This is a genomic window from Paenibacillus sanguinis 2301083 = DSM 16941 (assembly GCF_000374825.1).
In the GTDB taxonomy this organism is placed as follows: domain Bacteria; phylum Bacillota; class Bacilli; order Paenibacillales; family Paenibacillaceae; genus Fontibacillus; species Fontibacillus sanguinis.
On record NZ_KB895397.1, the window covers coordinates 1 to 46,071 of the forward strand.

At 49.9% G+C, this 46,071-nt stretch carries 46 protein-coding genes and 1 other annotated feature; of the genes, 30 read left to right on the plus strand and 16 right to left on the minus strand.

Features of this window, described 5'->3' with window-relative positions:
* Positions 1 to 172 precede the first annotated feature (172 nt).
* Positions 173 to 490, minus strand: coding sequence for a transposase (locus C557_RS0120735; RefSeq protein WP_018753775.1), 318 nt, complete (start codon positions 488 to 490; stop codon positions 173 to 175).
* Positions 491 to 1,299: 809 nt separating this feature from the next.
* On the opposite strand from C557_RS0120735, the gene msrA reads away from it, so the two are divergent.
* From msrA to C557_RS0120750, 3 genes are all read left to right on the plus strand, one after another.
* A complete protein-coding gene (gene msrA, locus C557_RS0120740; protein ID WP_026263605.1) occupies positions 1,300 to 1,815 on the plus strand; it encodes a peptide-methionine (S)-S-oxide reductase MsrA in 516 nt (171 codons plus the stop codon).
* A gap of 78 nt (positions 1,816 to 1,893) precedes the next feature.
* Positions 1,894 to 3,477, plus strand: coding sequence for a peptide chain release factor 3 (locus C557_RS0120745; protein ID WP_018753777.1), 1,584 nt, complete (start codon positions 1,894 to 1,896; stop codon positions 3,475 to 3,477).
* 74 nt (positions 3,478 to 3,551) lie between these two features.
* Positions 3,552 to 4,313, plus strand: a complete 762-nt coding sequence (locus tag C557_RS0120750) for an MBL fold metallo-hydrolase (RefSeq protein ID WP_018753778.1) — start codon at positions 3,552 to 3,554, stop codon at positions 4,311 to 4,313.
* A 185-nt stretch (positions 4,314 to 4,498) separates the two neighbouring features.
* Here the strand turns inward: C557_RS0120750 and sspI are convergent, their stop codons facing one another.
* Positions 4,499 to 4,735, minus strand: a complete 237-nt coding sequence (sspI, locus tag C557_RS0120755; protein ID WP_018753779.1) for a small acid-soluble spore protein SspI — start codon at positions 4,733 to 4,735, stop codon at positions 4,499 to 4,501.
* 127 nt (positions 4,736 to 4,862) lie between these two features.
* Here sspI and C557_RS0120760 point away from each other — a divergent pair, with 127 nt between their 5' ends.
* The 3 genes from C557_RS0120760 (at position 4,863) to C557_RS0120770 (ending at position 8,687) form a co-directional block, all read left to right on the plus strand.
* On the plus strand, positions 4,863 to 5,537 hold the full coding sequence (locus C557_RS0120760; RefSeq protein ID WP_018753780.1) for a potassium channel family protein: 675 nt from the start codon (positions 4,863 to 4,865) through the stop codon (positions 5,535 to 5,537).
* Between the two features lie 35 nt (positions 5,538 to 5,572).
* Positions 5,573 to 6,367, plus strand: coding sequence for a TrmH family RNA methyltransferase (locus C557_RS0120765; RefSeq protein WP_018753781.1), 795 nt, complete (start codon positions 5,573 to 5,575; stop codon positions 6,365 to 6,367).
* A 118-nt stretch (positions 6,368 to 6,485) separates the two neighbouring features.
* Positions 6,486 to 8,687 carry an ATP-dependent helicase gene (locus C557_RS0120770; RefSeq protein WP_018753782.1) on the plus strand — a complete coding sequence of 734 codons (2,202 nt, stop codon included), beginning with the start codon at positions 6,486 to 6,488 and terminating at the stop codon, positions 8,685 to 8,687.
* Between the two features lie 59 nt (positions 8,688 to 8,746).
* On the opposite strand, the gene C557_RS0120775 is transcribed toward C557_RS0120770, so the two are convergent.
* Both C557_RS0120775 and C557_RS0120780 read right to left on the minus strand, forming a co-directional pair.
* The gene (locus C557_RS0120775; RefSeq protein WP_018753783.1) at positions 8,747 to 9,382 is read right to left on the minus strand and encodes a nitroreductase family protein; all 636 of its coding nucleotides are present in this window, start codon (positions 9,380 to 9,382) and stop codon (positions 8,747 to 8,749) included.
* 16 nt (positions 9,383 to 9,398) lie between these two features.
* Positions 9,399 to 9,836 (minus strand): MarR family winged helix-turn-helix transcriptional regulator, encoded by a 438-nt coding sequence (locus C557_RS0120780; protein WP_018753784.1) that lies wholly within the window; start codon positions 9,834 to 9,836, stop codon positions 9,399 to 9,401.
* Positions 9,837 to 9,986: 150 nt separating this feature from the next.
* Between C557_RS0120780 and C557_RS0120785 the strand changes: the two genes are divergently transcribed.
* On the plus strand, positions 9,987 to 11,285 hold the full coding sequence (locus C557_RS0120785; RefSeq protein WP_018753785.1) for a hypothetical protein: 1,299 nt from the start codon (positions 9,987 to 9,989) through the stop codon (positions 11,283 to 11,285).
* Positions 11,286 to 11,422: 137 nt separating this feature from the next.
* Complete coding sequence (gene yunB / locus C557_RS23885) at positions 11,423 to 12,295, plus strand: sporulation protein YunB (protein ID WP_051082484.1); 873 nt, start codon at positions 11,423 to 11,425, stop codon at positions 12,293 to 12,295.
* A gap of 8 nt (positions 12,296 to 12,303) precedes the next feature.
* Here yunB and C557_RS0120795 read toward each other — a convergent pair whose 3' ends face one another.
* Entirely contained in the window at positions 12,304 to 13,359 is a 1,056-nt protein-coding gene (locus C557_RS0120795; RefSeq protein ID WP_018753787.1) for a M23 family metallopeptidase, read from the minus strand.
* A 162-nt stretch (positions 13,360 to 13,521) separates the two neighbouring features.
* Between C557_RS0120795 and lipA the strand changes: the two genes are divergently transcribed.
* The gene (gene lipA / locus C557_RS0120800; RefSeq protein WP_018753788.1) at positions 13,522 to 14,418 is read left to right on the plus strand and encodes a lipoyl synthase; all 897 of its coding nucleotides are present in this window, start codon (positions 13,522 to 13,524) and stop codon (positions 14,416 to 14,418) included.
* 64 nt (positions 14,419 to 14,482) lie between these two features.
* Positions 14,483 to 14,836 (plus strand): YutD family protein, encoded by a 354-nt coding sequence (locus C557_RS23890; RefSeq protein ID WP_018753789.1) that lies wholly within the window; start codon positions 14,483 to 14,485, stop codon positions 14,834 to 14,836.
* A 34-nt stretch (positions 14,837 to 14,870) separates the two neighbouring features.
* Here C557_RS23890 and C557_RS0120810 read toward each other — a convergent pair whose 3' ends face one another.
* The 3 genes from C557_RS0120810 to ylbJ form a co-directional block, all read right to left on the minus strand.
* Positions 14,871 to 16,319, minus strand: coding sequence for a S41 family peptidase (locus C557_RS0120810; RefSeq protein WP_018753790.1), 1,449 nt, complete (start codon positions 16,317 to 16,319; stop codon positions 14,871 to 14,873).
* A gap of 23 nt (positions 16,320 to 16,342) precedes the next feature.
* Positions 16,343 to 17,146 carry an NAD kinase gene (locus tag C557_RS0120815; RefSeq protein ID WP_026263607.1) on the minus strand — a complete coding sequence of 268 codons (804 nt, stop codon included), beginning with the start codon at positions 17,144 to 17,146 and terminating at the stop codon, positions 16,343 to 16,345.
* A gap of 88 nt (positions 17,147 to 17,234) precedes the next feature.
* Positions 17,235 to 18,464, minus strand: a complete 1,230-nt coding sequence (ylbJ, locus tag C557_RS0120820) for a sporulation integral membrane protein YlbJ (protein WP_018753792.1) — start codon at positions 18,462 to 18,464, stop codon at positions 17,235 to 17,237.
* Positions 18,465 to 18,913: 449 nt separating this feature from the next.
* Between ylbJ and C557_RS0120825 the strand changes: the two genes are divergently transcribed.
* Positions 18,914 to 19,291 (plus strand): globin domain-containing protein, encoded by a 378-nt coding sequence (locus C557_RS0120825; protein ID WP_018753793.1) that lies wholly within the window; start codon positions 18,914 to 18,916, stop codon positions 19,289 to 19,291.
* A gap of 43 nt (positions 19,292 to 19,334) precedes the next feature.
* Positions 19,335 to 20,033, plus strand: a complete 699-nt coding sequence (locus C557_RS0120830; protein WP_018753794.1) for a DUF2225 domain-containing protein — start codon at positions 19,335 to 19,337, stop codon at positions 20,031 to 20,033.
* 58 nt (positions 20,034 to 20,091) lie between these two features.
* On the opposite strand, the gene C557_RS0120835 is transcribed toward C557_RS0120830, so the two are convergent.
* Positions 20,092 to 20,322 carry a hypothetical protein gene (locus C557_RS0120835; RefSeq protein WP_018753795.1) on the minus strand — a complete coding sequence of 77 codons (231 nt, stop codon included), beginning with the start codon at positions 20,320 to 20,322 and terminating at the stop codon, positions 20,092 to 20,094.
* Positions 20,319 to 20,525: a YycC family protein gene (locus C557_RS0120840; RefSeq protein ID WP_018753796.1), complete on the minus strand. Its 207-nt coding sequence runs from the start codon at positions 20,523 to 20,525 to the stop codon at positions 20,319 to 20,321. Before C557_RS0120840 ends, C557_RS0120835 begins: the two co-directional genes overlap by 4 nt.
* Positions 20,526 to 20,617: 92 nt before the next feature.
* Here C557_RS0120840 and C557_RS0120845 point away from each other — a divergent pair, with 92 nt between their 5' ends.
* Both C557_RS0120845 and C557_RS0120850 read left to right on the plus strand, forming a co-directional pair.
* Positions 20,618 to 22,423 carry a M3 family oligoendopeptidase gene (locus tag C557_RS0120845; protein WP_018753797.1) on the plus strand — a complete coding sequence of 602 codons (1,806 nt, stop codon included), beginning with the start codon at positions 20,618 to 20,620 and terminating at the stop codon, positions 22,421 to 22,423.
* Between the two features lie 325 nt (positions 22,424 to 22,748).
* Positions 22,749 to 23,159 (plus strand): hypothetical protein, encoded by a 411-nt coding sequence (locus tag C557_RS0120850; protein WP_018753798.1) that lies wholly within the window; start codon positions 22,749 to 22,751, stop codon positions 23,157 to 23,159.
* A gap of 99 nt (positions 23,160 to 23,258) precedes the next feature.
* Here the strand turns inward: C557_RS0120850 and C557_RS0120855 are convergent, their stop codons facing one another.
* A complete protein-coding gene (locus C557_RS0120855) occupies positions 23,259 to 23,477 on the minus strand; it encodes an alpha/beta-type small acid-soluble spore protein (protein ID WP_018753799.1) in 219 nt (72 codons plus the stop codon).
* 175 nt (positions 23,478 to 23,652) lie between these two features.
* Positions 23,653 to 24,633, minus strand: coding sequence for an aldose 1-epimerase (locus tag C557_RS0120860; RefSeq protein ID WP_018753800.1), 981 nt, complete (start codon positions 24,631 to 24,633; stop codon positions 23,653 to 23,655).
* Between the two features lie 170 nt (positions 24,634 to 24,803).
* Positions 24,804 to 25,065 (plus strand) — a binding site (T-box leader).
* Positions 25,066 to 25,141: 76 nt separating this feature from the next.
* On the opposite strand from C557_RS0120860, the gene trpS reads away from it, so the two are divergent.
* The 3 genes from trpS to C557_RS0120875 all read left to right on the plus strand — a co-directional run bounded on the left by trpS (position 25,142) and on the right by C557_RS0120875 (position 27,854).
* Positions 25,142 to 26,125 carry a tryptophan--tRNA ligase gene (gene trpS / locus C557_RS0120865; protein ID WP_018753801.1) on the plus strand — a complete coding sequence of 328 codons (984 nt, stop codon included), beginning with the start codon at positions 25,142 to 25,144 and terminating at the stop codon, positions 26,123 to 26,125.
* A gap of 177 nt (positions 26,126 to 26,302) precedes the next feature.
* Positions 26,303 to 27,241 carry a heme o synthase gene (gene cyoE, locus C557_RS0120870; RefSeq protein ID WP_018753802.1) on the plus strand — a complete coding sequence of 313 codons (939 nt, stop codon included), beginning with the start codon at positions 26,303 to 26,305 and terminating at the stop codon, positions 27,239 to 27,241.
* 13 nt (positions 27,242 to 27,254) lie between these two features.
* Entirely contained in the window at positions 27,255 to 27,854 is a 600-nt protein-coding gene (locus tag C557_RS0120875) for an SCO family protein (RefSeq protein ID WP_018753803.1), read from the plus strand.
* Between the two features lie 25 nt (positions 27,855 to 27,879).
* Here C557_RS0120875 and C557_RS0120880 read toward each other — a convergent pair whose 3' ends face one another.
* Positions 27,880 to 28,224, minus strand: coding sequence for a toprim domain-containing protein (locus C557_RS0120880; protein WP_018753804.1), 345 nt, complete (start codon positions 28,222 to 28,224; stop codon positions 27,880 to 27,882).
* 470 nt (positions 28,225 to 28,694) lie between these two features.
* Here C557_RS0120880 and nrdI point away from each other — a divergent pair, with 470 nt between their 5' ends.
* Genes nrdI through nrdF form a run of 3 tightly spaced genes read left to right on the plus strand, consistent with a single transcriptional unit; the run spans position 28,695 to position 32,133 of the window.
* Positions 28,695 to 29,054, plus strand: coding sequence for a class Ib ribonucleoside-diphosphate reductase assembly flavoprotein NrdI (gene nrdI / locus C557_RS0120885; RefSeq protein ID WP_018753805.1), 360 nt, complete (start codon positions 28,695 to 28,697; stop codon positions 29,052 to 29,054).
* Positions 29,041 to 31,125, plus strand: coding sequence for a class 1b ribonucleoside-diphosphate reductase subunit alpha (nrdE, locus tag C557_RS0120890; RefSeq protein WP_018753806.1), 2,085 nt, complete (start codon positions 29,041 to 29,043; stop codon positions 31,123 to 31,125). Before nrdI ends, nrdE begins: the two co-directional genes overlap by 14 nt.
* A gap of 48 nt (positions 31,126 to 31,173) precedes the next feature.
* Positions 31,174 to 32,133 (plus strand): class 1b ribonucleoside-diphosphate reductase subunit beta, encoded by a 960-nt coding sequence (gene nrdF / locus C557_RS0120895; RefSeq protein ID WP_018753807.1) that lies wholly within the window; start codon positions 31,174 to 31,176, stop codon positions 32,131 to 32,133.
* Between the two features lie 75 nt (positions 32,134 to 32,208).
* Here nrdF and C557_RS0120900 read toward each other — a convergent pair whose 3' ends face one another.
* From C557_RS0120900 to C557_RS0120905, 3 genes are all read right to left on the minus strand, one after another.
* A complete protein-coding gene (locus C557_RS0120900; RefSeq protein WP_018753808.1) occupies positions 32,209 to 34,293 on the minus strand; it encodes a serine hydrolase domain-containing protein in 2,085 nt (694 codons plus the stop codon).
* A 149-nt stretch (positions 34,294 to 34,442) separates the two neighbouring features.
* The gene (locus tag C557_RS25585) at positions 34,443 to 34,568 is read right to left on the minus strand and encodes a hypothetical protein (RefSeq protein WP_276202663.1); all 126 of its coding nucleotides are present in this window, start codon (positions 34,566 to 34,568) and stop codon (positions 34,443 to 34,445) included.
* Positions 34,569 to 34,702: 134 nt separating this feature from the next.
* The gene (locus C557_RS0120905; RefSeq protein WP_018753809.1) at positions 34,703 to 35,881 is read right to left on the minus strand and encodes an MFS transporter; all 1,179 of its coding nucleotides are present in this window, start codon (positions 35,879 to 35,881) and stop codon (positions 34,703 to 34,705) included.
* A 184-nt stretch (positions 35,882 to 36,065) separates the two neighbouring features.
* On the opposite strand from C557_RS0120905, the gene C557_RS0120910 reads away from it, so the two are divergent.
* The 10 genes from C557_RS0120910 to C557_RS0120955 form a co-directional block, all read left to right on the plus strand.
* Complete coding sequence (locus tag C557_RS0120910) at positions 36,066 to 36,506, plus strand: hypothetical protein (RefSeq protein ID WP_018753810.1); 441 nt, start codon at positions 36,066 to 36,068, stop codon at positions 36,504 to 36,506.
* 27 nt (positions 36,507 to 36,533) lie between these two features.
* On the plus strand, positions 36,534 to 37,682 hold the full coding sequence (locus C557_RS0120915; protein ID WP_018753811.1) for a transglutaminase domain-containing protein: 1,149 nt from the start codon (positions 36,534 to 36,536) through the stop codon (positions 37,680 to 37,682).
* A gap of 167 nt (positions 37,683 to 37,849) precedes the next feature.
* Positions 37,850 to 39,871 (plus strand): peptidoglycan D,D-transpeptidase FtsI family protein, encoded by a 2,022-nt coding sequence (locus C557_RS0120920; protein ID WP_051082486.1) that lies wholly within the window; start codon positions 37,850 to 37,852, stop codon positions 39,869 to 39,871.
* A 183-nt stretch (positions 39,872 to 40,054) separates the two neighbouring features.
* On the plus strand, positions 40,055 to 41,029 hold the full coding sequence (locus C557_RS0120925; RefSeq protein ID WP_018753813.1) for a metal ABC transporter solute-binding protein, Zn/Mn family: 975 nt from the start codon (positions 40,055 to 40,057) through the stop codon (positions 41,027 to 41,029).
* A gap of 33 nt (positions 41,030 to 41,062) precedes the next feature.
* Positions 41,063 to 41,821, plus strand: a complete 759-nt coding sequence (locus tag C557_RS0120930) for a metal ABC transporter ATP-binding protein (RefSeq protein WP_018753814.1) — start codon at positions 41,063 to 41,065, stop codon at positions 41,819 to 41,821.
* Positions 41,822 to 41,825: 4 nt separating this feature from the next.
* Positions 41,826 to 42,776 carry a metal ABC transporter permease gene (locus tag C557_RS23895; RefSeq protein WP_018753815.1) on the plus strand — a complete coding sequence of 317 codons (951 nt, stop codon included), beginning with the start codon at positions 41,826 to 41,828 and terminating at the stop codon, positions 42,774 to 42,776.
* 1 nt (position 42,777) lies between these two features.
* Positions 42,778 to 43,659 carry a metal ABC transporter permease gene (locus tag C557_RS0120940; RefSeq protein ID WP_018753816.1) on the plus strand — a complete coding sequence of 294 codons (882 nt, stop codon included), beginning with the start codon at positions 42,778 to 42,780 and terminating at the stop codon, positions 43,657 to 43,659.
* A 242-nt stretch (positions 43,660 to 43,901) separates the two neighbouring features.
* On the plus strand, positions 43,902 to 44,645 hold the full coding sequence (locus C557_RS0120945; RefSeq protein ID WP_018753817.1) for a Cof-type HAD-IIB family hydrolase: 744 nt from the start codon (positions 43,902 to 43,904) through the stop codon (positions 44,643 to 44,645).
* Between the two features lie 9 nt (positions 44,646 to 44,654).
* On the plus strand, positions 44,655 to 45,140 hold the full coding sequence (locus C557_RS0120950; protein WP_026263608.1) for a DUF456 domain-containing protein: 486 nt from the start codon (positions 44,655 to 44,657) through the stop codon (positions 45,138 to 45,140).
* A gap of 767 nt (positions 45,141 to 45,907) precedes the next feature.
* The coding region (locus tag C557_RS0120955; RefSeq protein ID WP_018752585.1) for a transposase at positions 45,908 to 46,071 on the plus strand (164 nt) is incomplete at its 3' end.

Here is a 46,071-nt window from a genome sequence, read left to right on the forward strand (position 1 = left end):
TCGGAATCATGGAAGTGGTAGGCTATTCTTTTTAGCAGGTGGGCCTTTCGCTGCTTCTGTTGACTCGGCTTGTTCTTCCGCCATTTGTAGTAGCCGCTCCGTGAAACATGAAACACTTGGCACATCTTCGCCAAAGAAAACTCGGAGCGATGATCTTCTATAAAACGAAATCTTAGCTCTTTGGTTTGCTGAAGATGTGCACTGCTTTTTTTACGATGGCTAGTTCTTCTTCCACATCGGAGATACGTTCCTGGCTTTCGCGTAGCTCTCGTTCCTTTTCTTTTAAGAGTTGTTCTAATTCTCGAAGCCGTTCCACACTGGAGATGGACTCATTCTTGAACTCGCGATATTTGGCTTTCCAGGCATGCAACGTCTTTGCTGGGATGTCCATCTCTAAGGCGATTTCCTCCACCGATTTCGTCTGCTCATGGAGATACTTAGCTGTTTGTCTTTTAAATTCTTCGTTATAGCGATTCCGCTGCTCACCCACGTGAACACCTCCTCAGTTAGTTTTATTATCTTTTTCTCTTAACGAGGTGTCCACTTTTTATTCTAGCTCTAATCCTCCCTATAAATCAGTGTTTTAGGTCCATTTCTGGTGATTTGGGCAAAAAAATATGGAGGAATTCCTGCTAATTGTTTATGATGGCGAAAGAATCCGATTTTAGATGGAGGATTTCCCGCTAACCTGCAACAACTAACCTAGTTGAACCACACTTTGGCTGACGAATGATCCTCTGATGACGGCTACTCTACGCTATGAACAGCAACTACTATGCTATGAACGGCCGTATCCAGGCTATGAATAGCAACAACTACGGTAAGAATGGCCGTATCCAGGCTATGAATAGCAACAACTACGGTAGAATGGCCACATCCAGTCTATAAACAGCAACAACTACACTATGAACGGACACACCCATGCTATGAACGGCAACAATTACTGCTAATGAAGTGCTGCTCCGAGGGATACTCGGATTTTTTTGCTTTGTGCAAATCGGGAGAGCGTGTTGTTCCTCCGAAGGTAGCTGTTTTACTTAGAAGTGACTTACCTGGAACTGCTTTACCTGGAACTGTGACACCCAGAACTGTAGCACTTAGAACTGTGACACCCAGAACTGTAGCACTTAGAACGTAGCACTTAGAACTAAACCACCTAGAAACTGAATTATTCAGAACTGAACTACCAAGAGCTGAACTACCAAGAACTGAACCAGACCTAAATTGTTTACCTAAGAACTGTGAACCTAGAGCTGTTGTACTTGGATATAGAAAGGAACGTGGAGATAGATGGGACATTTGCAGAAGGCGACTTTTGCGGGCGGGTGCTTTTGGTGTATGGTAACGCCCTTTGAGGAATTGCCCGGCATCGCGGGCATTGTATCGGGATATACCGGGGGGACGAAGAAGAACCCGACCTATGAAGAGGTGAAAACGGGTACAACCGGGCACTATGAGGCGGTGCAGATTACATTTGATCCGGAGATATTTCCGTACGAAAGACTGCTTGAGTTGTATTGGCCGCAAATCGATCCAACGGATGCCGAAGGGCAGTTTCAGGATCGGGGGTCGCAGTACAGGACGGCGATCTTTTATCACAATGAGCAGCAACGGGAGCTTGCACTGGCATCCAGGCAGGAGCTAGAGCACAGTGGGCGGTTCGATAAGCCGGTGGTGACGGAGATTTTGCCAGCGGTCACCTTTTATAAGGCAGAGGAGTACCACCAGGATTACCATAAAAAGAACCCCAAGCACTACAAAGAAGACCGAGAGCAGTCGGGACGGGATGAATTTATCCGCGAAAACTGGAAATGATGAATTGACGCTGCGTAGTACAGTTCAAAATATGTTACAATAAAGGCTGTGACTTTGTGAATCGAGAGGAACGTGAGCATGAGTAAAGGATTGGACCAAGTGCTGCAGCAGGAAGTGGACAAACGCCGCACGTTTGCGATCATTTCCCACCCGGATGCGGGGAAAACAACGTTGACCGAGAAGCTGCTGCTGTTTGGCGGCGCGATTCGTCTGGCCGGTTCGGTCAAGGCGCGGAAAGCGAGCAAGCACGCGACCAGTGACTGGATGGAAATTGAGAAGCAGCGGGGGATTTCGGTTACTTCTTCCGTCATGCAGTTTGATTATAATGGACACCGGGTGAATATTTTGGATACCCCGGGTCACCAGGATTTCAGTGAGGATACCTACCGTACGCTGACGGCTGCCGATAGCGCTGTCATGCTGATCGACGTAGCTAAAGGCGTGGAAGCACAGACGATTAAGCTGTTTCAGGTATGTGCCAAGCGAGGTATTCCGATTTTCACCTTCATTAACAAGTTGGACCGCGAGGGGCGGTCTCCGTTTGACTTGATGGAGGAGATTGAGCAGGTGCTGGGCATTCGTTCTGTGCCCATGAACTGGCCGATTGGCATGGGGCGCGAGTTATCGGGCGTCTATGACCGGATGAAGAACCAGGTGGAGTTATTTCAAGGCGATGATCATGACAAGATTCAGGTCAAGAAGGTAGAGAACTATCAAGACCCGGTCATTCGTGAAATGGCGGGGGAATACCTCCACGATCAACTATGTCAGGACTTGGAGCTGCTTGATGTTGCTGGTGATCCGTTTGATCTGGAGAAGGTGAAGCGCGGGGAATTGACCCCTGTGTTCTTTGGCAGTGCGGTGAACAATTTTGGTGTACAGACGTTTCTGGACAATTTCTTGCAGCTGGCCCCCAAGCCTCAGCCGCGCCACAGCACTCAAGGTACGGTTGAACCGACCCATGAGAAGTTTACGGGCTATGTGTTCAAGATCCAGGCCAATATGAATCCGGCGCATCGGGATCGGATTGCTTTCCTGCGTATCGTATCGGGCAAGTTCGAGCGGGGGATGTCTGTGAAGCATGTACGAGTTGGTAAAGATATCAAGCTTGCTCAACCGCAGCAATTTTTGGCGCAGGACCGGGATATCGTCACCGAGGCTTATCCAGGGGATATTATCGGATTGTTTGATCCGGGAATTTTCCGTATTGGGGACTCTCTGAGTCAAGGTGGGGAAGTGGTCTTTGACGAATTGCCGACCTTTTCGCCGGAGATCTTTGCCAAGGTTACGGTCAAGAATGCATTGAAGCATAAGCAGTATCAAAAAGGGATTGACCAGCTGACCGAAGAGGGCACGATCCAGGTGTTTACAACGGTAGGCTTTGAGGATACGCTTCTGGGCGTGGTAGGTCAACTCCAATTTGAGGTATTTGAGTACCGGATGAAGGGCGAGTACGGCGTGGATGTGCAATTGCAGCGGATGCCGTTCCAGTTCGCCCGCTGGATTGTGGCGGAGAAGATTGATCCTTCCAAGTTCCGGATTAATTCATCACTGGTGAAGGATAAGAAGGGCAATTATGTTGCCTTGTTCGAGAATGAATATGCCATGCGTACTGCCATGGAGAAAAATCCGGACGCCCAGTTCCTGGAGACGGCGCCGTAACACCCAAATCATTAAATCCAAGCAGGAAAACGCTGATGTGGAGGACTGCCCCGATATACGAAGGAAGGAATAATATGAAACAGTGGTTTACAATAGATCAAATTGAATCCAACACACATATTATCAGCGAATATCGTCATTGGGAGGAAACACATTGTTATCTTCTCGAAGGAAGCGAACGCGCACTTTTAATCGATTCGGGGCTTGGTATCTGCGACATATCTGTGGAGGTGAAAAAGCTGACCGATAAGCCGGTGACGGCTATCGCTACGCATATTCACTGGGACCACATCGGCGGTCACAAATACTATCATGATTTTTATGCGCATGAAGCGGAACTCAACTGGCTTTCCGGCGAATTTCCTCTGAGCATGGATGCTATACGTGAAATGGTGCTTGACCGCTGTGACTCGCCAGAGGGTTACAATGTAGACACATATGAGTTCTTTCAGGGAACGCCAACGCGAGTGCTGCACGATGGCGATATGATTGATCTTGGCGGCAGAATTATTACAGTATTACACACGCCCGGTCATTCACCGGGACATATGTGTTTCTGGGAGGCCGCAAGCGGCTACCTCTTTACTGGCGACCTGGTTTATAAGGACACGCTGTTTGCGTACTATCCGTCAACTGATCCGCAGGCATATCTCTCATCGCTTGAAAAGATTGCGGCACTACCTGTGAAAAAAGTATTTCCGGCTCATCACGGTTTGATCATTCAGCCGGAGATTCTGATCCGTATGCGAGATGCTCTCAGGCAACTGAAAATCGATGGCAACCTACATCATGGCAGCGGCACCTTTGATTACGGTGATTGGGCTATCTGGCTGTGATTATAAGTTGCAGTTTTCCAAACAAATGACCGAGTATGGAGCATGCTCGGATGTTTGTCGTGGGTTCGGTTATTTGTATTAAATACACAGCCTACGAAGGAGGGAGACATTGTGATCAACGGCAATAAGCCTCCACTGTAGCCGATTTACGGTTACAGGGAGGCTTTGCCGCTGGCGGGCTTGTTCTATTTCAATGGTTTGAGATCGATCCGATCCACTTGTTGCTTCAGGACGGACAGGAGCTCATTTTGCTTGGAGGCATCAAGATGCTTCCAAATCATCTCAAATACGACTCCTAGCCCCGGGAGCGCGGCTTCTTGTGCATCGATGGATCCTTCGATCAGATCGCGCAAGCCTTGCTCATCCTGACCGTGTACCTTATGCATGATCGCTTGACGCAAATCGAGAGTAATGGATGGCACGTAAATTCCCTCCTTGAAATGTGACTTGCCCACATGTAATGTACCCTTACTTTCCCCGGAAAATTCAAGTTTCCCGGGGATTGTGATATACTAAACCGGATGAAATTTGCTATCGGGTGGTGAAGTCATGGCGCGTGCAGCAAAAAAACAGTTTGCTGTCATCGGCATGGGCCGGTTCGGATTAAGCGTGGCAACCGCGCTTAGCAATATGGGTTTTGATGTACTCGCGATTGATTCTAACGAGCATCGTACTCAGGAGGTCGTCAATCTGGTGACACATGCAGTCTCGGCGGACTCTACAGATGAGGATGCGCTGCGTGCCTTGGGTATCCGTAATTTCGACGTGGTGGTCGTAGCGATCGGCGAGGATATTCAAGCGAGTATTTTGACAACATTGATTTTGAAGGATATGGGCGGGCCCTTGATTGTCGTTAAGGCGCAAAGTGAATTACATGGTAAAGTGCTGCAAAAAATTGGAGCGGACAAGGTTGTATTTCCGGAACGAGATATGGGACTGCGGGTGGCGCATCATTTGACCTCGCCGAACATTCTGGATTACATTGAATTGTCGGAGGAATACAGCATCGTGGAGATGAGTGTGCCACGGGCAATGGTTGGCAAAAATCTGAAAGAGCTTGATATCCGGGCGCGTTATGGCTGTAATGTCATGGCGATCAAACGCGATGCCAAGATGAATATTTCTCCGGCGGCCACGGATCGTCTGACAGAGGAAGACGTGCTGGTCATTGTCGGAGAGAAAAATGATTTAACGAAGCTGGAGCTGGCTTATGCCAAAGGCTAGGCGAAATCCAAATGAGATCGAAGGATGGGCCGGGTATGGATATATTGTCTCCGCAGAACCCTCGCGTCAAGGAATGGGCCGGGCTGCTTGAGAAGAAGAATCGGGACAAGCAGGGAAAATATGTGATCGAGGGCATTCACCTCGTTCAAGAAGCTTTGCGGGCGCAGGCGGATATCGAATGCGTCTGCTATGATGTGGAGCGCGGCATTCCGCAGGAGCTGCGCGAGGTGGCCTCGGCGGGTCTGGACATCCCGTGGACGGGGGTCTCGGCCGCCGTGATTGCCAAGTGCAGCGATACGAAGTCGCCGCAGCCGGTGTTCGCGGTCCTGCGCAAGGACCGCAGGACGGCAGAAGCGCTCCTGGGCAAGGAGCGCAGCCTGGTGGTTGTGCTGGACGGCGTGCAGGACCCCGGCAACGTCGGCACGATTATCCGCAGCGCCGATGCGGTCGGTGCGGATGGGGTGATCGTCGGCGCAGGCTGTGCCGACGTATACGGGCCCAAGGTGCTGCGCGCCACGATGGGCTCGGGTTTCCATTTGCCGGTGGTCCACGGCAACTTGGCGGAGCTGCTCCCGCAGGCGAAGCAGCGGGGCATCCGGCTGGCGGGCACCAGCCTGCAGGCGGCGGCGAATTGCTACGCTTACGATTTCACACAGCCGGTATGGCTGCTGTTCGGCAGTGAAGGCAGCGGTCTGAGCCCGGAGGTACGCGATCTGATGGACGACGGCCTCATCATTCCGATGCGCGGCCAGGCCGAATCGCTGAACGTGGCGATGGCGGCATCCGTGCTGCTATATGAGGCGATGCGGCAGCGGCATTTTAACGGGTGATTTTTGAGGGGAGGGGTTCGTCAGGACTCCTCTTTTCTTTTGCAGCGGACAAATTCTGCTTCATCCCGTACAGCCTTCAGTCATCAGTCATTCAATTCAAACAAGGAAATGAGACGATATGCAGGTACAAGATAATTATTTGGAACATAAGCGACTAGAGACCGGACTGGCGCTAAATGAGGCGCAAAGGCAGGCGGTGGAGCATACTGAAGGCCCGTTGCTGCTGCTGGCCTCGCCAGGCTCGGGCAAGACGACCACGATCATGATGCGTATCGGCTATCTGATTGAAATGAAGGGCATTCAGCCTTCAAGGATCAAGGCAGTGACCTTTAGCCGGGCCTCGGCCTCAGACATGAAGGAGCGGTTCAAGCGGCTTTTTCCCCGGCTACAGCCCGTCGACTTTTCCACCATACATAGTCTGGCCTTTGAAATGATGAGAGAGCATTTTCGCCGGACGGGCACGGCCTATCGCATTATTGAGGGAGAGGTCCATCTGGAGGAGGTGCCAAGGCCGGAGGATGAAGCGACATGGATGCTCCATAAGAAGATTTTGTTAAGGAACTTGTTCAAATCCGCGACTGGCGAGCATATCACCGATGATCAGATGGACGAATTGACGACTTATATAAGCTATATCAAGAATAAAATGCTTCCCGTGGAAAAGTGGTCCACAGTCAAAACAAACGTTCCGCAAGCAGAGCATATTCTTCAGGAGTATGAGCGAGTGAAGAGGACAAGTCATGTGGGGCGGCTGATCGATTATGACGATATGCTGGTGATCGGGCATGAAGCTCTTGAGACTGATCCGCAGCTTCTGCGTAAATACCAGAACCGCTATGATTATGTATTAACCGACGAAAGCCAGGATACGTCCCTGATTCAGCATGCCATTCTGGAGAAGCTGGTTCAGCGTCACGGTAATCTCTGCGTGGTGGCTGACGATGATCAAAGCTTGTACAGCTGGCGAGGGGCTGAGCCGGCTTATCTCTTGAACTTTAAACAAACTTATCCTTCGGCTCTTACTTTGTTCATGGAACATAACTATCGTTCCTCGAAGGAGATCGTCGAGACAGCAAATCAGTTTATTCAACGCAATCTTAATCGATATCCCAAGCAGATGTTTACTCATAATCAGGCTGAGCGGCCGATCCAGTTCAAGAGCTTGGCGGATTACAAGGAGCAGGCCAAATATTTGGTGCGGCAAATGAAGCAGGTGAACGACCTTGGTGAAGTAGCGGTGCTGTACCGGAACAATTCCTCGGCGATTGCTTTGATGAATGAATTTGATCGCGAGGGTATTCCCTTTTATATGAAGGATGCGGACAATCGCTTTTTCTCCCATTGGGTAGTAGAGGATATTCTGAATTTTATGCGGATGACCTTTACCGATAAGCGAGCCGATATTTTGGAAAAAATTCATTTGAAATTAGGCGGATACATCAGTAAGCAGCAAATGGCGGCGTTGAAGGAAATCCACAATGGGGAATCTGTGTTCGATAATCTAATAACTCATGTCCCGTTGCAGGATTACCAAATCAAGCCGCTGCGGGATGGGAAGGAGACCTTCCAGCAAATGAGGGGTATGCCGCCGCTTCAGGCCATCCGTGTCATTCGGACTCGGCTGGGTTATGAGAAGGCCCTGGAGAAGAGCTGCGAGCGTATGGGATTCCGTAAGGAATCCCTGCTGGGGATCTTGAATACACTGGAGGACATTGCTGCCGGATTGGACACCATGGAGGACTTCGCCAGCCGTCTTCAATATTTGAAAGCCTTACTGAAAACAGCCCGCTTCAGGAAAGGACAATCTGTGGTCACCTTCTCAACGATGCATAGCTCCAAGGGGCTGGAGTTTGATCGAGTGTATATGATCGACCTGGTGAATGGCATCATTCCCTCCACGGAGGACGCGGCAAGTGTCGAGCTTATGGAGGAGGCAACCCGATTATTTTATGTAGGCATGACCCGAGCCAGGAGTCATCTGGAGCTCATCAGTTATCGAGCCAGGGATGGAGAGGAAGCAGTGGAATCGACCTTTGTCGCTGCGGTAAAAGATATTGTCTACCCGGACAAGAAGCGGAGGGAGCAAGGAGATAAGCCGGTTCAACAGACGCAGGTGTCAGCACCCCTAAATCCTAATGCAATTCGCTCCCAAGCCGGGCTTGTAGAAGGTGGAGCAGTCAAGCACAATACTTATGGAATCGGCACGATTATTCAGGTGAATGAACAGCGCGTTCATGTGCGGTTTGCTTCGGGCGAAAAAGCGTTGTCAACGTCCATATGCCTGGATAAAGGGCTGTTGGAACCAGCTTCACAAAATTAAAACCCAGCCGACGACCGTTGGCTGGGTTTTATAATGATGATGACACCAGGGAAATCGGTTTATTTCCACTGGGCAACTTGTTCGATCGGCAGGCGAACGGAGGTGTAGCCCGCATCCGCCGCTTTACCAATGGACAGCAGCATCACAGGGAAATAGCGCTCTTTATCCAGCCCGAGACTTTCAGCAATATTCTCCTTGTCATAGCCTCCAATCGGATTCGTATCGTAGCCATGAGCACGGGCTACCAGCATGAGCTGCATGGATACCAGACCACCGTCAATCAGCACGGTATATTTGTTCACTTCAGGGCTCATGTTGGCGTAATGGCTGGACAGTGCCGTAAGCTGTCTATCCTTGACTTCCTGCGGCATGTAGCCAAGCTCGACCGCCTTGCCGTAGATGGCTTCGGCATTCTCAAAGCTGTTCAAATCGCCAAAAACAGCAATAACCGCAGACGAGGTCGTTACCTGCTGCTGGTTAAAGCTGGCCAAGGGTGCCAAGGCTGCTTTAGCTTCCGGGCTTTCGATAATGACGAAACGCCAAGGCTGCATATTGGTGGAAGAAGGGGCAGTTGTGGCCTCCTTCAGTATCTCAGTCATTTCCTCTTTGCTAATCTTCACTTCCGGATCGTAAGAACGTATAGAACGGCGTCCGGTCATAATTTCATAAAAATCATTAGTTTTAATGTAGCTCATGGTTTCTCTCTCCTTTTTATTTAGGTTGCATGCTATCCAAATTATGAGTCAAACGCGCCAGCAGCTCAGACATATTCCGCAGATCGCCAGGCTCCAAGCTGTGGAACAGCTGCTCCATAAACTGCGTTTTCTCCTGGCAGTAGGCTTCGATCTGCTCTCTTCCTTGAGAAGTCAATGCGACCAAGATTATGCGGTTATCCGCAGGATTGCTTCTGCGGGTTACCATGCCTGAGGCCTCCAGTTGCTTTAAGTGTCGGGTAATAGCCGCTGCGTCTATGTCAAGCGTTTTTTGCAGTGAGGCCTGGCTCAGTTCCTCAGCTTGAAACAAGGCTACCAGCATCATCAGCCGAGAAGAACTAATGCCTGCACATTGTTCAAACTTGGGGCTTAGCTTCTTGGTGAACTGCTGTAGCTGGTCAAAGACGTTGAAAGATTGCGGTTTGTCAGACGTCAAGGTGCCCTCCTTCTCATCTAATGTGATCAATTCATTGATACTATCAATTATTGACCCGTCAAATAATATAACGAATTTCTTGGCATCTCGCAAGTGCTGCGCAATAATAGGTAATATATCCAGTCCGGCTATCTATAGGAGATGAAACATATGACAGAACGTATACCTTGCAAGAATGAGGGGTGCAAGGCGACCATTCTGCCGGCAACGGCAGCCAAGACGGGGGGCATTTGCATGCCTTGCCATCAGGAGAAGGAGCGTCAGGCATACCAGGAGTATATTGAGAAGAACCGCCGGGATGTTAACTTATTTGCAGATATGACTGACCCGGTGGAGATTTTGCAGACCATGTACGAACCAAGAGAGCATGACCCATTCATTCGTTATATTCCCTATTTCCAAACAGCGGAGCAAATCTATCTCTCTTTACAGGAGAACGAACTGGGCAGGATGGTGAGCTACGGCGTGAAAAAGCTGGATTCCGGGGATGAGGACACCGGCATAGATGTTTTGCTGTCCCTGGTGTGCTACCGGGGAGTGAGATTGGAGGACGAGGTGCTGAAGCTTGTGTCTCAATTGGAACATTTCCCGGGGGTGTTGTTCAGAGGGGCTTCCAGCCGGATGCGCAACTATTTACTGGAGCGAATTATCCATGATCAAGACCGCCGCCATGCCTTGCTGCTCGCATGGGTTTGGATAGAAGATGCAGTCGTAGTGGAGCAACTTCACCAATGGCGGCTTCATGCACCAGCCTGGATGGAAGAATTGCCTGTTCCTCCCGAGGAGCTTGCGCTGGAGGCGGGCTGGGAGCTGACGAATGAAGGAGAACGGCGCTGGTTATTTCTGGAGCCCAGCTACCAGATGGTTCCGGTCGAGCCGGAAGAGTTGATAGGGGCTAGGCCTTTAGCTTATGAAGAGAAGCTCTTAATGCCTAGCAAACATACCTGTCCCTGGTGTCAAGGCTCTTTGACCACCTTAATAAAAGTGAACACGCATCACCCCGCCGTGCAGCCTCTGTCTTATTCGGGAGAGATAATTACCATTGAAACCTGTGTGGATTGTTCCTGTTACGGTGCAGTATATATGGAATTGGACGAGCAAGGGAATACCCGGTGGAGTTCCTACAATCAACGTCCGGATTATTTGCCGGAGCGCAAGCCTGGGGAATCGCGAAGTGATGAGACATTTCCGCCATTTCGGCTCGCAGCTTCCCCGCGTCATGGCTGGCACGCAGCTAGCTGGATGCTGGAGTCGGCAGCATCTCAGCTTGGAGGACATCCAACCTGGATTCAGGATACCGAATACCCGATCTGTCCTTGTTGCGGGAAGCGGATGATTAACTTGGGACAGATTGACTGGGCGGAGGTCGAGCAATATGGAGAAGGCAATTATTATATGTTCCTTTGTCCGCAGGACCGGATCACGGCTACGAATTTTCAGCAGACCTAGAATCCTCGCGGATTCGCCCTGGAAGCATGGTGAATCAAAGGAGCTTGCGGATAACCCCTCCTTCTTTTTTTGCCCTGTCCCGCATAGGTTGTATCGTAGGTGATCCTCTGTTTTTGACGGTAGTAGGGGGGCTAGACATGCGAATACGACGCGGGTGGCGAAGCCGGAGGAGACGGCCGGGAAATCGGCGGAAAATATGGATCATAATGCTCGTCGTAGTCATATTGGCAACATTTCAGTTCATGAGTTATGTAGAGCGCCGAATGACCAAGCCCATTGTTCACCTGGCCCAAATCCGGGTGAAGCAAATTGCCACAGAGTCCATTAACGATGCTATTACTGCCCAGGTGGCCAATCAGCAGCAGGTAGAGGAATTAATTGATTGGAAGACAGATAATACAGGGAAAATCACCGGGTTTATGTTGAATTACTCCGCGCATATGAAGGTAACCTCGGAGACGATTCAAACGGTTCGCCATACGCTCGACGAAGTATCCCGGCTATCGGAATCGATTCCGCTCGGTCAGGCATTGGGCAGCCCCATTCTTGCCTCCTTTGGGCCTGGCATTCCTATCAAGATCGAGCCTAAGGGGGATGTGAAGGTCGATCTGAACACCAGGCGCCAGGATGCTGGAATCAACATGATTCTGGTCGAGGTATTTTTGCGGGTCAAGACGGAACTGGCCGTAGTTGTTCCCTTCAATATAGAATCCCAGGCGGTAGAGACGGAAATCCCGGTATCTTACCTTCTCGTGGTTGGGGATGTGCCGATGTACTATTATGATAGCAATGGCAACCCGGTGGGAGATACGCGGCCTGATGCGCCCAACATTGCCTTGCCGGCGCTTCCGGAGAATAGCCAATCACCTGGCAGTGTGGAGGATGGAACCGTCTTGCCTGGCACTGCCCCGGGCTCTGGTGAATCAGGTATTGCCGACGATCCGGCCAACATGCAAGGCGAGGAAGCGGGGCAAGGTGGAAAGGTCAATACAAATAGTGGGCATGAATAAAAGGGCGTCTATTTCTTGGACGCCCTTTTTTTGTTAGCTGCGCGATCAAGCTGCTCCCATCTTTTCAGGAGCGGGTACGGGTCAAACGCCCATTCACTGTGTCCGGTATCGCGATAAATACCGTAGTGCAGATGCGGCGGGAATTTCCCTGAGGTCCCCGGGGGACCATAGCCGCTGTTGCCAACCCAGCCAAGTGTTTGTCCAGGCTCGACAAAGTGTCCAACCTCAATCCCCTTCTCGTACCCTTGCAGGTGGGCAAAGTAATGATAACGGTTGTTGATGTCTCGGACACCAAGCCGCCAGCCGCCATAAGGGTTCCACCCCTTGGTTTCTACAATGCCATAGCAGACGCTGCGGACGGTGACGCCCATGGGAGCGAACAAATCCGTGCCTTCGTGAATGCGAAGACCGCCCCAGCCTCGTCTGTCTCCCCAGGTGTCCCGGTAGGTGTACGAACTACGAACCGGAAGGGGGAAGGAACTGGCTGACAAGTCCAGCTTGCGGAATTTTTTATACATTTTAGCAAATTGGTGGATACGCTCTACAGCGATATTGTTCTGGTAATAGCGCCATAGACCGATGCGCAGGTCGTCTTCATGATAGCCAAAGCCCAGCAAATAAGATGCCATCGTAAACAGGGAGTCACGGTCGTTCTTCGGATCGGCAGCACCATCTGCGGTCGCGTCTTTTCCCATCCCGCCAAACAAGCCAATTGTAGCGGGGTTATGGTCTTCAGGGTCCGGATTGAGCGGGCCGACCCAGGTTCCTGCCTTGAAGCGTATACCTGTCAAGCGGGACTCCTGCTGTTTGCGGGGAGTAATCGTGCGCTCGTATTGATCGATGGCAGCGATCCAATACCAAGGTACTCGGGTTAAAACCTCGATCTCTTCATATAGACCAAGGCGTTGCTCGTAAATGCTCGGCTCCGGAGGGGCCACGGGCTTCTCCTTGGCCGCGGCTGCGGCAAGGCTTGTCCCCAGACCGCCTAGACAGAAGGTTGTCAAAAGACTGAGGGCCATCATGTAACGGAGCCACGAAGTGCGGGTAATCAGATAAGACCTCAAGATGTAATTCCTCCTTCAACATAGACATTCCAACCAGCAAGACCTTCTTAGGTTGAGGCAAAGTCTGTGTTTTTATTCCATATCCAGAGTATGTTTCCCAGTTCATTCATGGTATAATAGGGCAATGTGATTTGACTTCAAAGAGAAGGAAGGTCTTGCATCTTGGCAAAGAAAGCCCAGGAACCCAAGCCGGATTGGATTCGAATCAAGCTGACGACCGGAGACAATTATCAGGATATTAAGCAAATGATGCGCTCGAAAACCTTACATACGGTGTGTGAAGAAGCGCGTTGCCCGAACATATATGAATGCTGGGCCAATCGCACGGCTACATTTATGATCCTGGGGGATATCTGCACGCGGGCCTGCCGGTTCTGTGCGGTGAACACAGGACTGCCGACAGAGCTTGATTTACAGGAGCCTGATCGGGTGGCCGAAGCTGCGGAGCAGATGAATTTGCGTCACTGTGTAGTCACCAGCGTAGCCCGTGATGATCTGAAGGATGGTGGTGCCGGTATTTTTGCCGGGACGATCAAAGCCCTTCGCCAGCGTCTTCCTCTTTGCAGTGTGGAGGTCCTGATTCCCGACTTTCAGGGCGATGAGGAGTCTCTGCGTATTGTAATGGATGCCAAGCCGGATATTTTAAATCATAATATCGAAACGGTGGAACGCTTGTCTGACCGGGTTCGGGCCAAAGCCAAATATCGTCGCTCTCTCGAGCTGTTGCAGCGGGCCAAGCAGATGAATCCGGATATCCCTACAAAATCCAGCATTATGCTGGGTGTGGGCGAAGAATGGGAAGAGATTTTACAAGCGATGGATGATTTGCGAGCTGTAGACTGCGATATTTTAACGATCGGGCAGTATTTGCAGCCTTCGCCACAGCATTTGCATGTTGAGAAGTATTATAAGCCGGAGCAATTCATGGAGCTGAAGGAAGAAGGCATGAAGCGGGGGTTCAGCCACGTAGAATCCGGCCCGCTGGTGCGCAGCTCCTATCATGCCCATGAGCAGGTGACCTCGGCCAAGAAGAAAGCGAGTGTATCTGCCTCATTGTAGCAAGGCACTAGATAGCCAAACGGATGATGTATGTAAGATGATGTATGTAAAAGGAGGAGCGCCCTTGATTCAAATCGGCGGTAAAACCTACGAACTTATTCAGAACTACAAGGAAGCTTGGGACCCTGAGGCGTTCAAGCAGCGTTATAGCGAGGTACTGGACCGTTACGATTATATTATCGGGGACTGGGGCTACGAGAAGCTTCGCTTGAAGGGATTCCTTCGGGACAACCATCCCAAAGCCAACCGCGATACGTCTTATTCCGGTATCACGGATTATATCAACGAATATTGCAATTTCGGCTGTGCTTACTTTGTGCTCCAGAAGGTTAAGGACAACCACAAGGAACGGGATTACAAAGAAAAAAATTCCGGCAGCGGCAAAGGACAGGCGCAAATAGAAACGGCCTCCGAATAATTCGGAAGGCCGTTTTTTTACGATCAGATAAGGATCAGCGATTGGATAAGTTCAGGACACCTTGGTCGTAGCTCCAACGAATATGAGGATACTTCTTAACGAATTCATGCAATTCCAGATAAGATTCGCTCTCTACCAGCTTCACTGCCTGTGTAGCTGCGGCGAATCCCGCTTGTTTGCCAACCTGATCCGTAATTGTCAGCTTCTGATTGCTGGTGGTCCACGCCGGTTGGCCCTTGACCAAGGCTGCCAACAAGCGGGATGGGGCGTACACCTTGTCGCCGTCCTTCAGAACATCGACATATCCGGGAAACGCTGCTCCGTTGATGCTAAGAGAGGCCGGGCTGCCGCTGAGGTCGATGCGCCGTACCCCTGCTTCATACAGGCCGGTTACGAGCTGGGCTACCGCATTATGTTCAATTTCTATATCGGGCTTCAGGCCCACATAATTGAAGTCCTCCCGATTTGGTGTGAAATAAGCCTGCACGGTCAGCTTTAAGGAGCTGCCATTGGACAAGGTGAATATATTTTGAATCCGCGCCTTGCCATAGGTCTGTTCCCCAACGACGGTGGCGATGTCGTTATCCCGGAGAGCCCCGGTCAAAATTTCTGAAGCGCTGGCTGTTAATTCATTCGTTAGTATTACCACGGGCATGCCGATCGGCTGGCCATCTTCAATGACGACAGGCTGCAGCTCACCGCTTTGGGTGGCCGTGTACATCAGGACTTGGTCATCCATGAAAAGCTTGGCGATGTTGGTGGCTGACTCCACATAGCCGCCAAGGTTATCCCGAAGATCGAGCACGAGGGCACCGATGCCTTCCTTGCGTTGACGCGCAAGTTCTTCGGCGAACTCTTCATCTGCCGTATCCGAGAAAGAGGAAATGGCAATATAACCAACCTTGCTGTACGGCACGATCTTCCCGGTAACAGAGGGAAGGGAGAAGTGAGCACGAGTAATCGAATAGACCAGGGGTTGACCTGCGCGGTCGACCGTAATTTTCACCTCGGTATGCTCTGCTCCCTGAATTCTCAAGATATCCTCGCTGCTGGTAACGGGAAGTCCATCCACATCTATGATGATATCTCCTGGCAGGACGCCGGCTTCGGCTGCTGGTGAATTCTTCAGCACATCGGTCACGACCAGCTTGTCCTCTGCATAACGAAGGGTGACCCCTATTCCTACAAACTCTTGGTTCACTCCATCCTCAAAGCTTTGCAGTTCCTCTTCTGTAAAATAGTCACTGTAGGGGTCGTCCAGAGTATAAACCATACCACGAATGGCATTGTCCAGCAGCTCCTGGCGCTGGACACCTTCAATATTGTAAGTGTCCAGGTAATAAAGCACCTCTTGCAGGGCCTTCAAGTCTGAGACTTCGGTGGTTGCGTCTGCTTCTGCGGCCCAAACGGCTTGAGGCAATCCCAGCAGCATGAAGGACAAGAGAGGGATCAGGGCATATTTGCGAATACAATGGGGTATCATGATCATCTTCCTCTGCAAATTATTTAGTCAAGAAATGCGTTGCGTACCCGGCTCCAAAAGGGAAACGGCCGATAGCGGACAAAGCTGATCTTCATTTCGGCAACTTGACAGCTTACCGAGATTAAATCATTCATCGGCAGGTTAACGTGGTCGATGGTCAGCAGCAGATTTTGTTCTTTGCGCGAATAAATATCACAGCGATGATGCTTGGGCAACACAAGAGGCGAGCCCAAGGTCCGGAAGACCCGGTTATTAATTGAGGCAATCTCTGTCACCTGCAAGGCTTCAATGGAAGGATGCAGCATGGCTCCGCCCAGGCTTTTGTTATAGGCGGTACTGCCTGATGGCGTGGACACACAGATGCCATCGCCACGGAACATTTCAAACATTTGATCATTGATGTCCACCTGGGCGACGACGGTGCCGTCCACGCCTTTCAGAGTGAACTCATTCAGACATATGTAAGATGAGTTCCCGGAACGCTTGCAAATTTCTAAATGAATCAAGGGATACTGAACAACACGTGGTTCTATGGCTTCACCTGTGGCCTGATTGCTCATCATGCGAATGAGCTCGGGAATTTCATCGGCTTTCCAGTCGGCGTAGAAGCCCAGGTGCCCGGTATGTATACCCACGAAGGCAATCGAGGGGATCTGGTCGATGAATGTATGAAAGGCGTGCAGCATGGTCCCGTCGCCACCGATCGAGACCACAATATCGGGAGATTTCTCATCCAGTTCCAAGCCATTCTCGGCAGCAAGCTGGTGAAACAACTCGCTTAATTCAACGGATATTTCATCTCCGCGGTCAAGTACAAAGTATTTCAAGATGACAAGCTCCTTTAAAGGTCCTTTTGTAAAGATCATAATCAATTCGCAAGCAGAACACAATGTTCATTTTCCATAGATCCGAGCTTTATAATGCACGTTTTGCCCGAATCCAGCGCATGATTTTCACCAGAAATGACAAAATAAACAAGACAACTATAATAAGGAGGAACGTCTGAAGACCTGATGTTACAGCACTCCAGACGTATGGCGATCCGCTTGCTTCAAGCCCTCCTTCCGGCAGCCAAATCCAGGTTGGGGCAACATCCATAAGGGGCTTCCACAATATCAGCAGTACCCCGGCTGCCAATACGGCATGCAGCAAACGAGCCAGCAGGAAGGGGACATAACGAAGGTCTGCTTCATTTAAGATGCTGGCGACCTGGGCATGGACAGATAGTCCGCCCCAGGACAAAATAAATGCGGCGGCTGCGGCTTTGTAAATCAGGGGGATGCCTTCCGGCGCAGCCGAAGCTCTGGCGCCTAGCGTAACCTCGAACAAGCCCCCCATCAATGGCTCGGCCAACCCGGAGGGAAGCCCGGCAAGCGGAAGCAGATGCTGCACTGCTACATAAAGGGAATTCATCATGCCCGAGGCGGTCAGTATCTCCAAAATGACGGAGAAGAAGACGACCAGGCCGCCCACAACAGCCATGAGCTGTAAGGAGGAGACGATGGCTTGTCTTAGCAACTCTCCAAGGCTGCGTCCATCGGCAAGGCGGGCTTCGTGCATAGCCTGTAGTGCCAGCTTCACGACAGACCCTTTGGCGGGTGTTCCAGTGACAATGGGTGGCTCAGCGTCCGCAGGTCCGTAGAAGCGCATAATCAGTCCAAGCAGCACTGCGCTTCCATAATGAGCCAAGGCCAGTACGCCAGCCAGCTTGGGATTGCCGAAGAAGCCAACCGATACGGCGCCGATTAGAAAGATGGGGTCGGAGGAAGTGGTGAAGGCCACCAGGCGTTCACCTTCAATTCGCGACACCAGACCTTGCTGACGCAGCTTGGTGGCCAGCTTGGCGCTGACGGGATATCCGGAGGCAAATCCCATCGCCAAAACAAAACCACCACTGCCCGGGATACGAAATGCCGGCTTCATCAGCGGATCGAGCAGCTTACCCAGGAAATGAACGATGCCAAAGCCCAGCAGCACTTCGGAGATGACGAAAAACGGAAAAAGAGATGGGAACAATACATCCCACCATATAGCCAGACCCCGCACTCCTGCTTGCCAGGATGCTGTGGGATAAAGAGCCATCAGCAAGATCAGCAGCAGGATGGGGAAGAGAAACAGTATAGTAGTCAAGCGTTTTGCAGCCATAGCGACGCCTCCCACTTTTCATCATAGTGAGAGTGTATGATTTTTATGGGACAAACAGCACAAAAAAGCCGAAAATGCATGCCATATAAGCTGATATTTTAAAAATGATATGATAAAATGATTCTATAAGACCATACCCGTAACTTTTGAACCACTACGATACAATCATGGACTTCGCAGGAGCTGAATTTTTGTGAATGGAGTGATGATCATGAGCGTTGTTGCAGGTGTTCTCGTGTGTGCTTTTGTTTATGTTATCCGCGCCTCTCTGGTCCATTCCAGTGAAGAGGATTGGCGCAGTTACTGATAGACTTGTCATTTGAGTAAAAGCTCCCGCTTCGGTAGGAGCTTTTATTTTTTTTTGTTATAATGAGACAAGACGTCCATTTTTGACGCATGCTTTTGGACATGAGAAGGAAATTAGATACAGGAAGCGGGCGGTGAGGCAGATGGATTTGAGCAAAAGCATTTACGACAATCTGGGCGGCGAGCAGACGATTCGGCGGCTGGTAGAGGCTTTTTACCCGAGAGTTCAGCGTGATCCATTGCTGGGTCCCTTGTTCCCTGAAGACATTACTCCGGTACTGGAAAAGCAAGCCATGTTCTTGACACAGTTTTTCGGAGGTCCTTCCCTTTATTCTGACGCTTATGGCCATCCGGCCATGCGAGCCAGGCATATGCCTTTTCCCGTGACCCGGGAGCGGGCGGTGGCCTGGTTGGCTTGCATGCGCGGGGCGCTCCAGGAGATTGGAGTTGAAGAGCCGCTGAAGGAATTCATATTGGAGCGGTTATCCGGCCCGGCGTTTCACTTCGTCAATACACCTTGAACGGTCATCATCCGCAAGGGACTACGGAAAGGAAGTAAAACAATTGGAATTGGAACCCCTCTATCAGATTAAAGTCACTTGCAACCACTGCCAACATGAGTTCTCTACTTCGCGTGTTCGTCCCAGCTTCAAGCGGGCTTCGCGCACCGATACGGACTTTTGCAGCTATTATCAGAAGGAGAATCCGGATTATTACGTTGTGCGTGTCTGCCCTTCCTGTGGCTTTGCTTCAACTGAGAATTCGCTGGAGCGCTTGAACGACCAGCAGAAATTGAAGTTTCAGAAGGCGATTGGCAGCCGCTTCACTCAACGGGACTACGGTGGCAAACGTGACTGGAATACGGCGCTGGAAACGTATAAACTGGCTTTGCTTTGTGCCCAGACCATCGGGGAGAAAGATCGGATCATTGCGAGCTTGCTTCACCATATTGCCTGGCTGTACCGGTATCAAAACAACCGGGAGCAAGAAAAGCGGTTTATGGAATTTGCTCTGGAAGCGTACATTCGCGTATTCGAGCATGAAGGGGTAGGTGGGAACGATGCCCGCCTGATGTATCTTATCGGTGAACTGCACCGCAGAGTGGAGAATTATAATGAAGCGGTCAAGTGGTTCGCCCGGGTTATCAATGACAAGAAGATTATGGATGCGGCGATGATTCGCGCTTCTCGCGAGCAGTGGGCGCTGTTGCGTGAAGAAATGTTGAACGGCGGACATGAGCTGCCGGAGGAAATGCAGTCATAACAAGTCAAGGACCGTTCCGGCAAGGGACGGTCCTGAATGTGGTAAGAAGCGATCCGGATCAGCGGAGTATACAATCGGTTAGTAGATAATCGTTGTCGCAATCCAGCACATGAACTTTGTTCCCGCAGCAAGGAAAGACAACCAACTTCTTCTTTCCTTCATGAATCGCTTTAAGTTCGCGGGGCTTCAGCGGCAGCAGCACGTTGCTGGTGGAGCAAAACGGACACTCATGTACATAGATATCTCCCATCATGACATCATAAGGCCAGGCTTGGTTAAACGGAATCATGAAGGTTCTGTATCATGGCTCGGGCTGTCCTTGGAGGCAGTGGCATCCGGCTCCGACGCTGGACTTGCAGCCTCTTCTTTTGCCAGCTCGGCAATTTTCTGTAACAGAATGTGCTGCGGCATATGCATCAGGTGCTCGATGGGCACTTTGAGTTTTGCAGCTAATTTCACGGCGGTATCCGCCGAAATTTGTAATGGCTTCATCATTTTTCCCCCTGTCAAACTGATAACTGTACCATAAGCATACACTTTTTTTTGCTGAACCATCAATAGGATGACGAAAGGATGAATTATTTATGACAACGCCATTTGCAGAGCCGCTTAAGCCTGTATGGGATTTAGAATCCATATTTCCCGGAGGCTCGTCTTCTTCGGAGCTTCAAGCCTACCTGGAACAATTAGAGCAGGACATTGCCAACTATCATAGTCAAGTTACCAAGCTGGCCGCTCCTACAACGCTTGAGGACACTCGAGCTTTGGACGGTTTGCTTGAGGATTTGCAGGATGCCGATGCCCGGATTTTTGAAGTGTTCAGCTACATCGGCTGCTTGACGGCACAGGATCAGCATGACAAGAAGGCGGTTCGACTCAATGCGAAGGCGACGAGTCTGCAAGCCTCCTTAGAAAATGTATTGACTTTGTTCTGGAATGTCCTGAGCTTGACCGGGGACGAGGTATGGGAGGCCTGGATGAAGCGGGAAGAGATTGCCCCTGTATCGTTTGCGCTCAGCGAGAAGCGAAGCCTGGCCCGTGAAAAGCTGGCCCCGGAGCTGGAGACACTTGTATCCGACCTGGCGGTAGATGGCTATCATGGCTGGGGTCAGCATTACGATACGATTGTGGCCAATGTAGCTGTGCCGTTTGAAAATGAAGACGGCAATGTCGAGCTTCTGTCTGTAGGTCAGGCGGCAAATAAGCTGGATAGCCCGAATCGCAGTGTACGGGAACGTGCCTTTGCAAGCTGGGAGGAGGCCTGGTCCAAATCGGCAGATTACTGTGCCGACACCCTGAACCGGCTGGCAGGGTTCCGTCTGAAGCTGTACGAAAGACGCGGCTGGGATAACGTTCTTAAGGAGCCGCTGGCTATTAACCGGATGTCGGATCAGACGCTGGCAGCGATGTGGAAGGTCATTGAAGAGAGCAAGCCTACATTCGTAGCTTATCTGGAACGCAAAGCGAAGCTGATGGGGCTGGATAAGCTGAGTTGGACGGATGTGGATTCTCCGCTCGGCCAAGTATCCGGCAAGGTGACGTATGAGCAAGCGGCACTGGATATCGTTGAGCAGTTCCGGAAGTTCAGTCCGAAGCTGGCCGATTTTGCCGTACAGGCCTTCGACAAGCGCTGGATTGAGGCAGAGGATCGTCCTGGCAAGCGTCCAGGCGGCTTCTGTACCTCGCTGCCCAAGAGCAAGCAGACCCGGATCTTCATGACATTTGGGGGAACGGTATCCAATGTGTACACGCTGGCTCATGAATTGGGCCATGCCTACCATCAGAGCTTGATGGAGGACCTGCCCTTTCTGAATCAGAACTATGCCATGAATGTGGCCGAGACCGCATCGACGTTTGCTGAAATGATTTTGGCGGATGCGTTTGTGAAAGGGGCGGCTAGCAAAGAAGAAAAAATCGTGCTCCTGGCCGACAAAATTCAGAATTCGGTCAGCTTCTATATGAATATCCATGCTCGCTTCCTGTTTGAAACCCGCTTCTATGCCAAGCGGAAAGAGGGGGTTCTGGAGGCTAAGGAATGTTCAGAGTTAATGGAAGAAGCGCAGCGTGAGGCGTATCAAAATGCGCTGGACAGCTATCATCCGCATTTCTGGGCATCCAAGCTGCATTTCTATATCACCGATGTGCCGTTCTACAATTTCCCGTATACCTTCGGCTACATGTTTAGTGCAGGGATTTACGCCATGGCAATGAGGGAAGGCGAAGGCTTTGCCGCCAAATATGATGCATTGCTGCAGGATACCGGACGCATGTCGGTAGAAGATCTCGCACTGAAGCATCTAGGTGTCGATCTGACTCAGCCGGACTTCTGGCAGGGGGCGATGGCTGTAAATATTGCTGATGTAGAGGCTTTTCTGGAATTAACCAAATAGGCAATAAAGCAACGAAACCGAGTCTTGTACAAGGCTCGGTTTTTTTAAGATTAAAGAATTTATTACTATTAGTTCTCAGCGGAGCTGAGCAATTCTATAATCCCAAGAAAAGCTACCACTTTAACGTGGTCTGGCTTCAAAGATAATACATCAATAGTTGTTTTTCTTATATTATTTAGAGTTGGAGCAAGAGTCATTTGTCCTCATTTTTATAGATATAAATGACTAATCATAAACTAAATTGTTGAATAATGGGTGTTCGTGGACTATAATGTGACATAAGACCTAAAATATAGGAGAATGGACTTGAAGGAGGGAGAAGAGTATGATCAAATCCGATGAGATTTCACTGATCAGACAAGTAGACATGGTGTTTAAAGAGTTAGAGGAGGAATTGGCCGGTTTATGCTCGGGGACCGTTTTTCTGCAAATTCGCAATAATACGGTCGGGAAATTTGGAATTCGTCATAACCCGATTGCGGGAAGGGATGGCCAGCTTACTCAAGAAGGAGAAGGACTGGATGCAGATCAGTTGAATTCTTTTCGGATGATGGCGATGGAGGCGTTGAAATACAAACGTTATTGGACCCATGGCGAAATCAGCTACGAGTTTGCTTTACGCAAAGGGATGGTGGTTGTCGATGCGATAATGGAATCCAACTACAACATGGCCAACTTGTTGGTTCAACGTTATTCGCCTAAGGATAAGGCTCATACATACAAGAACATTTCCTGAACATATAGCATAGCGGTGGCGGAATAGAAGCAAGGACACGTAAAACAGCGACCTGCTTGAGCAGGCCGCCTGTTTCATATAAACATCATAGGAGATGCATTACAGGTTAGAACGACCCGAAAGTTGCTGCTCCGCGATTTGGACCAAACGTTTTGTGATGTAGCCTCCAAGAGAACCTGTTTCACGGGAAGTGTAGTTCCCATAGTATCCGTCTTGCGGAATTTGTACGCCCAGTTCCTGTGCTGCTTCATATTTCAATTGTTGAAGAGCAGCAGTTGCTTGAGGAACCACAAGATTATTGCGGCCTTGACTTGCCATGTTTGTCACCTCCTTTGGCGATTGTGATGTTAGTATGGTTCGCAGAGAGCAAAATATGCGAAAATACGAAACCAGGGGAGGTGGCAATTATTGCATTTCTTTGAGCGAGTACAAATACAAAAACCGCCTTCTTATTACTTAGAAGAAGACGGCTGCTTGCATAGCTTCGTCGAAATTAGGAAATAGGCGCGTCTGGATACAATATCTCCAGATGGATATTGAGTTCAAGCGATTGTCCGGGTTGTAGCTCAATCAACCCGGTTTCACTGGCAGGCAAATCAAGGTTAGGGGCATCTGGCAGCCAGGTATACGGTTCAATGCAGTAGAACTGGTCAGCTTCGCCCTTGGAATAAATGACCCAGAATTTAAAATGCTCAGGGTCGGCCGTGTAACGCAGCCCATAGCCATCATCACGGGTCAACAGCGCTTCTACAGGCTTATCGCCAATACGCAGCATGGTATCGCAGTTGGTTCCCTTCAGATTCATTCCCTGGTTCAAGGCATTCCAGGTTCCCAGTGGAACCGTCTCACCGGTAGGGATATTCTCTTCGTCAGCGATGAATTGGTCTGTTACCGGCAATTTCAAGGTCCAGCGCCCGGGCTCGCCGTCAATCATGAACCACGTGTGCAGCCCTAAGCCGAAGGGAGCAGGGTTTTCCCCTAGATGGCTAACCTTATAGGTTTGGTTCAACGATGAGCCCTGCAGTCGCAAGGTCATCTCCAGCTTAAGCGGCTCAGGATATTGTCGAATCCAGTCAGGATCGTCCGAAGTGACAAATTCGGTTGTAATCGTACAACCTTCTTCATCCTCTTCTATGTCGCTAACGCACCAGCTCTGTGTACGGTGCAAGCCATGAATGTGATTGTCATTGGCTGTGTTCTGATCGAATTGGTAATTCTGACCCGCATACGTGAATTGCCCTCTACGAATCCGTCCCGGAGGAGCCAGAAGCGGAATGCCGAAATGGTATGGCTTTTGTAAGTAAAAATCGAGTTCGCTTTCTTCCGGATGACGCAGTACATCGCGTTGCTGGATATTATCCCATATACGAATGACGTTATTGCCAAGGCGGGGTAGCAGCGTGACTTCAAGTTCGCGGCTATGTAAGATATACGTGTCGTAACCGTTCCATTGCCCTTTGGTCACCTTTTTCATATCGTTGCTCCTTTTCCCACATAATAATCAGTTCTTTAAGAGGAACTTCAAGCTAGACTAATCATAACACTTTTTCCGGTGGACGAAAAATGGATTTGACATAGCGTGGCGGAGCCATTTATGATGGTATCAATTAAGACGCAAGACATGCTAGTTCATTGAAGGCTATAAACAATGCGATGATGAGGACAAGTAAGCGAAATAATCGTCCTGCAGAAAGCCGGTGGTTGATGCGAACCGGAGGAAGGTTTTTGCCGAATGGACCTCGGAGTGCCTGGTGGAACAGAAGGGTGATTCTCTTCTCAGTATATCCGGCCGCTTGATCCACGTTATGGATTTAAAGGTCGGAATGATTCCGAGCGGCTGACTTCAGCTTGCTGCGTAAGGATTTTCTGGCGAATAAGGGTGGTACCACGGTCTCACGTCCCTTTGCGGACGTGGGGCCTTTTTGTATTCGCTTGGCGAGGCTCGAAGCCTTGACAATACATTAACTTAGGAGGATGTCATTATGAAAACAGTTCTTTCCGGTATTCAACCCAGCGGAAAGCTGACGCTTGGCAATTACATCGGAGCCATCAAAAACTTTGTAGCCCTGCAGCATGAATACAAATGCAACTTCATGGTGGTGGATCTTCATGCCATTACGGTTCCCCAAGATCCGGCCGCTTTGACAGAGCAATCCGAAGCTGTCGCAGCACTCTATATTGCCGCAGGGATTGACCCAAGCAAGGCGAATGTCTACCTGCAATCTCATGTCATGCAGCACGCTCAGCTCGGATGGCTGCTAACTACGCTCACTTCGATGGGCGAGCTGGAACGAATGACGCAGTTTAAAGACAAATCAGCAGGCAAGGATTCGGTAGGAGCCGGTTTGTTTGTGTATCCAGCCTTGATGGCGGCAGACATCTTGCTGTACAATGCCGATTTGGTGCCGGTGGGCGAGGATCAGAAGCAGCATCTGGAGTTAACGCGGGATTTGGCCGGCCGCTTCAACCACCGGTTCGGGGATTATTTTACTTTGCCAGAGCCTTACATTCCAGAGGTTGGGGCTCGTATCATGTCCCTGGATGATGCCGCTAACAAGATGAGTAAAAGTAACCCGAACCCGGGCAGCTATATCGCTCTGCTTGATACTCCGGATGAAATCCGCAAAAAGATTAGCCGGGCGACCACAGATTCGGGCCGCGAGGTGAAGTTCGATCCTGCGAACAAACCGGAGGTCAGCAACCTTATTACAATTTATAGCCAATGCGCCGGCCTGTCTATTGCAGAGGTGGAGCAGCGTTATGAGGGACAGATGTATGGTCCGTTCAAAAAGGATTTGGCCGAAGTGGTAGTCAGTGTGCTTGATCCGCTTCAACAGCGGTATCGTGATATTCGCGAGTCCGGTGAACTGCGCAGCATCCTGCGCCAGGGGGCGGAAAGAGCAAGCGAGGTGGCGGATAAAACGTTAAAAGAGGTTCAACGTCTGATGGGATTTGTGGTTCTCTAACGTATAGTCACCGAATTGTCATAATCAGCGGGCGAGATTCCAAGGATTTTTAAACATTTACGTGTTTTGATGTGATAAAGTTTATATCGAGAGGGTGGAATCGCTTAATTTTATTGCGAACTATTTGATATAGGCTAATCCCAACTTAATACGAAATGTAGGAGGATTGAATCGCGCGTGGACAAACCATTAAGTGTTCAGACTTCTGCGGAATCCGCTGCGTTGTCCGTTAAGCCTGCTCCTCCGGGAGAAACGGCGACCTGGAGAGATTTCGTCGCTTTGACGAAGCCGGGCATATTGCGCTCTAATCTGATCGCGGCCTTTGCTGGCTTCTGGCTGGCTTCCCGCTGGGAACTGGATTTTCTACAACTTATTGTCATGCTGGTCGGAACAGGACTGGTGGTGGCAGCATCATGCGTATTTAATAATTACTTCGACCGGGAAATGGATACCAAGATGGCTCGAACGAAGAACCGTGCTCTTCCCACAGGAAAGCTGGCACCCAAGACAGTATTATGGTACGCATTCATTTTGGGGACCGTGGGCCTTGCCGTATTATTTGCCTTCTCCGGGCCGCTTGCGGGCTTGTTTGGCATCATTGGCATGCTGGTGTACGTGGTCGTGTATACGCTTTGGCTCAAGAGAACGTCCACCTGGAGCACCTCGATCGGGGCCATTTCAGGAGCTATGCCTCCTGTAATCGGGTATGTGACGGCATCGGGCCAGATTGACCTGGGGGCATGGATGCTGTTTGCTTTATTATTCTTATGGCAGCCGCCGCATTTCTGGGCGCTTGGTATTCGTCGTACGGAAGAATATCGGGCAGCAGGCTTCCCGTTGCTTCCTGTTGTCAAAGGAATTCCACGGACGAAGGCACAGATGATCCCATATCTGGTATTGTTATTGCCTATTCCCGTATTACTCTACGCTTACAACTACACCGGAATTTGGTTCCTGATTATCGGAGAGCTGCTCTCCGTGCTGTGGCTGCTGCTGGCACTGCAGGGCTTCTGGGCCAAGGACAATGATGCCTGGGCCAGAAAGGTGTTTTTGTTCTCTGTAAACCATTTAACGATATGTTTGATTGTGATGATTCTGGACACGGTCAGATTGTGATGGGGGTTATGGGATGGCGGTTCTGGGGAAATACAAATGGAGTTGGATTTTGCTGGCGATTTGTGCCGTGTTGGCCGGCTACCTGCTATGGGATGCGTATGGCAAACCCAAGCTGCCAGTCATTCGGCCAGTCGCCGATTTCAGCATGGAGAACGTGGATGGCAGCACAGTAACGCTGGAGGATACTAACGGCAAGGTGCGGCTGTTTTATTTCTTCTTCTCCAATTGTCCGGATGTCTGTCCGATTACTACCTTTAGGCTCAGTCAGGTTCAAGATATATTGAAGGAAAAGAATTTGTTTGGTCAGGATGCTTCTATTGTTTCGGTCACCTTTGACCCGGAGCGGGATACGCTGGACAGCTTGAAGGCTTTTGGCGATAAGTTCAAGGCGGATTACAGCGGCTGGTATTTCCTGCGGGGAGATCAGCAGCAAACGATCGATCTGGCTATGGATTCATTCAAAATACTGATTGATCAGGATCAGGAAGGCAATTTCGTGCACATGGACCTTATCGGGCTGGTTGATCGGGAAGGGCAGCTTCGTGAAATATACCGGCCAGAAGCAACGCCGCAGGAGATTGCCGACGGGGTTGCGGGATTGGTGCGAGAATAAACGAATAGCGGGACAACTGACCTGCCTAGAAGGCCGGCGGAGGGTATAGAATATACTCCTCCAGCCCGGCCTTTTCCAGTTGGGCGATAATATATTCCTCCGGCGTTCCTTCCACTCCGGCGTAACCTCGGCGGGTATAGATTTGCTCGGCCTCGGGGAAGGCATCGCGGAGCACCCCGCGAATGCGTTTGCCGGAGGGATCGTTATCAAGAAACAGATAGACCTCATCACCGGCCACCTGTTTGCGAAGCTTGTCCAGCTTCTCACTGTTCAGGGTGCCAAAGGTGCAGTGAATGCGGACATCCTCAGTTAACAAGCGACGCAGCTTGCTGCGGTCGTTTTTCCCTTCTACAATAATGCTGATATTCAAGCTTGATTCACCTCGAAATATTCAGGCTGGAGTCATACGGCTATGCCCTTAGTTTATACCGTGATCAGGCGGCGATGCAAAGTCTGAAGTGGCTGCTTTGTTGTGGGGGATATTGTTGCTCGTATTTCAACTGTAGTGTTTATTATGCATACTGTATTGACAAAAAGCGCTGCTTGTTGCAGGAGTGCTTTTTTGATAGGTACAGAAAACTATTTCAAATTTAAAGAAAAATTTTTAAAAAAATAATTATCAACAAGCTTATGCCGCAATAGAGGCTTGTCTGATGCGAGATTGGGCAATTTTCCACATTATCCACAAGAGGGACAAGCCCCATTTAGGTGTTTTACAGGATTGACAATACTATATATAGGTATTAAATTAATTAAATACAACAATATGTTGTTTCTAGCGGGTTTATATCGTCAGATATGGGTTATAGAAGAGATGATAGGAAAAGTGAGGGAGTAACGATGCTGATTGCGTACGATTCCAAGACGGGCAATGTAAAGCGGTTCATTCAGAAGCTCGATTGTCCTGCGGTGCAGATCAATGAGGGCATGACGCTGGAAGAGCCGTTTGTGCTGATTACATATACAACCGGATTTGGACAGGTACCGGCAAAGGTGTCGGCTTTTCTGGAGAATAATTACAAACGTCTGCTTGGCGTAGCTGCCAGCGGCAACCGCAATTGGGGCGAGAAGTTCGCGAAAAGCGCGGACTTGATCGCGGAGCGCTATCAGGTGCCGATCGTGGCCAAATTTGAACTCTCCGGAACCAGACGGGATGCGGAAAATTTCATGCAGGAGGTGAGCCGGGTTGCGGCATATTGAACTTAACAACTTATTGATGCAACGAGACGCAGACGGGTTCTTCCAGTTGGATAAGGACCGGGAAGCTGTCTCTGAATTTATGGAGGAAGTAGCGCGTAAGAGCATGACCTTCCTCAATGCCACCGACAAGGTGCGTTATATGATTGATAACGATTATTATGAGAATGTGTTTGACCAATATACGGCTGAAGAAGTCGAGCATGTATATAATATCACCCATAGCTACAACTTTGAGTTTCCTTCTTATATGGCAGCATCCAAGTTTTATAATGATTACGCTCTGAAAACAAATGACAAATCGATGTTTCTGGAGCATTATCCGGACCGGGTAGCCATCGTGGCACTTCATCTGGGACGAGGGAATGCAGATACAGCGAGCCTGCTGGCGCGTTCTATGATGGAGCAGCGTCTTCAACCGGCCACCCCGACGTTCCTGAACGCAGGTAAAAGCCGCCGTGGCGAAATGGTCTCCTGCTTCCTGCTGGAGATGGATGATTCATTAAATTCCATTAACTATGTGCTGAATACATGCATGCAATTGTCCAAAATTGGCGGCGGTGTAGCGGTAAATCTGTCGAAGCTGCGTGGACGCAGCGAGGCTATCAAAGGCGTTGAAGGGGCCGCCAAGGGCATAATGCCAGTATTGAAGCTGATGGAGGATGCCTTCTCCTATGCGGATCAAATGGGGCAACGCAAGGGCTCTGGTGCTGGCTATTACAATATCTTCGGCTGGGACGTTGCCGAATTCCTGGACAGCAAAAAAATTAATGCCGATGAGCGGATTCGTCTCAAAACGCTGTCGATTGGTCTAATCGTGCCCAACCGTTTTTACGAATTAGCCAAGGATAACGAGCCGCTTTATGTATTTGGCCCTTATAGTGTATATAAAGCTTATGGTACGCATCTGGACGATATGGATCTGGATGTAATGTATGACAAGCTGCTTGCCGATGACCGGGTTAAGAAAAGAAAGCTGATGAGTGCACGCGATATGCTGACCAAGATTGCGATGACACAGCTTGAGTCCGGTTATCCTTATATTATGAACAAGAGTAATGCGAACAACCAGCATGCCTTGAAACGGATAGGCCAGGTGAAGATGTCCAATCTGTGCACAGAGATCTTCCAGCTGCAAGAGACTTCGGAGATTCTCGACTACGGTCAGCAGGACGTAATTCGCCGCGATATTAGCTGCAACCTGGCATCCTTGAATATTGTGAACGTCATGGAACGGAAGAAAATTCGCGAGTCTGTGCATGAGGGCATGGTTGCTCTGACGGCAGTCAGTGATATGACGAGTGTGTCCAACGCTCCAGGCGTAGCCAAGGCGAACCGGGAAATGCATTCCGTAGGGCTTGGTGTCATGAACCTGCATGGCTTCCTGGCGAAGAACAAGATTCCTTATGAAAGTGAAACTGCCCGGGATTTTGCCCGCACCTTCTTCATGATGATGAACTATTACTCGCTGGAAAAAAGCATGGAGATTGCCACGCAGACCGGAGAAATCTTCGCAGGCTTCGAGGAATCGGATTATGCGACAGGTGAATATTTCGACCGTTATCTGAATACGGACTATCGTCCACTCACCGAGCGGGCAGCCGGACTGTTCGCCGGCATGGATATTCCGTCGCCGCAGGATTGGGCGAAGCTGAAAGAGAATGTGATGAAGCATGGATTATACCATGCCTATCGTTTGGCCATTGCGCCAACAGCCAGCATCTCCTACATTCAAAATGCTACATCCAGCGTGATGCCTGTGGTAGAGCAAATTGAAACCCGGACGTACGCTAACTCGACAACTTATTATCCGATGCCGTACCTGAGTGCAGAGAATATTTTCTTCTATAAATCGGCTTACCAAATGGATCAGTTCAAGGTTATTGACCTGATTGCGGAAATTGCTCCGCATATCGACCAAGGGATTTCGACGATTCTGCATGTCAACAGCAATGTGACGACCCGCCAATTGGCTCGTTACTATCTGTATGCGGCGCACAAGGGGCTCAAGTCGTTGTACTACACCCGGACAAAGAAGCTGTCCGTAGAGGAATGCCTGACCTGCTCGGTGTAATCATGCGCACGATATAATAAAAGACTTGAAAGGGATGAATGAACGGAGATGAGTGCGATACAAGCGGTCAACTGGAATCGTCCCGACGATGATTTCACGATGATGTTCTGGAATCAGAATATTATGCAATTCTGGACGGATGATGAAATTCCTTTGTCGGATGACAAGATGTCTTGGATGACCTTGAGCCCTGATGAGAAGGACGCTTATATGAAAGTGCTCGGCGGCTTGACTCTGCTTGACACGATTCAAGGCGGTGTAGGCATGCCGCAAATTATGGAGCATGTGGACGGGCTGCAGCGCAAGGCGGTGCTCGGGTTCATGGGTATGATGGAGCAAATCCATGCCAAATCCTACAGCAGTATCTTTACAACGCTGGCTTCAAATGAAGAGATCGACGAGATCTTCCGCTGGGTAGAGCAGAATCCATTGCTGCAAACGAAGGCAGAGACCATTCGCCAATACTACACCAACATCAAATCTCCGCGCGAGCTTTATCTGGCTATGGCGGCCTCCGTATTGCTGGAAAGCTATCTGTTCTACAGCGGCTTCTTCTACCCGCTTTATCTGGCGGGACAGGGCAAGATGACGTGTAGCGGGGAGATTATCGACCTGATCCTGCGCGATGAAAGCATCCACGGCGTTTACGTTGGCGTGCTGGCGCAGGAGGTCTTTGCGCAAATGGACGAGGACGAGCAAAAGGATGTCCAGGAAACACTGGAAGGGCTGCTGCATTACTTGCATGCCAACGAAGAGCGTTATACCGAGCAAATCTATGCCAAGATCGGACTAGTTGATGAAGTGAAGGCGTTCCTTCGTTACAATGCCAACAAGGCATTCATGAACCTTGGTCTGGAGCCTCCGTTTGAGGATGAGGAGATTAATCCGATTGTTCTCAACGGAATCCGTACCGAGACCAAGCAGCATGACTTCTTCTCGAAGAAGGGGAATGGATATGTCAAGGCGCTGAACGTAGAGCCATTGACTGACGAAGATTTCAATTTCTAAAACTAGAAGTTAACATAAAACAGGGTACGCTCGCATATCACGAGCGTACCCTGTTTCTCTTTTTGACAATGGAGGTTATGGGGTGATCAAGGAGACAGCGAATACGGCTCCTGGATCGCCGATGAGGGCAATGCTTCCTTCCTCCGGCAAGGTAACTTCCCCGTTGCCATGGACGACCGAGAAGCTAACACATAAGCCGTTGGCGTCATAGACAGCATAGGCTGCTTGGTCAGGAAGGCTGACGGTCATCGTTTTCCCTGCGGCTTCAGCGGGGATGGTGTACCAGCGTACCGTCTCGTCAGACTTTAGCGTAGCTACAGACTGCTGCCCGGCATAAATTGGCTTTATTGCATCTTCACTAATATAAGAAGAGCCTGCGGCCTCCAGGTATTCGGCTCCGTTCTTGGTAAGGAAACGGTACTCCGCCGTATCCCGGCTGCCTACTATTGGAATTTGATGTTGACTCACCGCCGTGTCCGGCCCCAGAATCGGTTTGTCTATCCAATATCCCGGCAAGGCATCGGGGAGAAGATCAACGCCCAGGATGGGCTCCATCAGGAAATACATAAAGGAGCTATATTTCTCCGATACCAGATAGTAAGTCTTTCCTTGACGTTGCTCCCAGGCTTTGGTTGTTTCAGGCGAGAGCTCTTGTTCCTCCAGCTTCTCCACCGAATACACATTCACCGCGAGTTGACCCAATTCCGGAACAGTCGCGTATTGTCTCTCCCAAAGATAGGTGCGCCCGTTATTTTCCTTGACGAAGCTGACCTTGGCTGCTCCGTCATCGCTGACAAAGGCGCCATCTCCAACATAAATCAGTTTTTGTTCAGGTGCTTCAGGTATCCCGGGTTGACTGATGAACAATGCTCCATCTGCTACTTTAAGATAATATAGCTGGTTGGAGCCTCCGTAATATCCCGTGTAGTCTTCCAGCTCCTTCGGCAAATCAGCTTGTACCGGAGTACCGAAGCTCTTGGCTGGCTTCCATTCTTTAATTGTGCCTTTTTCCTTCAAGGCCTGCAGAAGCAGTTCGTTGGCCAGAAGTTGATTTGTGTTGCTGGAGCCTCCTGACGAGAGGACCGCCGCCGCCATCTTATGCTCCGGCAGCACGATGAGAGAGGCGTGATACATCAGGGTATCTCCACCTTTGACCCAGGCCTTGATGTCGTAATCGCTAAAAGGGAAGGCATTTACGCTATCCCAGCCTAATCCGAAGCCCAGAATGCTGTCGCCTTCCGGCGGCCATAATCCCTTGCGGTATTCCGGCTCTCCCGTGGCTTTCAGCGATGACTCCGAGAGAATGCCTGCTTCCCCGGTAAATACGGAGGCAAAGGTTACGAGATCTTCGGCCGTAGAATAGATGCCCCCAGTCCCGATGGCATTGACCGTTTCGTTCGGAAGCTGTTCTGGATAGGCAGGGTAATAGAGTGCGGCCATCCCCTCTGTATCCATAGCGTCCTGCGGGGTTTGGGTATGCTCCATGTTTAGCGGCTCTGTGAAATGCTGATGAATAAAAGAGGTGAAGTCCATGCCGCTAACCCGCTCCACCAAAATTTCGGCTAAAGTAAATCCATCATTGCAATAAACGGAGAAGGCGCCAGGATCAGCCTTCAGCGATTGGCCCGAGAGTTGCTCCAGCAGCGTATCATGGGCATAAGTGTCATTATCCTCGAGCAAGAAGGCATTGGTCAGGCTGGAGCCTTGCAGTCCCGAAGAATGATTCAGCAGCATTCTTGGCGTAATCTGTTTGTAGCGGTCATCCTTCATTTTAAACTCCGCTATGTACTGCGTAAGCGGGGTATCGAGAGAAATTTTCCCTTGTTCCACCAGCTTCATTACTGCGGCAGTAGTAAACATTTTACTGGTTGAGCCAATTCCGTAGGTGGTATTCTTGGTCAACGGCTGTTGGCCTTGCTTATCATTTATACCGGCTTGCCCCGATACAACGATCTCTCCATTGTCGATTAAGGCATATTGAACACTGGTCGTGCCGTAAGTATCCGTCAAAAGTGCTGCTTTCTCGGCGGCAAGGGTGGATAGTTCTGTGGTCTGGGGTCCGTCAGGAGTTGCCTCAGCCCCTGCCGCCAATGCTCCATTAGGTAAAATCAAGGAAATCATAAGCAGAAAAGCTGGTAAAGCCCTTCTTTTATTCCTCAAACGTAAGCCCTCCTTAAAATGGGTTGTATAGAGTAGTACGAAGTTGGGCATTAAAGGTTTCGTTAGTGCGGCATATAAATAAAGGAAAAACACAAAACGGCCTGCCTCTGGCGGCAGACCGAATTGAGTTGAATCGTCATTGGGTTTACTTAGAACAGAGGAGCGCGGAGAATGATGACGAGCAAAATGTACAAAACCAGGATGGCTCCTGTCGATGTCCATGCACCATAGCCAGGAACTGCCGGGCCTGGTCCGCAATTATCAATAGCACCCATTCGTGTTCACCCCGCTTTCCGGTAGTTCGGTAATTACACGATCATCTTATGTAGGATATCATCCTGTTGCTCTGTGCGGCTGCCTAACTTGGGGCAAAAATGTCAGGTTGCTCCGCGGAAGGCAGGGTGCAGGCCTACTGTGCCTGTGATGGGCCGGTTCCAGCTCCCAGGGCGGTTGGGACCAGATTGTCGCGCTTCTTTGGCGGCATGATCAATGTAGCCAGCATAAGCAGGAAAAAGGCTAAAAAGTACGGTGAATGCTTGTCATGCAGCGCGCCAGCGGCAATCGGGCCGATAAAGGAACCGAGCGACATAGCGATGGACTGCAGCGAAAATACCGTACCCAGTCTTTTGCCCCCGCTCAAATCGATAAAAAGGGAAGCCATGGCCGGGAATACGATTCCTTTGGACATTCCCAGCACAAACAAAGCAATGGGCAAAGATATAAAATCCAGGGAAGCCATGGCAAAAAAGGACAAGGCAATGCCCAAAATACCGAAGCTGGCCCGTTTGTAAGGCGAATACTTGTTCAAGAACAGCATCGACAACGTAACTAAAGCACCGAGGCTCATGATGGAGAAGTAGAGCCCGGTATGCATGATTTTAGCCGCACCTCCTGCCTGCAAGGGGAGTTCAAAGAACAGGATTCCCTGAGAGCAGGAGACAATAAGCGGCAGTAGGTAGTAGCGTAGCGGAATGATCTTGATTTTGACAGGCATTTGCGCTGAGGGGGCCATCTTGGCCAGACTGCCACCTGCTTGTGCTCTGGCAGGTTCCTTGATGGTGAATATGGCGATAACTCCCGTTGAAATCATCAGCCATCCCAGAAGCTGAAAGGTCAATGTGAACCCCGATTGGGCGACCAGAAAAGCACCGGCCGCCGGGGATATCACGGAAGCTAAGGTGTGCATAACGCCATGTCCGGCCATCAGCTTGCCTTGCTGTACAGCATTGCCGGAGAGCGAGGCCAGCAGGGCCAGGCAGGCCGGGGACAAGAAAGCCAGCACAAAACCGCTGATAGAACGGAGTACAAGCAGTTGCCAGGGTTCGGTAACATGAGCTTGCATGAGCAGAATCATACCGGCAGCAAGCAGGCTGAAGATCATATAGCCTTTGCTGCCATGTCGGTCAACGCCTTGCCCGGCAATCAGGTTGCCCGGCAAATGGGTTAACGCATAAATGCCCATCATCCAGCCGATAAAAGTAGGAGCGGCCCCGAGTGATAAAGCGAACGGGGTCAAGATCGGATACTGGGCGTGCAGGTCGAAGAAAGCGAGAAACATAAAAAAATAGAGCCAGAAGGCAGTTTTCAAGACGCGTTTCTCTCCTTTCGGGAATGAACTGGTATGCTCTACTTGTACGCCCGGAGGGACGAACTTATACCCTTTTCCTAAAAAGCGTGGGCAAATTTGCGAGTAATCCGGTTAAGCTGACATGAAGCTGGGTCATCATGTATAATGTAATAATAAAATTGGGGTCTGGGAGTGTTTTAAAATCATGGATATTCAAGTATGGACTGCATTTTTGCAGGAGAACTGGCTGGTCATCGTGGTGGCGCTGGTTATTCTGTTTCTGGTCATTAACTTTGTGAAGACGGTGGTGAAGTGGGCGCTTGTCCTGATTATTGCGGCCTTTATCATCGTGTATAGCGGAATTTCATTAAACGATATCGGCGAAGCGGTTACGACGGTGAAGGAGCAGGCGGTTAGCATCAGCAAGAGCGAAGCGCTGAACATAATGAAAAATGAAGCGAAGGATGCCAAGCTGACACAAAATGCAGATGGCACCTTTACGATTACGACACCGAATTTGGAGGTCACCGGAAAGATGGGCGACGATAAAGCCAAGGTGTCGTTCCACGGGATATCGTTGGGAGAATGGGCGGTCAATGACACATTGGAAGCATTTATTCAGGAGGCCGTGCGTAATTCAAAATAAAGCAAAGGGCTGGCTACGGAGGTCAACATGACAGCATCGCTGCAAAGCTTAGGCGAGTATAACTTCATATCTGTGTTCCTGCTTCTGGTGCTGCTGGGTTCGGTGCTGCAAGGGCTGCTGCGCGGAGCTTCGCGGTCGGCAGACCGTTTGTTCTCACTCGTTGGCGGCGGCATGCTGTCACTGATTGGCATTGTGGCTGCGATCCCATTGACGTTGTGGATGTCTCCGAAAATTCAGGCCTGGTTGTCCGAGCTTCCTCTACCGGCCCGGGAGCTGGCGAAATGGGAGCAGGTTCTTCACACGATCATTATGGCCGTAAGGGATTACCCTTTACTGCGTGTTGCCCTGGTTTACTTGTTCATGTACTGGCTCGTTCGGACGTTAGCCGGGGTGCTTGCCGGGTTCATGCATGGTGGAAGCGCCTTGTTTGGCTGGCTGGCGCCCGGAAGAGAGCGGCGGGCCTCGCTGCTTAGCCGTTTAACTGGCGCTTCCATCGGAGCGGTGATTGGTGCTGCGCGTTGCCTGGTGCTAATCGCCATTTTATTTATCGTGGTAACGTTGTTCCCAGGGAGCACGTTTAGCCGCTATATAGAGGCTTCACCCGTATATCAGCAGGGAGCAAGAACGGTGATTGAGCCGCTTACCGGCGACCTAATCAAGGAGAAGCTTCCCGTGTTCACCCGCGGGGTGGAAGCGGAGCTTCGCGGTATTTTGCAGCAGAAGTATGAGGTTATTGATGCCAATATTCCTCAGGATATCGAGCAGGCTGCGGCCGAAATCACCGCAGATGCCAATACGGATGAGCAAAAAGCCCGTCTGTTGTATGACTGGGTTGGCTCCCGGGTGTCTTATGATTACGATAAGGTGAAGGATTATGAGGAGAAGGGCATCTGGCATGAACAAACACCACAGATGACCTTTGACACCAAGCTTGGGGTATGTATCGACTACTCCCGATTGTACTCCGTAATGGCCAGGTCGCAAGGTCTGGAGGTCAAGGTGGTGACAGGACTTGGTTATGATGGACAGGGGGGCTACGGACCGCATGCCTGGAACGAGGTTTATCTGTCCGAGCAGGACACCTGGATTCCCTTGGATTCCACCTGGGCCGGAAGCGGAGATTGGTTTAATCCACCGGCCTTTAGCGAAACTCATATCGTGGAACAACGGATTTGAAGTAAGGCGTAACTACCCCGCGCCTTACTTCGTTATGTTAATATAAGAGTAGGTTCAAAAAACAGATATAGTAAGCTTGGAGAAAAATGATTTACGGGATAGAAAGTAGGGGAACACAGGTGAAAAGCGTCTATGGAGAAGAGGATCCGCGCCAGCAGGAAATTGCCATGCAGCGCCATTTTAATATAAGGCTGAACATTTTTTTCTTTAGCGCCTTTGCCATTTTTACCGTGATTATCGTGCGCCTGGCCATTTTGCAGTTCGTGGAGGGGCCGACCCTTTCCCAGCAGGAGAGCAGCTTGCGTGTCAAGGATGTGCCGCTGGCACCTACCCGGGGAACCATCTATGCTGCAGGCGGGGAGAAGCTGGCCTATTCTACGCCGGTGCAATCCTTGTATATCACGCTGCAAAAGGATTACAGCAACACGGAGCGAGGGCTGAAGAACCGCCCGGAAGCGCTGGAGCTTGCCGATAAACTGAAAGCAGTATTTGACAAGTATGGAAAACCGGATACCGCGATGACCAAAGAGGAAGTTATTGAAGCAATGGATTTGGACTACCGGAAGCAAAACGGTTTTTCTCCACGCCGCATTAAGATGGATTTGACCTCAAAGGAAATTGCTTATTTCCTGGAACGGAAAAGTGAATTTCCGGGGATTGATATTTTGGAAGAAAATATCCGCCATTATGATAAGGATACGGTAGCGGTTCAGACGATTGGATATATTCGTAAATATTCCAATGCCTCGACCAATCTGGAGTTTTACAGAGCGATTCGGGCGCAGACGGATACTCCACCAGATATGCAATATACAGAAACTGAGGATGTTGGCTACGATGGCTTGGAATTGCAGTACCAGACGGAGCTTCGTGGCAAAAACGGCTATAAGAGCGTGCCTATTGATCCACGCAACATGGCTACGGGAATTGCGGAGATCACTCCGCCGGTTAAAGGCTATGACCTTCACACTAATATTAATAAAAATGTACAAATTATTGCAGAACAAGCTATCCTTGATCAGATTAATTGGGTGCATACCAATCGAGTATCGGGGAAAGTTCATCCCCATGCCAAAACGGGTTATGCCGTAGCCATGGAGGTCGATACAGGTAATGTCGTGGCGATGGCCAGTATGCCTGACTACGATACGAATGTTTGGCAGTCGGGAGGCATTTCTCCTGAAAATTGGAAAAAAATTTCTTCCAACTATCAAAACGGAACGATTACGCCAATTTCGGCGGGGCGCTCAGGACATGAATTCGACTCCACGGTGTTGCTGGGTTCGACGATTAAGCCATTATCGGTGTTAATTGGACTTAATGAAGGTTTGTTCACCCCAAATACAACATATTCCGACAATGGGGCAGCCTTCTTCGGAAGAAACGATTCGACGAGAGTCAGAAACTCTGGCGGCCATGCTTATGGACGGCTCAATCCCACTGAAGCAATTAAGAATTCCTCTAATGCATTTATGGTAGATATGGTTGGGGAGAAACTTTATTATAAATATCGAAATGAAGGAATTGAAGTTTGGGATAACTATATGAAGCAATTTGGGCTGGGTACCTCAACAGGCGTTGATTTGCCAAACGAGTATTTAGGATTCTTGGAGTATAAGCAGGAATCTGAGACGGTGCTGTCACGGTTGGCCTATGCTTCGTTTGGTCAGCAAGCGAAATATACAGCAATGCAATTGGCACAATATACTGTTATGTTGGCTAATAAAGGAAAGAGAATGGAGCCGCATGTTGTAAATAAAATTACTGATGCGCAAGGAAATATCGTCAAGCAGTTCGAGCCTACGGTGTTGAATGAAGTTGATTTTGAGGATGCCCATTGGGATGCAGTTATTGATGGCATGAGAACAAATGTCAGTGCATTTAATGGATTTCCTTATGACTTTGCCCGCAAAACGGGGACCTCTGAGCAAGCTTATAAAGGTAGGTTGCTTGAGAATGGTGTGTTCATTGCCTTCGCTCCGCGGGAGAATCCCAAGCTGGCCGTAGCAGTCGTTATCCCGGAAGGCGGGTTTGGCGCTTGGAGCGCGGCGCCTGTGGCTCGTAAAATCTTCGATGCGTACGATCAGGAATATGGACTGGATGGAGTACCAAAGAAGGCACAGCAACAGGAGAATGCGCAGAACGGGGCAGCAGGCAACGGTACAGCCCCGGAGGACACCAATCAATAAGCAAGTACGAATAGATCATTGAAGGCAAGGGGAAAAAATCCTCTTGCTTTTTTGTGTGTCTTCCCTTAAAATTTGCCCTAGGGAAACATTTTTACACTAAACTAAAAAACAAGGTTCAAGAAAACAAATGTTTACTTGTACAACTTGAGAAAAAAAGAACATATACGGAGAGGAGTTCATGTAATGAACGATATGCAAGTGAAGAAAAGCCCGTTTCATCGGGCGAAAATAACGTTGGGGATTTTGGCTCTCATTATATTGGGCGCTTGCTCCAAGGTAGAAGGTCAAGCTGATTCGGTACAACGGCCTGCAGATGGTGAGCCTATTCAGGTCGTGGCTACGATTGGGATGATTACCGATGTGGTGAAGCAGGTTGGTGGTGAGGAAGTAGAGGCAAACGGTCTGATGGGCCCTGGCGTGGACCCTCACTTATATAAAGCTTCGCAAGGCGATATTGAGAAGTTGGATCAAGCCGACATTATTTTCTACGGCGGTTTGCATTTGGAAGGGAAAATGACAGAAATTTTTGAAAAGCTGGAGAATCGCAAGCCGACAGTTGCGGTATCCAGGGATATCGATCCCGAATTGCTGAGATCAGGTGCTGATGCAGGGGGCTCGCAATATGATCCCCATATCTGGTTTAATGTACGCCACTGGATTTCGGCTACGGAGACTATCCGGGATACGCTGGTGGCCTATGACCCGGATCACGCTGATACCTATCAACAAAATGCTGAGGCATATATTGCTCAACTGGAACAACTGGATGCGGAAGTAAAACGGCAGATTGCTGAAATTCCGGAGCAGGACCGGGTGCTGGTAACTGCTCATGATGCCTTTGGTTACTTTGGGGATGCTTACGGCATTGAGGTCATGGGATTACAAGGGATTAGTACGGCAGCGGAGTATGGCTCCAAGGATGTCAGCAAGCTGCGGGATTTCCTGGTAGAGAACAAGATAAAGGCTGTGTTTGTGGAATCAAGTATTCCGACGAAATCCATGGAGGCGGTTATTGCCGGGGCCAAGGAGATGGGCCATACCGTCAAGATTGGCGGGGAGCTTTATTCGGATTCCATGGGAGAGCCGGGATCGGATGCAGATACGTATATCAAAATGGTTGAACATAATGTAAGCACCATCGTAGAGGCGCTAAAATAAAATAAGAAAGCACGATAGAAAAGGGGAACTAAAATGAAAGGTTATCCGCTGGAAGTCAGTCGTTTGACCGTAGCCTATCAGAAAAAACCGGTTCTTAGATCGGTATCCTTTCAAATACCGGAAGGTAAATTAATTGGCATTCTCGGTCCCAACGGGGCCGGGAAGTCTACACTGCTCAAGGCAGTGCTTGGTCTCATTCCATCCTTGGACGGCGACGTTCGTATTTATGATCGTCCTTATCGCGAGCAAAGAAAGATGATCGGCTATGTGCCACAGCGGGAATCCGTCGATTGGGATTTCCCAACGAATGCGCTGGATGTGGTCATGATGGGCCGGTATGGACATCTCGGCTGGTTCCGGCGGCCTGGTGCCAAGGAACGCCAGATTGCGATGGAATGCTTGGCCAAGGTCGGCATGGCCGACTTTGCTAACCGTCAGATTAGCCAACTGTCCGGCGGGCAGCAGCAACGGGTATTTCTGGCACGGGCACTCGCTCAGAACGCGCAATTATATTTTATGGATGAGCCTTTCTCTGGCGTAGATGCAACAACGGAGAAGGCGATCATCAATCTGCTGCACGAGCTTAAGGGACAAGGGAAAACCGTGTTGGTTGTCCATCATGATCTGTCGACGGTCAAAGAGTATTTTGACCATGTACTGCTGCTCAACGGGGAGTTGATCGCTGCCGGTCCAACGGAAGATACCTTTACGCCTGCCAATTTGCATAGTACGTACGGGGGCCGAATTGCCATGCTGGCCGATTTTGCCACTGTGCCGTCAGGGACGGTGTGATGCCATGTTAGCGGATTTGATAAGTTGGTTCACCGACCCGAATATGCAGTGGATACTAGCCGGATCTTTGCTGCTTGGTTTAGGCAGCGGCGTAATCGGCTCCTTCACCTTCTTGCGCAAGCAGAGCTTGCTCGGGGATGCCCTGGCCCATGCAGCTTTGCCCGGGATATGTATCGCATTTATGCTGAGTGGGGTCAAGTCGGTTGGGCTGTTCATGCTTGGAGCTATCATTTCTGGCATGTTGGCTACCTTCGGTATTTCAGCCATTACTCGTTACTCACGGATCAAGCAGGATGCGGCACTTGGCATCGTATTGTCCGTCTTCTTCGGGATCGGGATCGTGCTGCTGACCAAAATTCAGCATAGCGGGAATGGCAATCAAAGTGGACTGGATAAATACATGTTCGGTCAGGCGGCATCCATGATGCTGTCCGACGTTTATATGATGGGTGCGGTATCCGTGCTGCTAATCGTAGTGTGCATGCTCTTGTTTAAGGAATTTAAGCTGGTCAGCTTTGACCCTGGCTTTGCGCGAGGCATGGGCCTCAAGGTAGCATTTTTGGAGCAGCTGCTCCTGCTTATGACGGTCATTGCCGTCGTCGTTGGCATTCAAGCTGTAGGGGTTGTGCTTGTAGCAGCATTGTTGATTACGCCTGCCGTGGCAGCAAGATACTGGACGGATGCCTTAGGGCTGATGGTGGTGTTGGCAGGAGTGTTTGGTGCTTTGTCAGGAGTGACGGGGACGCTAGTCAGCTCGACTTTGTCGAATTTGCCGACCGGACCGGTAACGGTGCTGGCCGCCACAGCGTTATTCTTCGTCTCGGCTGTGTTCGCTCCAAATCGGGGATTGCTCTTCAAGTGGATCCGCCATTTGCGCAGTCGAAGTGAGGTGCAGAAGTATGCTGGCCACGGAGTTGTTCATCAAACTCAGACAATAGAAAGGGGGACGGAATGATATGACGGATTTTTGGATTATTCTCACCGGAACCCTGGTGGCGGCTACTTGCGGAATATTGGGTTGCTTTCTCGTATTGCGTAAAATGGCGATGGTTGGCGACGCTATCAGTCACTCTGTATTGCCCGGCATAGCGATTGCTTTTCTGATCAGCAGTTCCCGGGATTCGATGCTGATGCTGTTGGGGGCGGCGGTGCTTGGCTTGATTACCGTATTTCTGATTCAACTGCTGCAAAATAGCGGCCTCCAATCGGATGCATCCATCGGGATTGTCTTCACCGCGTTGTTCGCTATCGGTGTCATTATCATCAGCCGGAATGCGGCCCATATTGATCTGGACCTTGATTGTGTCTTGTTCGGCGAAATTGCCTATGTACAGTGGGATACATGGGTATGGAACGGTTACGATATGGGACCTGTAGCCGTGTGGATGCTCGGTGGCACGCTGTTGATTGTGCTGGCCGCCATCAGCTTGTTCTATAAGCAATTTAAGCTATGTGCCTTTGATCCGGCGCTTGCTGCTGCTGTAGGTATTCCGGTGGCGTTGTTCCATTATATGCTGATGGGACTGGTCTCATTGTCCACCGTAGCTTCCTTCGAAAGTGTTGGCGCCATTCTGGTCGTAGGTATGCTGATCATTCCGGCCGCGACGGCTTATCTGCTGACGGACCGGCTTAGCATGATGATTGTTTACAGCGTGCTGATCGGCGCCATTAGTGCGACAGGCGGCTATTATGCCGCCAAATGGCTGGATGCTTCCATCGCAGGAGCGATGGTCACGGTAGCAGGAATTCTGTTTGTGCTAGTTTTCATCCTGTCCCCTTCCCATGGTCTGATAGCTCGGTTGGGAAAACGCAGACGGATGAATTCTGCAGCAGCTTAAGGTTTGCGGCCGCCTCTTGAAATCACAGGCTAATTATCTATAATAAGAGCCTTAAGCCAAGGCTCTATCCTGAACTCATGGGACCATTTTGGTCTTGTGGAGCAGGGTAGAGTCTTTTTTATAAGCAGGTGATTGCTCTGGAAGGCTTATCCAAAGCCTGATAAGCTTTGTTGGCTTCTTGGGAATATGTTAAAATGACGGTAGATTACAGAGACAAAACACAGGGATAGGGGAGTTGCTTTTTGAAATACAAACTGCTGGCGCTCGATATGGATGGGACGTTACTCAATGATCTACATGAAATTACACCGGAAACAGAGTATTGGATTCGCAAGGCGGCCGCGGCCGGGGTTCATGTCTGCCTATCGACAGGCCGCAGCTATGACGAGGCAATCCCTTATGGAGACCAACTGAACTTGGGAACACCGATGATTACGGTGAACGGTAGTGAGATTTGGAAGTCCCCACATGAGCTGCACCGGCGGATACTTCTGGATCGTTCGCTGATTGCAAGACTATATAAAATTTCCCGGGAAAAGCAAGTATGGTTCTGGGCGAATTCGGTAGAGGGCAGCTTTAATGAAGGAAGCTGGCTGCCGGAGCTTCTCGAACGCAATCACTGGCTGAAATTTGGCTATTTTACAGAAGATGATGCTGCGCGGATGGCCATCTTGCAGGAACTGGAGGCAATGGATGCATTCCAGATTACCAACTCTTCTCCACATAATTTGGAAATCAATCCGAAGGGTGTTAGCAAAGCCAGCGGGATTCAAGTTGTCTGTAAGCTGCTTGGCTTGCAAATGTCCGAGGTTGTCGCCATCGGTGATAGTCTGAACGACCTGGCAGCCATTGAAGCTGCCGGACTTGGTGTGGCTATGGGGAATGCCCAGGAGCTTGTCAAGGAGAAGGCGGATGTCGTTACCGCTACTAATAATGAAGACGGGATTGCCTGGATTATTCGTGATTATGTTCTTACGGAGGAGTGAGTTCACTTGCTGACCGTAATAGGCTGGATTTTGGTGATTGCCTTATTTGCCATAGGCCTGGCTGGTGCTGTATATCCTGTATTGCCGGGAGCGCTTGCCATCTACTTTGCTTTTTTTGTTTATGGCTGGTTTTTCTCCTTCGAGTCGTTTGGTTCCTTCTTTTGGATATTGCAAACGCTGATCGTGGTTGTGCTCTTTGTGGCTGATTATGCGGTCGGGGCCTGGGGAGTCAAGAAGTTTGGCGGCAGCAAGCTGTCAGTCTGGCTTAGCACCATCGGTATTGTTGTAGGCCCCTTTGTGATTCCGGCGTTCGGCCTGGTATTGGGTCCGCTCATCGGCGCTATGATTGGAGAATTGATCAAGGGCGAGTCCTTGGTCAGATCGTTTAAGGTCGGGGTAGGCTCGGTGGTGGGCTTGTTTAGCAGTATGGTGGTTAAAATTATATTGCAAATCGTGATGATTGTTGTATTCGTCATCTGGATTGTTGCTTTTTAGGCTTGTTCAAAAAGTCGGGTATATGGGACCAAAGCTTATGCTTCCGATGTGCGTTTTTTTAAACACTTTAGGTTGGATGCGGCTAGGGACTGAGTAGTGGAGCTACACGTTTTCTGAGAAAACGACTTAGGAAGCATGGGTACGTGAGCAACTCAAATGTTTCTGCAAGAAACATACTACGTAAGCCTAGGCTAGGCCCAGCTGAATTCAAGATTCGATGCCGAACTTACTCCTCGGACAACTCCGTCCTGGGAAGACGACTTTTTGAGCTACCTCTTTTAGATAGAAGCGTGATGAACCCATTGCGCATGCCAATACAATCCCCTGATTTATCAGGCAGGCGGTTAAATGGGGGGGCTTATGAGTGCTAGTGAGTGCTGGTGAGTGCTAGTGAGTGCTGGTGAGTGCTGGTGAGTGCTAGTAAGTACTGGTGAGTGCTAGTAAGTACTGGTGAGTGCTAGTAAGTGCTAGTGAGTGCTGGTAAGTGCTGGTGAGTGCTAGTGAGTGCTAGTAAGTGCTAGTAAGTGCTAGTAAGTGCTTGTGGCAAATGCTGATGTTGCTCGCGAGTGTTAACGGGAAAAAGTCCTGTTAAATAGCCTCCTTTATAGGTATAGCAGGTGTTTATATGGAATTTCTCATGCTAATTGCTACCTAATTCCCGTATTTACGGGAAAAGCTCTAAATTAACGTGAGGATTAGAGCTAGAATAAAAAGTGGACACCTCGTTAAGAGAAAAAGATAATAAAACTAACTGAGGAGGTGTTCACGTGGGTGAGCAGCGGAATCGCTATAACGAAGAATTTAAAAGACAAACAGCTAAATATCTCCATGAACAGACGAAATCGGTGGAGGAAATCGCCTTAGAGATGGACATCCCAGCAAAGACGTTGCATGCCTGGAAAGCCAAATATCGCGAGTTCAAGAATGAGTC

Bases quoted from the DNA above. Each gene is read 5' to 3' on its own strand.
- nrdF (WP_018753807.1), top strand. From the start codon at position 31,174: ATGAGTGCGATACAAGCGGTCAACTGGAATCGTCCCGACGATGATTTC.
- C557_RS0120760 (WP_018753780.1), top strand. From the start codon at position 4,863: ATGGCGCGTGCAGCAAAAAAACAGTTTGCTGTCATCGGCATGGGCCGG.
- C557_RS0120920 (WP_051082486.1), top strand. From the start codon at position 37,850: ATGCAGCGCCATTTTAATATAAGGCTGAACATTTTTTTCTTTAGCGCC.
- C557_RS25585 (WP_276202663.1), bottom strand. From the start codon at position 34,568: ATGGGTGCTATTGATAATTGCGGACCAGGCCCGGCAGTTCCTGGCTAT.
- C557_RS0120840 (WP_018753796.1), bottom strand. From the start codon at position 20,525: ATGAAGCCATTACAAATTTCGGCGGATACCGCCGTGAAATTAGCTGCA.
- C557_RS0120835 (WP_018753795.1), bottom strand. From the start codon at position 20,322: ATGATTCCGTTTAACCAAGCCTGGCCTTATGATGTCATGATGGGAGAT.
- C557_RS23895 (WP_018753815.1), top strand. From the start codon at position 41,826: ATGTTAGCGGATTTGATAAGTTGGTTCACCGACCCGAATATGCAGTGG.
- C557_RS0120825 (WP_018753793.1), top strand. From the start codon at position 18,914: ATGGATTTGAGCAAAAGCATTTACGACAATCTGGGCGGCGAGCAGACG.
- trpS (WP_018753801.1), top strand. From the start codon at position 25,142: ATGAAAACAGTTCTTTCCGGTATTCAACCCAGCGGAAAGCTGACGCTT.
- C557_RS0120860 (WP_018753800.1), bottom strand. From the start codon at position 24,633: ATGAAAAAGGTGACCAAAGGGCAATGGAACGGTTACGACACGTATATC.
- C557_RS0120845 (WP_018753797.1), top strand. From the start codon at position 20,618: ATGACAACGCCATTTGCAGAGCCGCTTAAGCCTGTATGGGATTTAGAA.
- C557_RS0120770 (WP_018753782.1), top strand. From the start codon at position 6,486: ATGCAGGTACAAGATAATTATTTGGAACATAAGCGACTAGAGACCGGA.
- C557_RS0120940 (WP_018753816.1), top strand. From the start codon at position 42,778: ATGACGGATTTTTGGATTATTCTCACCGGAACCCTGGTGGCGGCTACT.
- yunB (WP_051082484.1), top strand. From the start codon at position 11,423: ATGCGAATACGACGCGGGTGGCGAAGCCGGAGGAGACGGCCGGGAAAT.
- C557_RS0120855 (WP_018753799.1), bottom strand. From the start codon at position 23,477: ATGGCAAGTCAAGGCCGCAATAATCTTGTGGTTCCTCAAGCAACTGCT.
- C557_RS0120775 (WP_018753783.1), bottom strand. From the start codon at position 9,382: ATGAGCTACATTAAAACTAATGATTTTTATGAAATTATGACCGGACGC.
- C557_RS0120810 (WP_018753790.1), bottom strand. From the start codon at position 16,319: ATGATACCCCATTGTATTCGCAAATATGCCCTGATCCCTCTCTTGTCC.
- C557_RS0120925 (WP_018753813.1), top strand. From the start codon at position 40,055: ATGAACGATATGCAAGTGAAGAAAAGCCCGTTTCATCGGGCGAAAATA.
- C557_RS0120765 (WP_018753781.1), top strand. From the start codon at position 5,573: ATGGATATATTGTCTCCGCAGAACCCTCGCGTCAAGGAATGGGCCGGG.
- C557_RS0120745 (WP_018753777.1), top strand. From the start codon at position 1,894: ATGAGTAAAGGATTGGACCAAGTGCTGCAGCAGGAAGTGGACAAACGC.
- C557_RS0120785 (WP_018753785.1), top strand. From the start codon at position 9,987: ATGACAGAACGTATACCTTGCAAGAATGAGGGGTGCAAGGCGACCATT.
- nrdI (WP_018753805.1), top strand. From the start codon at position 28,695: ATGCTGATTGCGTACGATTCCAAGACGGGCAATGTAAAGCGGTTCATT.
- C557_RS0120910 (WP_018753810.1), top strand. From the start codon at position 36,066: ATGGATATTCAAGTATGGACTGCATTTTTGCAGGAGAACTGGCTGGTC.
- C557_RS0120875 (WP_018753803.1), top strand. From the start codon at position 27,255: ATGGCGGTTCTGGGGAAATACAAATGGAGTTGGATTTTGCTGGCGATT.
- C557_RS0120915 (WP_018753811.1), top strand. From the start codon at position 36,534: ATGACAGCATCGCTGCAAAGCTTAGGCGAGTATAACTTCATATCTGTG.
- ylbJ (WP_018753792.1), bottom strand. From the start codon at position 18,464: ATGGCTGCAAAACGCTTGACTACTATACTGTTTCTCTTCCCCATCCTG.
- C557_RS0120850 (WP_018753798.1), top strand. From the start codon at position 22,749: ATGATCAAATCCGATGAGATTTCACTGATCAGACAAGTAGACATGGTG.
- C557_RS0120750 (WP_018753778.1), top strand. From the start codon at position 3,552: ATGAAACAGTGGTTTACAATAGATCAAATTGAATCCAACACACATATT.
- C557_RS0120930 (WP_018753814.1), top strand. From the start codon at position 41,063: ATGAAAGGTTATCCGCTGGAAGTCAGTCGTTTGACCGTAGCCTATCAG.